Genomic DNA, 54,898 nt, shown 5'->3' on the forward strand with positions numbered 1-54,898 from the left:
GGCACGTTCACCGACGGTGGGGCGACGATGACCGGCGACTGGGTCTACCCCGGCGGCGGGGGATACCGCAGCACCATGACCAGGCAGTAGCCGGCGACGAGCGCGCGTCAGCGCCTGCCGTCAGCACACGCGGGAGCCGGAACCCGCTCAGGGCTCGAGCCGCTTGCGCAGGAGGCAGAACTCGTTGCCCTCGGGGTCGGCCAGGACGTGCCACGGCTCGTCGCCGCTCTGCCCGACGTCGGCGGGCCGGGCGCCGATCGCGAGCAACCGTTCCAGCTCGGCCTCCTGATCGCGGTCGACGGGGTTCACGTCGATGTGCAGCGGGAGCTTCGCGGCCCGCGGGTCGGAGCCGGGGCTGAGGATGAGGGTGGGCTGCAGCCCACCGAACCCGGTTCCGGGTGGGCCGATCTCGATCGCGCCCTCGTCCCGGTCGAGCTCGACGTAGCCGAGCACGTCGCACCAGAACCGGGCCAGCAGCTCGGGGTCGGTGCAGTCGAGGACCAGCTCACTGATGCGGCATGCCATACGGCCGAGCATAGGAACGGGACGGGACCGGGTCGATCTGATTCCTCAGGCTGCCGTCCCGCCGTCGTCCGGAGGCCCACCGCTGGGCATCCCGCCGGGCGCATCGCCCGGTCCGCCACCCTGGCCGCCGCCGGTCAGCGTGCCGACCTGCAGCGCGCCGCCGTCGTCCCCGAACACGTTGTCGTCGTCCAGCGAGCCGACGGCCGCCAGGTTCTCGGCCGACCCGGCGTAGGCGGTCAGCGCGTACACCTCGTCGCAGGCGTCCTGCGGGAGCGCCAGCTGGGAGGTGGCGACGGCTTCGGCCGCGTCGGTGATCGAGTCCACGTCGGGGTAGACCTCGAAGTGCAGGTGTGGCCCCGGCACCGGGTATAGCGTCGAGTGCATGGCTGGCGACGGCACGTCGGCCACCGCGCAGCCGGTGCGCGCCGCCGAGGTCGCATCGGCCCTCTGCCTGGCCACCGACCTCGGCCTGGGCTTCCCCTGGGCCCACGGTCTCGAGGCCACCGCCGCGGCGATGCGCCTGAGCGACCTGGCCGACGCCGACCCCGCGACACGGAAGCAGGCCTACTTCCTGAGCCTGCTGCTGTTCGCGGGCTGCACGGCGGACGCCTCGGAGAAGGCCGCGCTCTTCGGCGGGCCGACCGAGCCGATCATCGGCGTGATCTGGGGAGGCACGCTCGAGCAGATGCGGGTCGTGCTCCGCGCCCTGCCGGAACCGGACGCGCCCGCCGTCGTCGGCCTCGGGCAGGCGGGGGCGCGGCTGCCCCGGGCGCTCGCCCAGCACCGACGTGAGCAGCTCGCGCTGTGCGAGGTGGCCCAGCACATGGCGGAGCACCTGGGCCTGGGCACGGTGGTCGGTGACGCCCTCGCGCACCTGACGGACCGGTGGGACGGAGCCGGCGTGCTGCGTCGCGGCCGTGGTGACGAGATCCCCCTCGCCCTGCGGATCGCTCTCGTGGCCCGCGACGCCTCGTACCAGGCCGTCCTGGGCGGGACCGAGCGCGCGGCCGCCGTCGTCACCCGACGCGCCGGGAAGGCGCACGACCCCCGGCTGGCGCGGCTCGTCGCGAACCACCACCGCGAGGTGCTCGTGGGGGACGACGACGGTCCCGTCGCTGCCCGCGTCCTCGCCGCGGAGCCCGGAGATCCCGTGCTGCTCGCGGGCGATCGGATCGACGACGCGCTCTCGACGCTCGGCGAGGTCGCGGACCTCATGACGCCGCCGGTCGCCGGACGGTCCCGGGCCGTGGCGGCGCTCGCGGCCCGCGCGGCGCAGGCCGCCGGCCTGGCCGTCGCGGAGGTGGACGTGGTGCGACGGGCCGCGCTCCTGCAGGACGTCGGACGGGTCACCGTCCCGCCGCCCGTCTGGCGGCGCCCGGGCCGGCTCGGTGCTGACGAGTGGGAGCAGGTCCGCCTGCATCCCTACTACACCGGGCGGGTGTGCAGCATGTCCTCGTTCCTCCGGCCGCTCGGCGCTGTCGCCGCCTGTCACCACGAGCGGCTCGACGGGTCCGGCTACCACCGCGGCGTGGGCGCGTCCGCGCTCGGTGTGCCCGCGCGGATCCTCGCCGCCGCGGACGCGTGGCGGTTCCTGCGCGAACCGGCCCCGTACGGCCGGGCGCTCGGCCCCGACGCCGCGGCGGGCGAGCTGGCGCAGCAGGTCGCGGCCGGGCAGCTGGACGCCGACGGCGTCGCCGCGGTGGTCACGGCGTCGGGCACCGCGGCGCCTCCGCTGCACCGCCCGGCGGGCCTGACCGAGCGCGAGGTGCGCGTGCTGGGTCTGGCAGCCCGTGGGCTGGCGACCAAGCAGGTCGGCCGCGCCCTCGGCATCAGTCCCAAGACGGTGGACCAGCACCTGCAGCACGCCTACCGCAAGATCGGCACGTCCAGCCGCGCGGCGGCGACGCTGTTCGCCGCCGAGCACGGGCTGCTCGCATGGGGAGAACTCCCGATACACCGCGAGGGCGCCGCGACCTAGCGTCGAGGGCATGGACGTTCGCGAGGAGATCGGCGTCCCCCACCGATCCGAGGAGGAACCATGTCTCGCAGACCTGATCCGGAGATCGTGGTGATCGGCGGCGGACAGGCCGGTCTGGCCACGTCCTACCACTTGCGACGCGTCGGCCTGGAGCACGTGGTGCTCGACGCGTCGGCCCGCGCCGGGGACACCTGGCGCCACCGGTGGGACTCCCTGCGGCTGTTCACGCCCCCGCGGATCGACCACCTCGACGGCACACCGTTCCCCCGCCGCGGGGACGTCCCGACCAAGGACGAGTTCGCCGACTACCTGGAGGCCTACGAGCGCGAGCACGAGCTGCCCGTCCAGCACGGCTCCCGGGTGCAGCGGCTGAGCGCCGACGGCGGCGGAGGCTTCCGGCTCGACACGACCGACGGGCGGCGTCACGCCGACGTCGTCGTGGTCGCGATGGGCGGCCTGCAGGTGCCTCGGGTCCCCGCGGTGGCGGCCGATCTCTCTCCGCAGATCCGCTCCCTGCACTCGGTCGAGTACCGCAACCCTGCTCAGCTCCCGCACGGGCCGGCGCTCGTCGTGGGGGTGGGCAACAGCGGTGCCGAGATCGCCGTCGAGCTCGCCGCGGACCGCGAGACGTGGTTGGCCGGGACCGAGGTCGGTCACCTGCCGTTCCGGATCGACGGCTGGTTCGGCCGGAACGTCGGCAGCCGGGTCATCGCCTTCACGTTCCTGCACGTCCTGACGACGAGCACGCCGATCGGCCGCCGGGCGCGACCCGTGCTGCAGGGACGGGCCGACCCGCTGCTGCGTGATCGTCCGGCGGAGCTGCGTCGTGCCGGCGTGCACCGCGTGCCGCGGGTCGAGGCGGTCCGCGAGGGGCGTCCCGTCGCCGCGGACGGCACGGTGCTCGACGTCGCGTCGGTCGTGTGGTGCACCGGGTTCCGTCCCGGTCTGGAGGACTGGGTCGACCTGCCGGTGCTGGACGACCGCGGGCTGCCCCGCCAGGAGCGCGGCATCGTGCCCGAGGTGCCCGGCCTGTACTTCGTCGGGCAGGACTTCCAGTACGCCAAGGCCTCCGAGCAGGTGCCCGGCGTGAGTCGCGACGCACGGTACGTGGCCGAGCACGTGGCGCAGCAGGCATGGCCGTCACGCACGACGTCCGCCGCCTGATGCCCGATCATCGGACCCTGCGGATCGCGCGGGCCCCGGCGACCGCTGGCGGGCGGTCCCGGCGTGCGGAACGCTGGGGCGAGGACGAAGGGGCGGATGGTGGCCGGAGACGTGCGGGGTCCAGGGGTCGGCACGGTCCGACGGCTGCGCCGTGAGGCGTGGGGGTTCGCCGCCGGGTCCCTCTGCTTCGTGCTGGGGGCACTACCGGCGTACGCCGACCGGGTCGGTGCCGTCGTGGTCGCGGTCACGTTCGTCGTCGGCGCGGTGCTCTTCACGGCGGGGGCGGTCCTGCAGCTCGGGCTGACCGGTCGGCGGCCACCCTGGCACGGCACGGCGCCGGCGGACCGATGGGACTGGTGGGCCGCGGCGGTCCAGCTCGCCGGGACGCTGCTGTTCAACCTCAGTACGACGGCGGCACTGGTGGCGGCGGTGCACCGGCCCGACCTGGTGGGGGTGGGGTGGCGCCCGGACGCCTACGGGTCGGCGGCCTTCCTCGTCTCGAGCGGGCTGGCGCTGGCCGCCACGAGGGACCGTGGTCACCTGTGGGACACCGATGCCCGTACCTGGCACGGCACCTGGCTGAACGCCCTGGGGTCGGTGGCCTTCGGGTTCTCGGCGGTCGGCGCCTACGTCGCACCCGGGGGCGACACGCTGCTCAGCCCGGCGTGGTCGACGTACGGCACGATCCTCGGTGCCGTGTGCTTCTTCGCCGCGGCGGTGCTCTCCCGGCGGACCGTGGCGGTGCCCGTGACGGCGTGACGCCGGGGCGCAACGGCCTCAGAGCACGGAGATGCCGTCCCCGAGCATCTTCGCGCCGATGACCAGCAGCAGCACGGCCATGATGACGGGGTTGTGCCGGACCAGCCACGTCCTGAGCTCGTCGAGGATCGCGGCGGCCCGGTCCCCCATCGACACGTAGACCGCCACGGGTGCCGCGACGCCGATGCTGGCGACGAGGGCGAAGACCACCGCGGCCACGACCTGGTCGCCGGTGTCCGTCGTCGCCGACGAGATGGCGACGCCCCCGGAGACCGCCAGGAGCAGGTTCTTCGGGTTGACGGCGCCCAGCAGGGCGGCGAGCCCGGCAGCCTTGACCGGGGTGAACGCGTCCACGGCAGCCATCCATCGCGGCGTGGGCGGTTCGGCGTCGCCGCGCGGGCGCCCCCGCCACTGCCGGACGGCGAGCAGGAGCAGCAGCACGCCCAGGACGATCTTCACCACACCGACCCACGGGGCCGGGCCGGCGTCGTCCGGGGTGGCGGCACCGGCGACGAGGGCGACGACCAGCGCGACCGCCCCGACGGCCACGAACCAGGTGGCCAGGAACGTGAACGCGTTCGCCCGGGCCCGCCCGCTGGCGAGCATGAGCACCACCGCCACGATCGGCAACGGGCTCACGAGCACGCCGACCGCCACCGGCAGGGACTGTCCGATCGCTGCGCCCACGGCGCCTCCTTCAGATCGTCGGAAAGGGTGCTGGGGCGATCGTTGCACCATGCGGCCGACCAGGCTCGCCCGGGGCGCGTGAGGCCGTCACACCGCGACCCGCCTCCCGTTCGCCCGACAGGAGCGCGTGCTCACAGGTTGATCGTCACGTCCGCCTTCTTGCGCAGACCGGTGACGATCTCGTCGACGGCCGCGCTCTGCTGCTGGCTGGTGGCCTGCTGGGCGAGCTGGTCGCGCACGTCCTCGAACGGCGGGACCTCGGGCGCCGACGCGCCGTCGCCGCCCTGGGCCTCCATCTGTTCGACGAGGGCGTCGTACTGCGCACGGAGCTCCTTCTCGGTGGGCTCCTGGACGTCCGCCTCGGCCTCGATGTAGGCGTTGACCTGGAACTGGGTCGCGGCGTCGGCGCGCACCTGGTCCTCGGAGAGGCCCTGTTCCTCGAGCGCGTCGATCACGGCGTCGGCGGACTCGAGCCCGTTCTGCGCCGCGACGTCCTCCAGCGTGGACCGGACGTCCTTCGCGGTGGGCTCGATACCGGCCTTCGAGGCGGCCTGGGTCAGCAACCGGTTGTTCACCAGCTGGGTGACGACCTGTTCCTTGAGGGCGTCCTGGTCCACCTCCCCGCCGCCGCTCTGCGAGGACAGGGCTGCCTGCTGCAGCTGACCTTCGTAGCTGGTGACGAACTCGTCGCGTCGGACCTTCTCCCCGTTGACCTCGGCGACGACGTCGGGCACGTCCTGCAGGTCGGCCTCGGGCACCTCGGGGGCGGTGTCGGATCCCGGAGTGCTCTCCGCGCTGGGGCTGCCCGCGCTGGACGGGCTGTCCCCGCCGTCGGACCCGGACGTGCAGCCGGCGAGCGCGACGACTGCGGCGACGCAGACGGCGATGAGCGGGCGCTTCGTGGACATGGTGACTCCTCCGGAGGGGTACGGGCCCACGAGCGTAGGCACACGATGCTGAGAGCGGGACGGGGCGACGACCAGGTGGCGTTCAGGGGAGGGCGGTACCGTGCGCGGCCCCCGCGCGGACGCGATGGCTCAGCCCGCCAGCACCACCAGCTCCTGGGTCGCGCGGGTCATGGCCACGTAACGGTCGACCGCGCCGGAGGTCCCCGCGCCGAAGCGGTCGGGCTCGACGAGCACGACGAGGTCGAACTCGAGCCCCTTGGCGGTGACGGGCGTCAAGGACCGCACCCGCTCCCGGTCGGGCAGCGTCGGAGCGTCGGACGCCGAGACGACGCACGCCGTCCCCTCGGTGTGCTGCGCGAGCCAGCCGTCCAGGACCGCGGCGAGCTCCGCCGTCGTCCCGTACCGCACGGGCGCCCCGTCCACCCGGACCGACGTCGGGACGTTGGCGTCCGGGATCGCGGCGCGGACGACGGGCTCGGCGGCGGCCATGACGGGCGCGGGCGTGCGGTAGTTGACGGTCAGGGTCGCGTGCTCGATCCGGTCGAGACCCACCCTCGACAGCCGTTGCTGCCACGACTCGGCGAACCCGTGGCGCGCCTGGGCCCGGTCACCCACGATCGTGAAGCTGCGCGAGGGGCACCGGGCGATCAGCATCTGCCACTCGGCGTCGGTGAGCTCCTGCGCCTCGTCGACGACGACGTGGGCGAACGGGCCGGCGAGCGCGTCCGGCTCGGCGGCGGGGACCGCCGCGTCGTCGACGAGGGCGGCGCGCAGGTCCTGGCCGCGCAGCATCGACATCACCCCGAGGTCGGAGTCGTCGGTGGCGATCAGGTGGTCGACGACGTCGCTCATCCGCTCCCGCTCGGCCGCGACGGCCGCCTCGGCCCGGCGCCGGCGCCGCGACGTCTCCGGGTCGCCGAGCCGGCGCCGGGCCGCGTCGAGGAGCGGCAGGTCGGCGTCGGTCCAGGCATGGGCGTCGGCGCGCTGCAGCGCGTCGACGTCCTCGGGGCCCAGCCACGGCGCGCACCGGCGCAGGTAGGCGGGCACGGTCCACAGGTCGCCGACGACGTCGGTCGGTTCCAGCAGCGGCCACGCCCTGCCGAACGCTCGGGTCAGGTCGCGGTTCGCCGCCAGCGCCCGGCGCAGGGTGTCGTCGTCGGGGGCGGCGATCCCGTAGGCGTCGAACTCGTCCTCGCCCAGGCGCAGGCCGGGTGCCGGTCCGAAGCCGGGGTTCTCGTCGGACCCGAAGCCTTCCTCGGGGTCGGTGCCGAGCTCGTCGGAGAGCTTGTCGGTCAGGATCGTCAGCAGGGCGTCCCAGACGTCGTCGCGCGCCTCGTGGTGCGGCGTGCCGGGTTCGACGGCGTCGAACGCCTCGGCCCAGTCGGCGGCGTCGAGCCACACGTCGGCGCTCGGCGTCTCCACGAGCATGCCCTGCGTCGGCGGCGTCTCGTACAGGGCGACGGCCGGCTCCACGGCGTCGACGAGCCGGGCGTCGGCCTTGAGGGCGGCCACCGCCGGGTCGGCCTCGACGGCGACGGCGGCCCCTTGCGGCACCAGGTCGGCCAGCACGCACGTGCGGACACCCTCCTCGCCGAGGCTCGGCAGCACGTCGCCCACGTAGGAGAGGTAGGGCCGGTGCGGCCCCACGAACAGCACCCCGCCGTGGTGGTGCCCGACGTGCGGGTCGGAGTGGAGCAGGTACGCGGCGCGGTGCAGCGCGACCACCGTCTTGCCGGTGCCGGGACCGCCGTCCACGACCAGGGACCCGGACGAGTCGGCGCGGACGATCGCGTCCTGGTCGGCGGCGATCGTGGCGAGCACGTCCCGCATCCGTGGCGACCGGCTGGCGCCCAGGCTCGCGATGAACGCCGACTGGTCGTCGAGCGCCGCGTGTCCCTCGAGCGCGTCCGGGTCGAAGACCTCGTCCCAGTAGTCGGTGACGCGGCCGTCGGTCCAGCGGTAGCGGCGTCGGCTCGCCAGCCCCTGCGGGTGGGCGTGGGTGGCTCCGAAGAACGGCTCGGCAGCCGGCGCGCGCCAGTCGACGAGCAGGCGCCGGCCGGCCGCGTCGGTGAGTCCGAGGCGTCCCACGTAGACCGGCGCACCGTCGTCGTCGGGCACCATCCGGCCCAGGCACAGGTCCAGCCCGTAGCGCCGCAGGGTGCGCAGGCGTGCGGTGAGCCGGTGGATCTCCTGGTCACGGTCCAGCGCGGCCTGTCCCGTGCCGCCGGGGGCGCGGCGGGCGGCGTCGAGCCGGGTGGACAGGTCCTCGATCGTGGCGGCCAGGGTCCGGGCGATCGCGGCGAAGTGGCGCTCGTCGTCGGCGATCAGGGCGGGGTCGGACTTGGCGACGAGGCGGTCCGGCAGGGCGAAGGCGGGCGTGGTCCGGGGGGTCACGGGCATCGGCTCCGATCAGGGCACGCGGGACGGGTTCACCGCGCAGGCCTGGAATTCTGCGCCTCCAGGGGGGCCTTGCCGCAAGACCCCCGGTGCGCTATATGTTGAGAGTGGCAGGGACCGTGGTCCCTGCCACTCGTGCGTCAGGTGCGGGTTCGTGCCCGGTGCCGGCGCACCGCCGCCCGGTTGGCGCACCGCACCGAGCAGTACCGCTGGCGTCCGTTGCGCGTGACGTCGACGACGACGTTCCGGCAGGGGTCGCCGGGTGTCAGCCCCGCCGCGCACCGGCCCAGCCGGTGCATCCCCCGGGTGGTCAGGTGCAGTGCCGTCCCGACGCTGATGACGGCGTGGAGCACGTGCGGCAGGGACTGGTCCTCGTCGCGGTAGTGCAGGTGCCAGCCCTCGGCGTCGTGGTCGGTGAGCCGCGGGTAGGCGGCGGCGGACGCCATCTGGGCGTTGAGCAGCCGGGCGCGCTCGGTGGGGTCCTCGGCGTCGACGACGGTCAGCCAGTCGTCGACGACGCGGCGGGTGCGCCGGTGGTCGTCGGGCTCGCGGGGGAACGACATCGTCATGCCGAAGTCGCGGGTGCGGGCCTCGATGCCCGCCCGGTCGGCGGGCCAGTCGTCGGCCAGGGAGGCGGCCAGGAGCACCGCGTACTCGCCGTAAGGGTTGAGATGCACAAGACCATGACAGCACGCTGGGACGCATGACGACACCCGTGACCCGCGCACCGCACCCGTCCACCACGCCCCGGACGCTCCACGAGCACGGCTGGGCGGTGGAGTCGAGCCACGCCACCTCGGACGGTCACGTGCTGTACGTGCGGTGCTCGGTCTGCGGTGCGCGACGCGTGGACCTGCGCCCGCTCGAGCGGCTGGTCCCGACGGCCCTCAGCCGGGAGGTCGTGTCGACGTGCAGCGCGGATTGCGCGGACACGCCTCTCTACTTTGCGTGATCTCGGGCGTGTCGAGTCGGTCGCGCAAAGTAGGGAGCGATCCGCGCATGGCCACCGTGAAACCGCGGCGGAGCCTGACCTGGTTTCCTGGCACCGCCCAGACCACTGTGACGCGGGGCGCAACGTTCGCGCGCTAGATTCGTGGCGCCGTAGCGAAGTTCCGGTCGGCCCAGGAACTGCTCGTCGTCAACGCCCAGGAGACAGACCATGACCGCGCGCCTTGGTCGGACCTCACTGCGGAAGACGGTCCGGCACTCCGATTCATCGGCTTCGACGGGCCCGGGGCGCATCGTGCGCGGCTGCACCGCGTCGGCGCAGGGCCATCGCACGTGCGCCTGAGGTCTCGTGCTCGGCGGGCAGTCTGGCGGGGTGACGACCTCCGAACCAGGCACGAGAACTGACGTCCTGATCGGCCGACTGGCCCGCGCGAAGCTGCTGGCCGCCCTGGACGATGCGGGGGTGCAGCTCAACGTCCACGCGCGCACGCTTCTCGACGACGTCGACCTCGACGAGGCCGCGGGGCGCAGGCTGACCCTGACTGAGGTCTCCGCGGCGGAGCTGGGGCTCGGCGGCGGAGCATCGCTCAGCGAAGTGTTCGCCGCGGCGACGCAGCGCGGCCTGGGGCTGTGCCCGGCGGCGACCGCCCCCTACCTTTCGCTCGGCATGGACCGGCTAGGCAGCCTCCACCGACCCGGTGCTGTCAGGCCAAGTCGTTCTTCGACCAGATGGACTGACACCTGGACGCTCGGGACTCGCGCTTGGGCCGCTGCGCGACGGACGGGCGGCGGTGGTGGCCAAACGCCCACGGACGCTGGACCAGCACGCGGTGAAGCCTAGACAGCGAGAAGCCCCGGGTCAGTGACCTGATACCGGGGCTTCCCAAGACCTTGGCCTGAGTAACATCCCGCTAGGCGGGAGCGGTCATCTCAGGCTCTCGTTGTACGTCCAGTCTACGTGATGGGTGGTCTTCGTGTCGATGGAACCTCAGTGGGTCGTCGACTGGCTCACGGCGGGCCGGTACGCCAAGTACCTTCGGGCTGCCGGCGGCGATCACAGCCGAGCCCTGGCGCTCTACGAGTGGAACGCGGAGCTGGCCGCCGCGTTCTTGCACGATCTAAGCCACCTCGAGGTCGGGATCCGCAACGCGTACGACCGGACGCTGCTGCAGCACCCTGCGGCCGGCGGTGGGGACTGGCTCGAGCCGCCGATCTACACGCTGCTGTTCCCAGCACACTTCGTCACAGACCGCAGCGGGAACCATCAGGACAAGAACTCGACGCCTCGAGGGCAGATCAAGAGCGCCCGCAAGGCCGCCGGGTACGTGGCGGGGGGAGGCGTGCCGAGGGGCAAGGCGATCGCAGAGCTCATGTTCGGCTTCTGGTCCTACCTCACCGACAGCCTCCACGAGAAGACACTCTGGGTACCGGCCCTGCACACGGCGTTCGTCGCAGGCGCCGATCGCACAAAGCTTCACAACGCCATGACCGAGCTTCGCGACATACGCAATCGGGTCGCGCATCACGAGTCAGTCTTCGACCAGCGAGCCGAGAACGCCCGCCGCAGCATCGTCTACGTCGCCAGGAGCCTGTCTCCGGACCTCCGCGACCACCTGGTGAGCACAAGCCGACTGCCCAAACTCCTGCGTGCCAAGCCCTGAAGCCTGGTCCTCTTCGGGGCTGCTGCACGGTCAGGTGACACCCAACCGTGCAGCAGTCCCGTGGACGATCTTGCAATCTAGGCTGCACGTCGACAGGTCGTGGCCGACCGATGAGTCCGGGCGTCGCCGCGGGTCGGACCGTGCGACCCGTCGCCGAGGAGAGGACCCACCGATGGCGCACGCCGTGCGGCACGAGATCGACCTGCCCGAGGGCGGCCGCGCCGTCGTGCACGACTCCGGGACCGGCGCGGCCGAGGCCGCACCCGTCCTCGTGTGGCACCACGGTTCGCCGCAGTCCGGGGAGCTGCTGCCGCCCGTCGTCGACGCCGCGGCCGCGCGCGGGCTGCGGGTGCTCTCCCCCGCCCGCTCCGGGTACGGCGGCTCGACCCGCCGCTCAGGACGGTCGGTGGCCGACGCCGCGCGCGTCGTCGGGCACGCGCTCGACGCCCTCGGGATCACGGCGTCCTACGCCGTCGGCGCCTCCGGCGGCGGGCCGCACGCCCTGGCGCTCGCAGCACTGCGTCCCGACCTCGTCGCCGGTGCGGTGACGCTGGCCGGCGTCGCCCCGTACGACGGCTCCGACGCCTGGTTCGCCGGGATGGCCGACGACGGCGGGCTGCGGTCCGCGCTCGACGGCACCGAGGCCCGGACGCGCCACGCGGAGACCGCAGAGTTCGACGCGTCGAGCTTCGTCGCCGCGGACGTCGCGATGTTCTCCGGGCCGTGGGGCGCCCTCGGGGCGGACGCCGGACGGGCCGGCGAGGAGTGGCCGGCCGGCATCGTGGACGATGACGTCGCGTTCGTGCGGCCGTGGGGCGTGGAGCTCGCTCAGGTCGCCACCCCGGTCCTGGTGGTGCAGGGCGGGGCGGACCGGGTGATCCCGCGGCACCACGGCGAGCTGCTGGTCGAGGCGCTGCCCGCCGCCGAGCTGTGGCTGCGTCCCCGGGACGGTCACGTCAGCGTCCTGGGGGCACTGCCGGTGGCGTGCGACTGGCTGGTGGACCTGGCCGGGGAAGGTCGCCCCGGCCCGCAGATGTGAAGGGTGCGTGCAGGACGCGCCACGGCTCTTGCCGAGCCTCGACCCGTTCGAGGGGTGAACCACCGCTGACGTTGACGCAGGCACTCGTCACCCGACAGCGCTGACAGTCGGCGACCGAGGTCTGGTGCCGGGCCGTCGGTGCCCAGCAGCGGGGCCGGTGGGGCGCCGGGGCGGAGGAGGGGTGCGACGCGGACGACGTTTGCTCCGGACCGGTAGCAAACCAATATTTGGCCAACTAATCACCGTAGAGGCGCCAAAAACCCCGGGCTTGCGCAACGGGAAACCGGTACCTAGCATGAGAAACCGGTTCCCGATGGAACCTGTCTCATCTGGGTACCCGTTCCAGCGTCGGAGCGGGTGCGACAGGGGCGAAGTCGATGAGGCCGCGTCACCCCGTCACCGGCGGTGCGCCGCGACGCAGCGGCCGCCGTCGTCGACGGGCGGGTCCGTGGACCCGATGCGGCGGACGGTCCGCCGCGACGCGTCGATCCACCCGCACTGCCCGATTTCGATGACGAAGTGAGGCAACGATGAGAACAGCAGCCGCGAGACGGCTCACGGCGGCGGGGGCCACGACGGCCCTGGTCGCCACGATGGGCATGACCGCCCTGTGGATGTCCGACGCCCAGGCGGCGACGAGCGGCCCCACCGGGTTCGCCACGCAGAACGGCGGCACCACCGGCGGTGCCGGCGGTCAGACCGTCCAGGCGTCCACCGGGACCGAGATCCACGAGGCGCTCTGCAACCGTGCCAGCAGCGACACCCCGATCATCATCGAGGTGGAGGGCACCATCGACCACGGCAACACCTCGAAGGTGTCCGGCGACTCCTGCAACACCGCCGACGACAAGATCGAGCTCAAGGAGATCAGCAACGTCACGCTGATCGGTGTGGGCAGCGGCGCCCTCTTCGACGAGCTCGGGATCCACATCCGCTCGTCCAGCAACATCATCATCCAGAACGTGCACGTCCGGAACGTCAAGAAGTCCGGCTCCCCCACCTCCAACGGCGGTGACGCCATCGGCATGGAGTCCGACGTCTCCAACGTCTGGGTCGACCACGCGACGCTCGAGGCCTCCGGCGGCGAGTCCGCCGGCTACGACGCGCTGTTCGACATGAAGGCGGACACCACCTACGTCACGCTGTCCTACTCGATCCTGCGCAACTCCGGTCGTGGCGGCCTGGTCGGGTCCAGCGACGGCGACACCGGCAACGGGCCGGTCACCTACCACCACAACCTCTACGAGAACATCGACTCGCGGACCCCGCTGCTGCGCGCCGGTACGGCCCACTCCTACAACAACCACTTCGTGGGTCTGGTCAAGTCGGGCATCAACTCGCGCGTGGGTGCCAAGGTCCTGGTCGAGAACAACTACTTCGAGGACTCCAAGGACCCGCTGGGCACCTTCTACACCGACGAGCGCGGTACGTGGGAGGTCAGCGGCAACATCTGGGACAACATCACCTGGACCGAGCAGGACGACGAGAACTACCCGGCCGGGCCGAACCCGACGTCGACCACCTCGGTGTCCATCCCCTACTCCTACGAGGTCGACGCCGCCGAGTGCGTCCCGAACCTGCTCGCGGCGACGGCCGGGGCCGACACGGGCATGAGCGTCTCGGACGGTTCGTGCTCGCCGACGACCCCGGACCCGACGGAGGAGCCCACGGACGACCCGACGGACGACCCGACGGACGAGCCCACGGACGAGCCGACGGACGAGCCCACCGAGGAGCCGAGCGGCCAGAACCTGTCGATCGGCGCGGGCTCGGACGGGTCGAGCAAGGCGAGCGGCACCAGCTACGGCGACGTGCGTGACGGTGACCTGTCGACGTACTGGTCGCCCTCGGGCAGCACCGGGCGCATCTCGATCAAGTGGGACGGCGACACCACCGTGTCCTCGATCGTCATCCGTGAGGCCGCGGGCGCCGAGGGCAACATCGGGTCCTGGCAGGTGCAGAACCACGACACCGGACAGGTGCTCGCCACCGGCAGCGGTGCGGGCGTGATCGACATCCCCACCACGTCGCTGAGCAAGATCAACTTCGAGATCACGTCGTCGTCCGGTACGCCGCGCGTGGCGGAGTTCGAGACGTACGCCGGATCGGTCACCGAGCCCACCGAGGAGCCGACGGACGAGCCGACGGACGAGCCGACCGAGGAGCCGACCGACGAACCGCAGCCGGGCGCCGACACCCTCTACGTCGCCCCCGGCGGGTCCGCCGGAGCGGCCGGTACGGAGTCCGACCCGACCACGCTGGTCTCGGCCATCGACCGCGTCAACGCCGGCGGCGAGATCTTCCTGGCCGGCGGCACCTACGACCTGGACGACACCGTGACCATCGAGCCGGGCAACGACGGCAACCCGGGTGACCGCACGCTGCTGTCCGCCCTCCCGGGTGAGACGCCGGTGCTCGACTTCTCGGCCCAGGCCGAGGACTCGTCCAACCGTGGTCTGGCCATCGGCGGCGACTACTGGCACGTGTACGGCATCGTCGTCCAGCACGCCGGCGACAACGGCATCCTGCTCGGCGGCGACCACAACGTCATCGAGCGGGTCGTGACCCGGTACAACCACGACACCGGGCTGCAGATCTCCCGCCTGGTGGCGGGTGCGCCGTCGGACCAGTGGCCGTCGGACAACCTCGTGGTGTCCAGCGAGTCGCACGACAACGCGGACTCCGACGGGGAGGACGCCGACGGGTTCGCCGCCAAGCTCACCGCCGGTCCGGGCAACGTCTTCCGCGACACGGTCTCCCACCACAACATCGACGACGGCTGGGACCTGTACACCAAGGACGAGACCGGCCCGATCGGCGCCGTGACCATCGAGAGCTCCCTGGCGTTCGAGAACGGGACCCTCTCCGACGGCTCGCAGGCCGGCGACGGCGACCGCAACGGGTTCAAGCTCGGTGGCGAGGACATCGAGGTCGATCACGTGGTCCGTGACTCCTACGCCGTGAACAACGGCAAGCACGGGTTCACCTTCAACAGCAACCCGGGCTCCATGACGATCACGGACAACGTGTCGATCGGCAACGAGGAGCGGAACTTCAACTTCGACGAGGGCTCGCACACGTTCAGCGGGAACGTCTCCTGCGACAGCGGGTCCAGCGACCGGCACTCCGGCACGGACGCCGGCGGCAACTCGTTCTGGGACGGCTCGAACGGGTCGGCGTGCTCCGGGTACGACGGCGAGCTCGACTGGTCGTTCGCGGCCGACGGGTCGCTGCAGGTCACCTTCGGCGGCACGACGCCGGACCCGGAGCCCACGGACGACCCGACGGACCCGGAGCCGACGGACGAGCCGACGGATCCGACCGACCCGCCGAGCGGGACCAACCTCTCGATCGGCGCCGGGTCGGACGGGTCGTCGAAGGCCTCGGGGACGAGCTACGGCGACGTGCGGGACGGTGACCTGTCGACGTACTGGTCGCCCGACGGTTCCACCGGCCGCATCTCGATCAAGTGGGACGGTGACCGCACCGTCTCCACGATCGTGGTCCGCGAGGCGTCCGGCACGGCCGGGACCATCGGGTCCTACCAGGTCGTCGACCACGACACCGGTGAGGTCCTCACCAGCGGCACCGGCGCCGGGGCGATCTCGTTCGCCGCGACGTCGACCAGCAAGATCGACTTCGTCATCACGTCGTCCTCCGGGACGCCGCGGGTGGCCGAGCTCGAGACCTACGCCGGCTGACAGGTCGCACCGGGGCACCGCGGGAGCCGTTCCGGCCCCCGCGGTGCCTCGTCGCGTCATTCCTGACGTATTCCTGAGCAGGTCATGACGTCGGCTGCGGTCGACGCGGAGGTGCGGGCCGCAGGATCAGGTCTGCTGCATCCGACCGATCCCGCGGAGACCGACATGACCGCACTGCTCGACGAGACCTCGACCCCGGTGGTCGACGGTGACGTCCTCGAGACCGAGCCTCACCCGCTCGCCCTCGGCACCGTGCTCGACCGTTTCCACTTCACCCCCGACGAGCTGGTCGTCGACGTGCCGACCCGGCGCGCGACGATCGGCGCCGTCGTCCCGGCGTACAACGAGGCCGACACCATCGTCGACGTCCTGCGTGGCCTGCTGAAGCAGACCCGTCTGCCGGACGTGATCCACGTGGTCGTCAACAACACCTCCGACAAGACGTTCCGCAAGGCGGCGAAGCTGGCCGGCGAGCACACGGTGGTGCGCAAGGGCGTCGAGCAGGTCACCCGCATCTACGTGCACGACCTCGGCGTCCTGCCGGACAAGAAGGTCGGCGCGCTCAACTACGGGTTCCGGCTCGTGCGCGGGGCCGACTACCTGCTGGGCGTGGACGGCGACACGGTGCTGGGCAGGCGCACGGTGGAGCGGCTCGAGGCCGAGATGGAGGCCGACCCGCGCATCGGCGGCATCTCGGCGATCTACACCGTGGACGATCGCGCCGCCCGCGGACCGCTCGGCCGGTTCCTGCTGACCGGGCAGCGCGCGCAGTTCGCGTCGTTCAACCTGCAGAACCTGGTGCGTGGCCGGAACATGGCGGTGCTCGGCGGGCAGGCCTCGCTGTTCCGCACCGCGGCCCTCGAGACCGTGATGGCCGCCCACCACCAGCGCGACCCGTGGGTGAGCGACTCCGAGGTCGAGGACTCCCTGCTCAGCCTGCAGATCAAGTCGGTCGGCTTCTCGACCAAGATCAGCGCGACGGCGCGGGCCACCGTGGGCGGCATGACCACGCTGCGTGCGCTCGACGGGCAGCAGGTCAAGTGGAACTACGGGGCGATCGACCTCATGTGGCCGGGGCAGCGCGGCGACACCCGCGGCCAGCCGTTCCACCCGAACCTGCGGCTGCGCTGGATGGAGAACGCCTCCATGTTGCTCAACGCAGCGACCCGGCTGATGTTCGGGCTCCTGCTGGCGGCGGCGCTGAGCATCGGCGCGTTCGAGTTCTCCCCGGTCTGGCTGATCCCGCCGGTGGTCGCCGTCGCCCTCAACCTGCGCATCGCGCTGTCGATGAAGAATCCCACCTGGCGTGACGTGCTGTTCGCCGCGACGCTGGTGCCTGCCGAGGTCTACATGTGGATCCGGTTCGGCCACTTCGTGCGGGCCTGGACCAAGTTCCTCGCCCAGTCCCGGACCGACAACTGGGCGGCGCAGGCCAAGGCGGAGCGCGGGGCCGGGTGGGCGTTCCTCAGCCCGCTGGCGTTGGCGGTGGCCGCCCTGGCCGGCCTGGTCTGGGTCTGGACGCTGCTGCCGGTTTCCGCGCAGTCGGCCGTGCTGTCCGTGGGCTGGCCGGTCCTGGGCGCCGTCACCGTGGTGCAGACGGTGGCGATGGTGCGCCGGCTGCTGCGCCGGCAGCACGGCTACCGGGCCTGACGCACTGGGGACCGATGGGCGCACCCCGCTGTTCATCGGACTGCGGGTGAAATCCACGCCGATCCCGTTCCCGACCGAGGTCCTGTGGGTACCGTCCGTAGAGGCAACAGTCTCGCGCGGAGGTTCTCGTGGATTTTGGTGAACGGCTCGCATCGTTGGCGTCGAAGATCCGCCAGCAGAAGGAGAAGATCGGCACCGAGGAGGCGACCAAGAACGCCTTCGTGATGCCGTTCATCTCGCTCGTCCTGGGCTACGACGTCTTCGACCCGAACGAGGTCGTACCTGAGTACACCGCCGACGTCGGGACGAAGCGCGGCGAGAAGATCGACTACGCGATCGTCCGCGGGGACGAGGTGCAGATCCTGATCGAAGTGAAGTCGATCGGTTCGCCCCTCTCCCTCAACCACGCCTCCCAGCTCTTCCGCTACTTCGCGACCTCGAACGCCCGTATCGCGATCCTCACGAACGGTCAGCACTACAACTTCTACACGGATCTCGAACGCGCGAACCGGATGGACGACAAGCCGTTTCTCCAGCTTGATCTGCTTGAGCTGGACGAGTCGCTGATCCCCGAGGTCCAGAAGCTGACGAAGGAGTCGTTCGACCTGGACTCGGTGGTCAACGCTGCAGAGGAGCTGAAGTACATCGGCGCGCTGAAGCGAGCGCTGGGCGAGCAGTTCCGGACGCCGGACGACGAGTGGGTCAAGGCTCTGACCAACAGGGTGTACGACGGCTCTTTCACACAGCGGGTTCGCGAGCAGTTCCGCGGTCTCGTCGGGAAGGCGATGAAGCAGTTCCTTGCGGATCAGGTCAACGATCGGCTGAAGGCCGCGCTGGGTGGCCAGACGTACAGCGACGACGCGGCGGCATCGATGACCGGCGAGGACGCAGCCGAGCAGGACCTCAGCGAGGGTGGCAAGTCGGACGATCGCGGGATCGAGACCACCCTGGAGGAGATCGAGGGCTACCAGATCGTCCGCGCTATCGCGTGTAGCGAGGTCCCGCCGGGCCGCATCGTTCACCGCGACACGAAGAGCTACATGGGCGTGCTTCTCGACGACAACAACCGAAAGCCGATCGTCCGGCTGCACTTCAACACCGGACAGAAGTACGTTGGTCTCTTTGACGAGTCCAAGAACGAGGAGCGCGTCGCGATCGAGTCGCTCGAGGAGATCTACGAGCACGCAGACAGGATCCGCGAGACGGTGCACCGTTATCGCTAAGACGTTGGTTGTCACTCACGCTGAAGCGTCCATGGCTGGCTCGTGCCGCCCCGGCTGCTGGGCCGAGGCAGCACGCCATCCAGCCTCTGCTACGCGAACGGGTCGGGTGTCAGCGTGTACTTGGTCTGCAGGTACTCGTGGATCCCCTCGGCGCCGCCCTCACGTCCCAGCCCGGACATCTTCCACCCGCCGAACGGCGCGGCCGCGTTGGACACGACGCCCACGTTGAGGCCCATCATCCCGGTCTCGAGACGCTCGATCATGCGCTGTCCGCGCGCCAGGTTCTCGGTGTAGACGTAGGAGACGAGCCCGTACTCGGTGTCGTTGGCGATCCGCACGGCGTCGTCCTCGTCGTCGAACGGGACGACGGCGAGGACCGGTCCGAAGATCTCCTCGCGCAGGATGTCGCTCCCGGCGGGGACGTCCGCCAGGACCGTCGCCGGGAAGAAGGACCCGGGCCCGCCCGCCGGCTCGCCGCCCGTGCACAGCGTGGCACCGCGGTCGACGGCGTCGGCCACCAGTGCCCCCGTCTTCTCGACGGCGCGGTCGTCGATGAGGGGCCCGATCGTGACGCCCTCCTCGGTCCCGCGGCCGCTCCGGAACGCCCGGACGCGTTCGGTGACGCGTTCGGTGAACTCGGTGGCCACCGACCGGTGCACGACGAACCGGTTGGCCGCCGTGCAGGCCTGCCCGATGTTGCGGAACTTCGCCGCGATCGCACCGTCGACGGCCTTGTCGAGGTCGGCGTCGTCGAACACCACGAACGGGGCGTTGCCGCCGAGCTCCATCGACGTGCGCAGCACGCCGTCGGCGGCCTGCGCCAGAAGCCGCTGCCCGACGGGTGTCGACCCGGTGAAGGAGAGCTTGCGCAGGCGCGGGTCGCGGATGATCGCCTCCGAGACCGGAGCCGTCCGGGACGTCGTGACGACGTTGACCACCCCGGCCGGGACGCCGGCGTCCTCGAGGATCCTCGCGAGGTACAGCGTGGTGAGCGGGGTGAGGGCGGCCGGCTTGATCACCACGGTGCAGCCCGCGGCCAGCGCCGGGGCGATCTTGCGGGTCGCCATCGCCAGCGGGAAGTTCCACGGCGTGATGAGGAAGCACGGGCCCACGGCGTGCTGGGTCACCGTCATGCGGCCGCTGCCCTCGGGGTTGGCGCCGTAGCGTCCCTGGACGCGGGGCGCCTCCTCGGCGAACCAGCGCAGGAACTCCCCGCCGTAGGCGACCTCGCCGCGGGCCTCGGCCAGCGGCTTGCCCATCTCGATCGTCATGAGCAGCGCCAGGTCCTCGGCGCGCTCCTGGACCAGGTCGAAGGCGCGGCGCAGGATCTCGCCCCGCTGCCGGGCCGGCGTCGTCGACCAGCTCGGGAACGCGTCGGACGCCGCGTCGAGCGCGGCGACGCCGTCGTCGACCGTGGCGTCCGCGATCTGCTTGACCTGCTCGCCGGTCGCGGGGTCGTCGACGCCGAGCGTGGCGCCGTCGGCGGCGGGACGCCACCGCCCGCCGATGAGCAGGCCGTCCGGGACGGCCGCCAGCAGGGCGGCCTCGTGGGTCGCGGTCATCAGGTCTCCTTGGTTGCAGATCGGTGGGCCGGGTCGTCGAGCACCGCCACGAGGTCGCACTGGATCAGGCAGCCGCCGTCGAGCGTCGCCGCCATCGCCTGCCGGGCGGGTCGGTCACGCGGGTCGGGGAACATCGCGACCCACTCGCGGTTGAGCGCGTCGCGGTCCCGGTAGGCGGCGAGCCAGAACGTCATCCTGACGACGTCGTCGCACGACCCGCCGGCCGTGTCGAGCAGGGCGCGCACGTGCCTGAACACGTTCGCGCACTGGTCGTCGAGGCTCGCGGGCATCTCCCGCGTGGCGGGGTCGCGGCCGGTCAGGACCCCGGACATCAGCAGGTTCCCGATGCGGGCGGCCGCCGGGATCGGGTTCGCGTGCCCGAAGCCCGGCAGGTCGATGCTCTGCCGACGGCCCATCCTCAGCGCGCCTCGACGACGGTGTTCTCGAGCGACCCGAGACCCTCGACGCTGGCGCGGACGACGTCGCCGGGCTTCAGCCAGCTCCCGGTCGGGGCGCCGATGCCGGCGGGCGTGCCGGTGGCCAGGATGTCGCCGGGCATCAGCGTCATCACGGTGGTCAGGTACTCGATCTGGTCGTAGATGTCGTAGATGAGGTCGTCGGTGCGGGCCCGCTGCCGTTCCTCGCCGTTGACGGTGAGGCTCAGCTCCAGGTCGTGGGGGTCGGGCACCTCGTCGGCGGTGGTGAGCCAGGGGCCGAGGGGGCCGTGGGTGTCGAACGACTTGCCGAGCGTGAAGGTGGGTGAGCGCTTCGCGAGCCAGTCGCGGACCGAGACGTCGTTCGCCACCAGGTAGCCGCCGACCACGCCGGCGGCGTCGTCCCGCGACACGTGCCGGCAGCGCCGGCCGATGACGACGGCGAGCTCGACCTCGTAGTCGAGCTGTTCGGAGACCGCCGGTCGTTCGACGTCGGCGTACGGTCCGACGATGCACGAGACCTGCTTGTTGAACCACATCTGGTTCTCGGGGACCGGGACGCCCGCCTGCCGGGCCTCCTCGGCGTGCGCGGCGTAGTTCATCCCGATGCCGAGGTACTTCTGCGGGTCGTCCACCGGTGCCTCGAGGACGACGTCGGACAGCGGGTGGACGGCACCGGACGCGGTCTCGATGGTGGCCCGCAGGGAGTCGAGCTCGGGCAGGATCGCGCGCAGCGAGGAGCCCACCCCGGGCACGTCGGAGAGGTCGGTGACGGTGTCACCGTCGACGCGGCCCAGGCGCACCGGGCCGTCCGCGACCCGGAATCGTGCGATCTTCATCGGTTCTCGTCCTGTCCGTCGTTCTGCGCGGCGATCTCGGAGGGGAGCCTGCCCCACTCCTGCTCGCCGTCGGGGGTCATCTGGAAGCTGACGAACCGCCAGCCGTCGCCGCTGCGGGCGAGCACCTGCGTGGCGACGCCGCCGAGCTCGCGCTCGCCGCCGTCCGGCCGCCGCAGCCGGTTGAGGATGCGGCCGGTGACGACGGCGACGTCGTCACCGACGAGCCGCACCACCAGGTCGGTACGGGTGATGTCGAGGTAGGCGTGCCGGGTGGCGACGTGCTCCAGGAGCTGGACCTTGGTGTGGATCAGGCCGGGTGCGTGGACGTGCACCAGGGTGTCGTCGAAGAGCGCGTCCAGGGCGTCGAGGTCGTGGGCGAGCAGAGCTGCCCGGCGACGCTCCTCGACGGCCAGGATCTCGGTGCGGGCCGCGGCGTCCGCGGTGACCACGGCGCTCATACGAGCCCCCGGTAGGCGCCGCCGTCGAGCTGCAGGTTCTGTCCGCTGATGTAGCCGGCCTGTGCCGAGCAGAGGAACGCGCAGGCGTCGCCGAACTCCTCGGGCGCGCCGAGCCGTCCGACGGGGATCGTCGAGGCGATGCGGCGGAACGCCTCGGTGCGGTCGATGCCGTGGGTCGCCATGAGTCGCTGTGCCATGAACTCCTGCCGGGGGGTGTCGATGCGTTCGGGGAGAAGGTTGTTGACGGTGACGCCGTCGGCTGCCACGTCCAGGGAGATCGACTTCGAGATCGCGGTGAGGGCGGCCCGGGCCGACGTCGAGAGGCCCATGTCGGCCGCCGGGCTCTTGACCATGGCCGAGGTGATGTTGACGACCCGGCCGAACCCGCGGGCCCGCATGCCGGGGATCCACGCGCGCATCAGCTCGACGGCAGGGATCGCGTTGGCCTGCAGTGCCCCGACGAGCGCGTCGGCGTCCCACTCGTCCAGGCTGCCGGGTCTCGGGCCGGCGTTGTTGGTCACGAGCAGGTCGACGTCGGGAACCTGCGCCACGATGGCGGCACGACCCTCCGGCGTCGTGAGGTCGGCTGCCACCCACGACACCTCGGCGTCGGGCAGCTCGCTGCGCAGGGTTCCCGCGGCCGCGGCGAGCCTGTCGGCCTCACGGCCGTTGAGGGTGACGGCCGCACCCTCCCGGGCCAGGGACCGCGCGCACGCGTACCCGAGCCCCTGCGACGACGCCGCGACGAACGCGGTGCGTCCGGTCAGTCCGAGATCCATCGGTCGACCTCCTCCTCCCGCAGCCGCGTCAGTGCGACGCCGCGACGCCGGCCTGCGGTCCGGCGGACGCCCTGCGGCGTCCGGCTGCCTCCTGCACGGCCTCGACGGTCTCCTCGGTGACCTCCCAGGTGCGGAAGCCCGTGGGCTCGCCGGCGGCGAACCCGGGGCGGGGCTGACCGACCATGGCGTGGTACCGGCTGAAGATCTCGTCGGCCTCCGTCAGGGGCAGGACGTCCTCGACGTCGTCGAACGGCAGGCAGTCCGTCCGGTCGCCGACCATCCGGCGGATGACCTCGTAGCCCTCGCCGCGGTGCGCCATCACCATGCCGTTGACCTGGTCGATCCGCTCGGCCTCGAACGCCTTGAGGGCGCTGGGGACGTCGTCGAACTCGGCGAGCTTGCGGGCCACGACGCCGCCGTCGACGATCGCCTGGCAGGCGCCGTTGCCGCCGCGCGGGTACATGGCGTGCGCGGCGTCGCCGATCAGGACGACGCGCCCGTCGGTCCACGAGTCCAGGGGATCGTGGCGGATCAGCGGGAAGAGGTAGACCTCGCGGTTGTTGCGGAGCATCTCCTGGACGTCGAGGAACGGCAGCTTCACCGTGTCGAACAGGGGCAGGATCTCGTCCACCGAGCCGGTCTGGTTCCAGTCCTCGACCGTCTGGTCCCGCTCGCGCTCGACCACCCAGTTCACGAGCGTCTTGCCGGTGCCCTCGAAGTCGTCGGCGATCGGGTAGACGATCATGGTCGCGATCTGGGGCGTGCCGATGTGCAGGATGGTGTGCCCGTCGCGGTACGGCTCCATCAGGGTGGTTCCGCGGTACATCGTGATACCCGAGTAGTGGGGTTCGGCCTGCGTGGGGTGCATCTGCCGACGGGCCACGGACTTGATGCCGTCGGCGGCGATCAGCACGTCGGCGCGCACCACCTCCTCGCGGCCGTCCGTGTGGCGCAGGTGCACGTCGACGCCCGCGTCGTCCTGCTCGTACCGCACGAAGCGGGCGCCCTGCACGACGGCGTCGGCCCCGAGGCGCTCCACGACCTTGTCGAGCAGCAGCATCTGGAGGTAGCCGCGGTGCACGAACCGCTGCTCGTGGACGTAGCCCATGTGGACGCCGCACAGCTCGGCGTAGATCTCCTGACCGTGGTGGTTGTAGAAGATGGACGTCCGGGCGTCGACGGAGATGTCCCTGAAGTCCTCGTACACGCCGAGCTCGATGAGCTCCTTGGTGCCGTACACCTTGACGTCGATCCCGACGCCCAGGGGCTGGAGCTCCTCGACGGTCTCGTAGATGCGCGGGTTGAAGCCCTGCTGGTGAAGGCGCAGCGCGGTCGCGAGGCCGGCGGGGCCGGCGCCGATGATGGCGATGTCCATGGTGTCCTCGTTCTGTCGGGTCGTCGCGGTCGACGGCGGTCGCGACGCGGGTGGTGCCGGTGCGCGGTCAGTGCTCGACCGGGCGCACGGTCGGGAAGAGCTCGGTCAGGAAGCGGGTGGTGGCCGCCCAGGAACGTGCGGCGCTGCGGGGGTGGTAGGCGACGGCGTCGGGGGTCGGTGAGTTCTTGGCGTGCGGGCTGGTGAAGGCGTGCCGGGTGTCGCTGTACAGGTCGATCTCCCAGTCGACGCCGGCCCGACGCAGGCCTGACTCGAGCGCCGCCCGGTGCTCGGCGGTGGCCATCGGGTCGTCGGCGCCGGTGCAGACCAGGACGTGGGCCTCCGGGTCGGCCGCGGACCAGTCGGCGTCGGGCTCGAGCAGGTCCAGCCCTCCGTGGATGCTCACGGCTCCGCGGAGCCGGCCCCCCGTGCGCAGGAGCTCGAGCGCGGAGGACCCGCCGAAGCAGTACCCGAGGGCGACGACCTGCTCCGGGTCGACCTCCGGCTGATCGGCCGCCGCAGCGAGTGCGGCGTCCAGCCGCGCGGTCCACCGGGAGCGGTTCGAGACCATCGACCCGATGAGGGGTCCGATCTCCTCCTGGGTGGTCGGCAGGGTCCGATCCCCCCACACGTCCGCGGCGAGCACGGGGAACCCGAGCCGGGCGAGGTCGTGCGCGATGCGCAGCATGTCGTCGCTCAGGCCGAAGGCGTCGTGCAGGAGCAGCACCGCCGGGCCCGCCGACGTGCGGCGCGGGGCCGCCAGGGCACTGATCATCCGGGTGTCGCCGTGGGCGTGCTCGACGTCCCGCCGGACCACCTCGTCCATGTGCCACCTTCCCTCGTCGGAACCCGCTCGGCATCGAGCGTGACGGCGATCGTATAGGATTTTCCTACACGATCTCAAGTGCTCCTGGGCTGGCGGACACCGGTGCGAGCCTCAAGAAACGTTGCTAGCGAGCCGTTCACTGACCCTTCGGGCAACATTCAGCCTCTCGTCCTGTCCAGCAGGCTTGCTTGCATCGAGGCGATCTGCATATGATTTCGGACACGATCCACCGGACGGAGAGCATGCTCCCCGCTCGGCCCCGCGACGTCGCGGGCGGCACGTCGTCGTGCCAGGGGGAACGCCAGCAAGACGGGAGCAGCGAAGCGACATGACCGTCGTCGACATCAACATCCACCACCTGCCCGAGGACCTGTTCACCAACGAGAAGATCCTCAACGGGTTCCTCGACAGCGCACCGCGCGGCTTCGGGGAGATCGCCCGGGTCGAGACGATGGACAGCGGCAAGAAGCACCTCATCCTCGAGAAGCCGGCCGGCCACCAGAACCTCAACTACGTCGAGGGCGACTACTCCGTCGAGGCGAAGCTCGCCGCGATGGACGACGCCGGGGTCGACTACGGCGTCATGCGGGTGCCCGTCTGGCAGGAGTGGCTGGACCTCGAGACCTGCCGAGCGGTCAACGACAACGCCGCCGAGATCGTCGACCGCTCCGAGGGCCGGCTGTTCTCCACCGCGTGCGTCCCCCCGTGGGGCGGCAAGGAGAACATCTACGAGCTCGAGCGCTGCGTCGGCGACCTCGGCGCCGTCGGCGTCCAGCTCGCGTGCCACTACGGACAGCTCTACCTGGACGACCCGGTCTTCGAGCCGTACCTCAAGGTCATCGAGAAGCTCGACATCCCGGTCATCGCGCACCACACGCCGCTGCCCGTCGAGTGGCGCTCCGTGGTCGACTACACCAACCTGCGCCGCGAGTACGGCCGCATCGTCGACCAGGCCACCGCCGTCGGCCGTGAGCTGTTCAGCGGGATGTTCGACAGGATGCCGGGGCTGCGGTTCATCCACACGATGTTCGGCGGCAACTGGTTCGCCAACGCCGAGCTCCTCACCCCGCACGCGTCCAACAAGAAGGAGGCGCTCACGCGCCTCGACCCCACCGGTGGGGAGAAGATCCAGAGCTACCTGGACCACAACATCTTCTTCGACATGACCCACCCCCACTCCTGGGGCAAGCACCAGGTCGAGGCCGCGATCAAGATCGGCGGCGCCGACCACCACCTCTTCGGGTCGTCCTTCCCCGTCTTCTACAGCTGGATGGGCCAGGGCGTCGAGTTCGTCCAGAACGAGCTCGAGATCTCCGACGCAGAGCGTGAGCTCATCCTGTCCGGCAACGCCAAGCGTCTGTTCGGCCTGCCGATCTGACCCCCGCACCGATCCGACCCTTCGAAGCATCACGGCGCAAGGAGGCGCCCACCATGACGAAGAAGACACGTATCGCACAGAGCATCGCCTCGGTGATGATGCTGACCCTCGCGGTCAGCGCCTGCTCCGGCAGCGGCGACGAGCCCGAGGACTCCTCGACCGGGACGACCGCATCGGCGGCCGCCGCCGGTGACGGGCCCGTGGCCGGGTCCGTCCTCACGGTCAACTGGGGCGGGCTCCCCGAGAACTGGGCACCGGGTGCCGAGATGGAGGCGGGCAACATGCGCGTCCCCTACGAGAACCTGACCACCCTGGTCGACGGCGAGGTCCAGCCGATGCTCGCCGCCGACTGGGAGCAGACGGACGAAGCCCTGACCCTCACCCTCACCGAGGGCGTCACCTTCCACGACGGCACACCGTTCGACGCCGAGGCGGTCAAGGTCAACCTCGAGACCATCAAGAACACCCCCGGGCCCTACGCCGGACCGTTCCAGGTGGTCGAGTCGATCGACGTCGTCGACGACCTGACGGTGCGGCTCAACCTCTCCGAGCCGACCCCCTCGCTGCTCACCACCCTGAGCACCCGGGCTGCGCCGATGGCTAGCCCGGCCGCCATCGAGGACGGCAGCATCGCCCAGGTGCCCGTGGGAACCGGTCCGTGGGCCTACGACGAGGCGGGTTCCGTCCCGGGCACCCGCATGGTGTTCAAGGCCTACCCCGACTACTGGGGCGACCCGGTCGGGTTCGAGTCGGTGCAGATCGTCGCCATCGGGGAGGACACCGCCGCGTCGGCGGCCGTCGCCAGCGGCGAGATCGACATCACCGACACCGAGACGAACCAGTTCTCCACCCTGGACTCCGCGGGCAACGTGGAGCACCTCGGCTACCCGGCGATCCGCAACAACCCCATCTTCTTCGACCGGGGTCCGGGCGGGATGTTCGAGGACGTCGAGGTGCGACAGGCGGCGTGCTACGCGCTCGACACCGACACGCTGGCGATGCTCGAGCCCGACTGGGCGGTCCGCACGCAGCACTTCGCCCAGAGCGAGCAGGGCTACAACCCCCAGATCGAGGGCTACTCGTTCGACCTGGAGAAGGCCCAGGAGCTCTACGACGGCGCAGGGAACCCGCCGGTCGAGGGCGACATCATGGCCACCGTGTTCAACGAGCGCCAGATCCAGGTCTACGCCGAGCAGCTCGGGGAGATCGGCATGGACATCACGGTGCAGAGCGCCCCGCCGCCCCAGTACTTCTCCGAGTGGAACAGCGGACGCTACCCGCTGGGGGTGGGCGGCAACGACGAGCTGACGCCGTACGACTGGTACAAGTCGTGGTTCGCCGCGGACGCGCCGGGCAACCCGGCCGGCGTGGAGAGCGACGAGCTCAAGGCTGCCGCCGACGCCGCCATCGCCGCGGGCAGCTCCGACGAGGCGGACGACCTGTGGGCCGAGGTCACCAGGATCATCTCGGAGGAGGCCCTCACCTGCGCCCACGTGGCCGGTGAGGAGCTCATCGCCTGGAACACCGACACCGTGACCGGCGTGGCCGCGCCGAGCCAGCCGTGGGAGACGAACCTCGTCAACTACCGCGACCTGCGCCCCGCCGGTTCCTGACCCGCACCATCGAAGGAGAGTTGCCCCATGGGGAAGCTCATCGCCTACCGCCTGGCCTTCGCCGTCCCGCAGCTGATCATCATCTCCGTGCTGGTCTTCTCCCTGACGTACCTCGTCCCGGGGAGTCCGGCAGCGGCGATGCTGGGGACGGCGGCCACGCCGGAGGCCATCGCCCAGGTCGAGGCCCAGCTCGGGCTCGACCGGCCACCGGTCGAGCGGTTCCTCGAGTGGTTCGGGGGACTGTTCACCGGTGACCTGGGGATGTCGTTCCGCATGGGCACGCCGGTCTCCGACCTGCTGGCGCAGCGGGTCCCGGCGACGCTCTCCGTCGTCGTCGGCGGCATGCTCGTCGCGTTCGTCCTCGGGGTGGGTGCCGGCGTCTTCACCGGTACCCGCCCCGGGACGGCGGCCGACCGCGTCGTCACCGGCGGCACCGTCCTCGGGCTGGCCGTCCCGGAGTTCTGGCTCGGCCTCATCCTGACGACGGTCTTCGCGGTCCAGCTGGGCTGGATCCCCATCGTCGCGTGGACCCCGCTGACGGAGAACCCGCTCGAGTGGCTGCGGGGGCTCCTGCTGCCGTCGATCGCCCTCGGGCTCACCGGCGGGGCGATGATCGCCCGCCAGACCCGTGCGGCGATGGTCACGTCGATGGCCTCCCCGTTCACCGACACCCTGACGGCGGCCGGTGTCCCGCGCCGCCAGCAGGTGGCGCGGTACGGGCTCAAGAACGCGCTCGTGCCGGTGCTCGCCTCGACGGGTGTCACCTTCGCGATCCTCATCGGCGTCAGCTTCGTGGTGGAGAAGGTGTTCGCCCTGCCCGGGCTGGGCAGCCTCATGCTGACCAGCGTCATCAGCCAGGACTTCCCCGTGGTCCAGGGCATCGTGCTGGTCACGGCGGTGCTGGTCATCGCCGTGAACCTGGTGCTCGACATCGGCTACGGGCTGATCAACCCCCAAGCGAGGCCCCAGTGAGCACCGCCGTCACCGTCGGCCGTCCGGCCGCCGACTCCGCACCGTCCCGTCAGGCCGGGGGCCCGGCGCAGGCCTGGCGACGCCTGCGCCACCAGCCCGCGACGCTGTTCGGCCTCGTCGTGGTCCTCGGCGTCGTGATCTGCGCGGTCTTCGCACCGCTGATCGCCCCGTACGCCCCGGACGCCACCGACTTCCAGGCGCCCCTGACCGGCCCGACGGCGGAGCACCCGCTCGGCACGGACGACCTGGGCCGGGACCTGCTCAGCCAGCTCGTCTTCGGGGCGCGTACCGCGTTGCTCGTCTCGGTCGGGTCCGTGCTGCTGGCCATGGTCATCGGCGTCCCGCTCGGTCTGCTGCTGGGCTACAAGGGCGGCTGGTACGACCGGCTCGGCTCGCGCGGCCTCGACCTGGCCGACGCCCTGCCCGGACTCATGGTGGGGTTCGTGGTCATCGCGATCCTGGGGCAGGGTCTGGGTGTCCTGATCCTGGCGATCGGGCTGATCTTCTGCATGAACTTCGCCCGCATGACCCGGGCCATCACGCTCACCGAGCGCAAGAAGCTCTACGTGGAGTCCGCGCGGGTCGCCGGACTGCGCAACCGCCAGATCGTCTTCGGTCACGTGCTGCCGAACCTCGCCGGCCCGCTCGCGGTGCAGGGCGCCGTGTTCCTCGGTTCGGCGATCAAGGTCGAGGCCGCACTGTCCTTCCTGGGTCTCGGCCTCGGTGACGACCAGCCGTCGTGGGGCGGGATGCTCGGCGTGGCCGCCGAGCACCAGGCCGACCACCCGTACATGGCGGTCGCCCCCGGTGTGGCGATCGTGCTGACCGTCCTCGCCTTCAACCTGCTCGGCGACGGCATCAACGACGCCCTGTCGGGGCGGCGCCGCATCCGGCGGCGCACGCGCCTGCTCGGCCGCGCCGTGCCGCCGCGGGGCGAGCAGGACCCGACGCTCGCCTCGGTCGCGGCCGCCCCCGCGGACGCCGCGCCCGACGGCGTCCTCCTGGACGTCCGAGGGGTCAGCATCGTGGCGGACGGCCCCGACGGCGAGACCGTCCCGCTGGTGCACGACGTCTCCCTGACGGTCCGCACGGGCGAGGTCCTCGGCGTGCTGGGCGAGTCCGGGTCCGGCAAGTCGATGCTGGTCAAGTCGATCCTCGGCCTGCTGCCGCCGGGCGTGCGGGTCGCCGGCGGCACGATCACGCTCGCGGGCAGGACCCTGACGGGCTGCACCGAGAAGCAGCTGCGGGAGATCCGCGGGAGCGGTTTCGGTGTCGTCTTCCAGAACCCGCAGGGGAACCTCTCCCCGGTGCACACCGTGGGACGGCAGCTGATCGACGTCGTCCGTGCCCACCACGACCTGTCCCGGTCCGCGGCCCGTGCCCGAGCGGCGGAGCTGCTCGACCTGGTGGGCGTCGACGACGTCGAGCGGCGGCTGGACCAGTACCCGTACCAGTTCTCCGGCGGCATGGCCCAGCGGGTCGCCATCGCGATCGCGCTGGCCGGTGACCCGGACCTGCTGATCCTGGACGAGGCCACCTCCGCGCTGGACGTGACGACGCAGAGCCAGGTGCTCGACCTGGTCCTGGACCTGCGTGAGCGGCTGGACATGTCGATCATCAACATCACGCACGACCTCGGCGTCGCCGCCGAGACGTGCGACCGGGTGGCGGTGATGTACCGGGGCGAGCTCATCGAGGTCTCCGAGGTCTCCGCCCTGTTCGACCACCCGACCCACCCGTACACGGCGGCGCTCCTCGCGGCGCACCCCACGGCCGACCACGACATCGACCGGCTGCCGACCGTCACGGACGGCCTCGCCGTCGGTGCGCAGGCCGGGAAGTGAGGCATCCATGAGCACCAGCCGACCTCTGCTCGACGTCCGGGACCTGCGGGTCGACTACGACGTCGCCGGTGCGGCCTCGTGGCGCCGGCGGACGCTCACGGTCGTCCGGGGCGTGAGCTTCACCATCGACCCGGGCGAGACCTACGGGCTCGTCGGCGAGTCGGGTTCCGGCAAGAGCACCACGGGACGCGCGATCCTGCGCCTGGCGGACGTCTCCGGCGGCAGCGTCAGGTTCGACGGCGAGGACCTCGCCTCGATGCCCCGCAGGACTCCGCTGAGCTATCGGCGTGCCGTGCAGGCCGTGTACCAGGACCCGGCGGCGTCGCTGAACCCGCGTCACCGCGTGGGCCGCGCCGTCGTCGAGACGCTCGCCCGGCACGGCGTGCGAGGCCGCGAGGCCCGTGACCGGGCGGCCCTCTGGTTCGAACGGGTGGGACTGACCGCGGAGCACATGTCCCGGTTCCCCACCCAGATGTCCGGCGGCCAGCTGCAGCGCGTCGCGATCGCCCGCGCGCTGGTGCTGGAGCCACGCCTCGTCGTCTGCGACGAGGCCGTCAGCGCGCTGGACCTGTCCACGCAGAGCCAGATCATCAACCTGCTGCGCGACCTGCAGGAGGCGAGCGGGGTGAGCTACCTGTTCATCACGCACGACCTGGGCGTGGTGCGCCACGTCTCGCACCGCGTGGGGGTGCTCAAGAAGGGTGAGCTGGTGGAGCAGGGGACGACGTCGGAGATCTTCGACGCCCCACGGCACGAGTACACCCGGAAGCTGCTGGCCGCGTGCCCGGCCGCCCACCCCGCCGGTCGGGACGAGCGCCGTGCGGTGCGTGTCGCCCGTCGGGCGGCGGCCCGGGCCGCCTGAGAGGACGACCATGACCCAGGGCGCCGACGACCGGCTCGACGACTTCTTCTCCGCGGCGCGGGTGACCGCCCGGGAGGAGGACGTCACGCTCACCGCGGACAGCTTCCGTGAGTACCTCTACGACACCGACGACCCGGTGCTCGCGCAGTGGCGCGGCCTGGACTACGCCGAGTTCTCCCGGCGCAAGCGGTCGCCCGACTTCGTCCAGGAGCTGCTCCGCGACTGGCGAGAGCTGTACGACCAGCCGTTCGTCGGCGTGACCACCGACGGCACGGTCCGGGACGTCCACCGGCTGCGGCCTCCTGCAGTCCTCGACCCGGCCCCGGCCGCCGCGGCCCGGGCGCTGCTCGACCAGCTCGACCCCGGGCAGCGCCGGCGCCTCACCCATCCGGTGGACGCCCGCGAGTGGCGGGCGTGGAGCAACCCGGAGTTCGTCATCCACGAGGTGGGGCTGCGTCTGGAGGAGCTGACCCCACCGGTGGTGGCCGCCGTCCTGGCGGTGGTGCGGGCCTCCCTCAGCGCGGAGGGGTACGACCGGGTGACGGAGGCGATGGCGCTGAACGCCTACCTGGGCGACCTCGTCGGCCTGCCCGACCTCATGAACGACCGCAGCTACTGGTTCTCCCTGTTCGGGGACCCCACGACCGAGGGCGCGTGGGGCTGGCAGCTCTTCGGCCACCACGTCGCGGTGAGCTTCGTGTCCGTGGCCGGACGGCACGTCGTCGCGCCCGTCTTCCTCGGTGCCGAACCGGCGCTGTCCGAGGAGCGCGCACCGCTGTTCGACGCGCGCGAGCGGACCGCCGTCGAGCTCGCGACGTCGCTGACCGCTGGACAGCGGGAGCAGGCGGTCGTGTACGCCTCGGTCCTGGACCCGGCGATGCCGGAGGGCCGGCTGCACCCGGCCGACGAGCGCCACGTCGCCGGGGCCTTCCGGGACAACCGGGTGGTGCCCACCGAAGGCCTCTGCGCCACCGGGCTCACGGACCGTCAGTGGAGCCTGCTCCGCGGGATCGTCGAGGACTTCCACCTGCTCCTGGCGCCGGAGCAGCGGGCGCTGACGATGGCCGACGTCGACACGTACCGCGAGGAGACCTGGCTCTCCTGGTACGGCGCCACCGACGGTACCCAGCCGTTCTACCTGCGTGTCCAGAGCCCCGTCGTGCTCGCCGAGATGGACCACCACGCCGGGGTGTGGCTGAGCAACCAGCTCCCGGCCCGCTTCCACGTGCACACCACCCTGCGCCTGCCGAACGGCAACGACTACGGGCGCGCCTACCTGGCCCGGTTCGACGCCGGGTGAGTCCGCCCGCCCCCGGCTCGGGGAGCGGGTCCGACGACGAATTTCCGAGATGCCGAGGAGGTCATCCGATGAACGAGGTGTGCTGCGACGGTGCTGCCGCCGACAGGACGGGGGCGCCGGGGAGCGGGAGCAGGACGAGGGAGGGGTTGTCGCGCCGGGTGCTGCTCGGCGGGCTCGCCGGAGCGGCGGCGGCCGCCACCCTCGGCGCGCCGGCAGCCTCGGCCGGTGAGCGGCACGGCCAGGGTCGCCGCCCCGGGATTCCCGAGCGGGGGGCATCGCTCGTCCTTCTCGGGACGAAGGGTGGTCCGCCGTTGGACGCCGACCGCGCCGGGATCTGCAGCGCGCTCGTCGTGGACGGTGCGGTCTATCTGGTCGACGTCGGGCGGAGCGCCACGACGCAGTACTTCAGGTCCGGGTTGGGCTTCGCCGATCTGGCCGGCGTCTTCGTGACCCACCTGCACGCCGACCACGTGGCGGACTACGCCAACCTGTTCCTCCTCGGCGGGCACATGCGCGCCGTACAGGGCGACACCCTGCCGGACAGCACGCCGGTGTACGGGCCCGGGCCGGCCGGAGGCCTGCCACCGACGCACGGGGGTGGGACGTCTCCCACGACGAGCCCGGAGGATCCGACGCCGGGGTTGCTGGCCCTGACGGACAGCGTCATGGATGCGTACGCCTATCACACCAACTACTTCATGCGGAACTCCGGCATCCGTGAGACGCGCTCCCTCGCGGACGTCCGGGAGATCGAACCGCCGGTCGGGGCGAGCTTCGAGGAGGTGGCGCCGCCCATGGACGCCGTGGTGGTGCACGAGGACGATCGGGTGCGGGTGAGCGCGGTGCTCGTTCCTCACGGTGCGGCCTACCCCTGTTTCGCGTACCGGTTCGACACGGACCACGGATCTGTCACGTTCTCGGGGGACACGTCGTACAGCGCCAACCTGGAGCGCATGGCCCGTGGCTCCGACGTGCTCGTCCACGAGGCGATCAACGTCGAGGGCTGGGACGGGCCGGAGTCGGTGCGCGCCCACCTCGTCGACGGGCACGTCGAGGTGCAGCAGGTGGGTGGCGTCGCGCAGCGCGCCGAGGCGGAGCACCTTGTCCTGAGCCACCTGGGCGACCTGGCCGCGGAGGGTGACCTCGACGCGCGGCAGTGGAGGCGATGGGCACAGCAGGGTTATGACGGTCGGGTGACCGTGGGCGACGACCTGGACGTCTTCACGCTGCAGCACACTCGTCGGCGCCGGTAGTGCAGCGCCGTGGTCGGCCCCGCCGGGGCCGACCACGGCCGCGGCGCTCAGCGGCTCCCGGCCGCGGCGTCCTCCTGCGCGAGCTGGCGCTCGTGCTCGTGGATCGCCATCACCGTGTTCAGCTCGTGACGTCGCGCCGCGGTCTCGATCACCTCGGGGTCCGCCCCGCCCTCGATGAGATCGATGAGCCCGTCGTGCTCGGCGAGGGAGGCGAGCGCACGACCGGGGGCGTACCAGAAGGCGGACCGACGGATGAGCTCCAGGCGGGTCCACTCGTCGGCGACCAGGGTGGACAGCCGGACGTCCTCGCAGCGTGAGCAGAGCAGCTGGTGGAACTCGCGGTTGAGGAGGCCGAAGCGGGTGGGGTCGAAGCCCTCCAGCGCCCGGCCCATCTCGCGGTTCAGGGCGCGGGCACGATCCAGGTCGTCCCTGTTCAGGCGGCGCGCGGACAGCGCGGTGGCGTAGCCCTCGAGCCGGGCGAGCAGCTGCATGGTCTGCTCCCAGGAGTCGGTGTCGAAGGTCTTCACGACGGCGCCGGCGTTGCGGACGATGTCGACCCAGCCCTCGGCCTCGAGGCGTCGCAGCGACTCGCGCCACGGCACCGAGCTGATGCCGTACTCACGGACCAGCTTGTCGATCACCAGGCGGTGACCCGGGGCGAAGGTGCCCTCCATGATTCCCTGGCGCAGGATCTCGTAGCACTGGTCGGCCTTGCTGGCTGCCACGCGTCGGACTCCTTCTCGTCTCGCTGCGACGTGAGGGCTGCCGCGTCGTCGCGGCGGTCGACCTCATCGTTCGCCGGGTCGATCATATCGGAGATCACACAGGATTTCTCGGTCCGGCCTCGATGTGCTCGAGCAGCCGCGCGACCCGGGGGTCGCGGTACGCCTCCGGGCGGGACAGCAGCAGGGCACGCATCGGTCGCGGCTCGGGCTCCAGCCTACGGACCGTCACGTCGAAGCGCTGCAGGCTCGCGCCGTCCGGGTCGGGCAGGATCGCCCGGGCCACCCCGGCCTCGATGAGGGGGAGCCCCGACTGGATGGTCTCGACGGCGCGCACCGAGCGGGGTGTGACGGCATGGCGGCGCAGGGTCTCGTCGACGGCCTCGGGCAGGCTCGGGACGGCTGCCGTACGCCGCGGCAGCAGCAGGTCGGCGCCGTCGAACGTCGTCAGCGGCAGCGGGTCGGGTGCCTCGGTCCCGGGTGGCAGGACCCCGACCAGGGGCACCGGCCCCCAGTCCACGATGTCGAACGTGCCCCGGTGCCGGGCCACGAACCGTTCGTGGTCGGTCACCACGATCGCCGCGACGTCGACCCGGCGCTGCCGCAGCATCTCCATGGCCTCCCAGGGGGGCGGGTCGGCCAGGCGGACCTCGACGTCGGGCGCGGCCGCGGCGTGCGCGCGCAGGAGGACGGGGAGCCGGTGCCACATGAGCACGGGGACCGCGGCCAGGGTCAGGGAGCCGGCCACGCCCTCGGCGTAGCGGCCCAGGGCGGAGACGATGTCGTCGATCTCCCCGAGGACCCGTGACGCGGCGTCGAGCAGGAACCGCCCGGCGCTGGTCGGTTCCACGCCCCGCGGCGTGCGGATCAGGAGGCGGACGCCGAGCTCGGCCTCGAGCCGGGAGACGGCGACGCTCAGCGGGGGTTGGGACAGGTGCAGCACCTCGGCGGCCGCCGTGAGCGAGCCGGCCTCGACGACGGCGACGAAGTAGCGCAGGTGACGCAGCTCCATACATTCCTCCTCGGTCCTGGCCTCACGGTATACGTGCGGTGTATAGCTGCGCGAGGAGATCGGTAGTTCCCAGGACCTCGGCCGGGTGTCACGCTGCTGCGCAGAGACCAGGCCCCGGCCGCCCGTACGAACCCCAGGAGCCGACGATGCTTCCGCAGACCAGCTTCACGCCACCGTTCACCATCACCCGTGCCAGCCACGTCGCGCTCGGCGTCACCGACCTCGAGGCCAGCCGCGACTTCTACCGCGACGTCATCGGGCTGGTGGTGACCTCCGAGACGGACGACACCGTCTACCTGCGGGGCCTGGAGGAGGACGCCCACCACTCCCTGGTGCTGGAGCGCCGCGCCGAGGCCAAGGCCCACCGCGTCGGGCTGCGGGTGCGCACCGACGCCGACGTCGTGGCCGCGGAGAACCACTTCAGGGCCGCCGGGATCGAGCACCGGCGGGTCGAGAAGGACCACCAGGGCCCGACGCTGCAGTTCCGCGACCCCGTGGGCACGCTGATGGAGATCACCTCCTCGATGGAGACCGTGCGGCGCAAGATGGCCGACTTCCACGACTTCCGAGCGGGTGCGCCGCAGCGCCTGGACCACTTCCAGGTCGTGACCTACGACGTCCAGGGCGCGACGGACTTCTGGGCCTCGCTCGGCATGCGGATGGCGGAGTACACCGCCAAGGACGGCACCGACGAGCTGTGGGGCACCTGGCTGGAGGTCAAGGGCAACACCCACGACCTGGTCTTCACCAACGGCCGCGGCCCGCGCCTGCACCACTTCGCCTACACCGTGCCGGACGCCACGGCGCTGATCCACGCGGCGGACGTGACCGGGTCGCGCGGGTTCGGGCAGGAGATCGACCGCGGGCCGGGCCGCCACGGGCTGTCGAACGCGCTCTTCCTGTACATCCGGGACCCCGACCAGCACCGCATCGAGCTGTTCACCACGCACTACCAGTTCATCGACCTGGAGTCCGAGCCGATCCGCTGGGACGTGTCCGACCCGCGCCGCGCCCAGCAGTGGGGCATGCCGGCCTCGAACCGGTGGTTCTTCGAGGCCAGCGAGTTCCCGGGCGAGGAGGTCCGTGAACCCCTGCTCACCGCGACGCCCGAGACGCTCGAGCAGTATCTCGGCCTGCACTGATGCGGCCTGCGGGCGCACCCGCGCGGCGTGACGACGCGCGGAATCGTATACGATCCAGGAGCCGAGGGCGGCGGACCGACCGCCTCGGCGGGAGCGAGGAGCAGATGGCGACCGACCCGACCACCGGCCCGTCCACGGGCGTCCTGCCGCGGCGCCCCGGGAAGATCGTCGCGGTGCACCTGAGCTACACCTCCCGGGCCGACGAGCGCGGCCGGCGACCGGACCACCCGACGTACTTCCTCAAGCCCTCCAGCTCCGTCGGCGTGCCGGGCGGCACCGTCGAACGGCCCGCGGGCACCGAGCTGCTGGCGTTCGAGGGCGAGATCGCCCTCGTCATCGGCGCCCCGGCGCGGCGGGTCTCCCTCGAGGACGCCTGGGAGCACGTCGCCCACGTCACCGCGGCCGACGACCTCGGGCTCTACGACCTGCGGACCGCGGACAAGGGGTCCAACCTGCGCTCCAAGGGCGCCGACGGCTTCACCCCGTTGGGGCCGCGGCTCCTGGACGCCCGCACGATCGACCCCGCCGGCCTCCGGCTGCGGACCTGGGTCAACGGCGAGCTCGTCCAGGACGACACCTCGGCGCAGATGCTGTTCCCGCTGGCGCAGATCGTCGCGGACCTCTCCCAGCACCTCACGCTCGAGCCGGGCGACGTCGTGCTCACCGGCACCCCCACCGGGTCGAGCGTCGTCGTGCCCGGCGACGTCGTCGAGGTCGAGGTCGACGCGCCGGGATCGCCCGGCGCGCCGTCGACGGGCCGGCTGGCCACCACCGTCACCCAGGGCGAGGTGCCGTTCGACGCGGCCCTCGGGGCCGTGCCCGCGGTCGACGCCACCCAGCGTGCCGAGGCCTGGGGCGCGCGCGGCGAGCCCGGTGCGACGCCGTCCGCCGACGTGCCGACGTCGGGCCCGCCGTCGGGGACCGCGCTCACCGCGGCGCTGCGCGACAAGCTGCTCCGGGCCCCCGTCGCGGCGCTCTCGGCCCAGCTGCGGGCCCGCGGGATGAACGACACGACCGTCGACGGCGTCGCGGCGCTGCACCCCGACCGGAAGATGGTCGGGACCGCGCGCACCCTGCGGTTCGTGCCCCACCGCCCCGACCTCTTCCGCGCCCACGGGGGCGGCTACAACGCCCAGAAGCGGGTCTTCGACGCCGTGGGGCCCGACGAGGTGATCGTCATCGAGGCCCGCGGCGAGGCCGGTTCCGGGACGCTCGGGGACATCCTGGCCCTGCGCGCCCAGGCCCGTGGTGCGGCCGGCATCGTCACCGACGGGGGCGTGCGCGACGTCGTCGCCGTCACCGAGGTCGGCATCCCCGTCTACTGCGCCGGCGCGCACCCGGCCGTGCTCGGCCGCAAGCACGTGCCGTGGGAGGGCGACGTGACGGTGGCCTGCGGCGGCACCACGGTCCAGCCGGGCGACGTCCTCGTCGGCGACGCCGACGGCGTGCTCGTCATCCCGCCGGCGATCGTCGAGGAGGTCGCCGACGCGGCGCTGGCCAAGGAGGACGAGGACGCCTGGGTCGCCGACCAGGTCGCCGCCGGGCACCCGATCGAGGGACTGTTCCCGCCCACGGGTGCCTGGCGCGAGCAGTTCGAGCAGTGGCGCGACGCGCGCGCCTGACGACCGACCACCGACACCCAGGAGCACCGATGCTTCCACCCGAGACCATCGAGGCCATCGCCGCCGAGCTCGCCGACGCCCATCGCGACCGCGCCGTCGTCCCGCGGATCACCGCACGGCACCCGGAGGCCACCGTCGAGGACTCCTACGCCGTCCAGAACGTGTGGCGCGACCGGATGCTGGCCGAGGGGCGCCGCCTCGTCGGCCGCAAGATCGGCCTCACCTCCCGGGCCATGCAGGCTGCCACGGGCATCACCGAGCCCGACTACGGCGTCATGTTCGACGACACCGTGGTCGGCACCGGCGCCGTGCTCCCCCACGCCGAGTTCTCCAACGTGCGGATCGAGGTCGAGCTCGCGTTCGTGCTCGGTGAGCGGCTGGAGGGCCCGCACTGCACCCTGTTCGACGTGCTGCGCGCCACCGAGTACGTCACCCCGGCGCTCGAGGTGCTGAACTCCCACATCGAGCTCGAGGGGCGCACGATCGTCGACACCATCGCCGACAACGCCGCCTACGGCGCCATGGTGATCGGCGGCAACCCCACGCCGCCCCACGCGGTGGACCTGCGATGGGTCTCCGCCCTGCTCTACCGCAACGAGACCGTCGAGGAGACCGGCGTCGCCGCCGGCGTCCTCAACCACCCTGCGACCGGCGTGGCCTGGCTCGCGAACAAGCTCCACCAGCACGGCGACCGCCTCGAGGCCGGGGAGATCATCCTGGCCGGGTCGTTCACCCGGCCGATGTGGGTCTCGCCCGGTGACACCGTGCTGTGCGACTACGGACCGATGGGAACCCTGACATGCCGCTTCGACTGAGGCCCACGCTGCGTGACGACCTCGCTGCCGCCGACCGCCCGCTGGCCGGGATGTGGGTGTGCAGCGGCAGCCCGCTGGTCGCCGAGATCTGCGCCGACGCCGGTCTCGACTGGTTGCTGATCGACATGGAGCACGCCCCCAACGGCCTGGCCTCCGTGCTGGCCCAGCTCCAGGCCGTCGCGGCCTACCCGGTCACCCCGGTGGTGCGCGTGCCGAGCAACGACGCCGTGACGATCAAGCAGGTGCTCGACCTCGGCGCGCAGAACGTCCTGGTGCCCATGGTGAGCTCGGTCGAGGAGGCGCGGGCCGCCGTCGCCGCCGTCCGCTACCCCCCGGGCGGGCGACGCGGCATCGGGTCGGCGCTGGCCCGGTCCGGACGCTGGAACCGGATCGACGGCTACCTGGCGGACGGCGACCGGCACGTGGCGCTGTTCGTGCAGATCGAGGACGCCGCGGCCGTGGGGTCCGCCGCCGAGATCGCCGCCGTCGACGGCGTGGACGGCGTGTTCGTGGGACCGTCGGACCTGTCCGCGTCGATGGGCCTGATCGGGCAGCAGAGCCACCCGGACGTCGTGGCCGCGGTGCGGCGCACGTTCGACGCCGTGCGGGGGGCGGGCAAGCCCGTCGGGGTCAACGCGTTCGACCCGGCCGTCGCTGACGGGTACCTGGCCGCCGGGGCGTCGTTCGTCCTGGTGGGGGCCGACGTCGCCCTCCTCGCGCGGGGGGCCGAGGCGCTCGCGGAGCGGTTCGCCCGGCCCGCACCGCGGGTCGACGGCGCCGGAGGCTGACCGGGCCGGCGCGGCCCTCTAGGCTCGGGGCATGGACGACGCAGCCTCCCCGGCTCCCCCGAACCTGACCCGCGGATTCCTCAAGATCGCCCTCGTCGAGGGTGTCGTGCTGATCGCCGGAGTGGTCCTGCTGGTCCTGGACGTCATCCCGACGGCGGTGTTCGTCGGCATCGTGCTCGCCTGCGGGATCGGCGCAGGTCTCGCGTTCATGCTGCTGGTCCGCCGTGCGCAGGCAGCCACGGGGTCGACGCCGCCGAACGGGTCCACGATCGACCCCGACGCGCCCTTCACCGACTGACGTCCGGCAGGACCACGGTCGGCGTTGCCGGCGGGACCACCGTCCACGATGCTGGGCGGCGGGACCCGGGACCGCCGTCGTGGGTCGCGAGTGCGAGGAGGTCGGATGACCGAGGACACCGGGCCGTCGTCCGGCCGGACGGGCCGCACGGAGACGCCCGAGGAGCGCTCGGACCGCAACTGGAACGAGCTGCTCCAGGAGCTGCGCGTGCTGCAGACGGGGGTGCAGATCCTCACCGGATTCCTGCTGATCCTGCCGTTCCAGTCCCGGTTCGCGGACCTGGACACCTTCCAGCGCGACGTGTACCTGGTGGACGTGCTGGTCTGCCTGGTGACGTCCGGCCTGTTCATCGCGCCGGTGGCGATCCACCGCGGCCTGTTCCGCCGCAGCCTCAAGGCGGAGGTCGTCACGCTCGGCGACCGGCTCACCCGGGCGGGCCTGCTCCTGCTCGCGGTGGCGTTGTCCGCCACCGCGCTGCTGGTGTTCGACGTGGTGCTGGGCCGCGCCCAGGGCCTGGTGGTCGGGGGCGCGGTGGCGGTCATGCTGCTGGGGCTGTGGGCGGTGCTTCCCGTGGTGGTCCGACGGCGGGGGTGACGGCGACCGCACCGGCGCGGCGCCGCACGATCCACTCGGCCACGAGGAGGTTCGGCACCCAGGACAGGAACGGCACGACGGCGTAGGCGCGGTCGAACGCGACCTGCGCGTCGAGGGCCTCGCCGGCGACGAGTGCCTGCCCACCGATGAGCAGCCCCAGCCAGAGGCGGAGGGTCACCCCGGCGAACGTGAGCGCGAAGGCGCGGACCATCCATGCCCGGTGCCGCGCGACGTCGTGCGCGCGGATCGCTCGCAGACCCTGCCAGGTGGTGACGAGCCACAGGACGGCGAGCAGGCCGAAGCCGAGCAGCCCGACCAGGCCGGCCTGGTTGACGGGTGCGAGGACCAGCCCGGCGAGACCGGCGATCGTGATCGCGCCGACGACCACCCGGCCGCTGCGCCGGTGCAGTCCGGGGTGCCGGTGACGCAGGCGGGGCCAGAGCTGCCAGGGGCTGAGCAGGAGCGCCAGTCCGCCGGCGGCGACGTGGGTGGAGAAGGCGACCTGGACGGCCGGGGTGCGGTCCGCGTAGTGGCGCGCCAGCCCGGTGTCGTCGGCGGCCAGCTGGTCGAGGGTGCCGGTCAGGTACGGCGTGACGGCGAGTGCCACGACCACGACCGACGACACGGTCAGGGCGACGATGCCGAGGGTGCTGCCACGGGTGCGCGCGGGGGCCGGGACACTCATGGGTCCATCCAGGCATCTGGTGAGGGCGGGCGTCATCGGGGACGTCCCGGGGAACGTCCCTGGCCGGGCCCCGGGAGGTCCCTCGGGGGACATCGGCTCCGCGGGCGCGGGATCGTTGCACGATCGTTGCCGCTGATCAGGGAGCACCCTGGCGGGAAGCGCTTGCCGTCCGCTACTTTCGAGCCTGTGGAACGCGACGATGCGACAGTCCGACGGTTCGTGCGAGCGATCGCAGCGGTGGGTGCGGCGACGCTGCTCCTCGCGGGTTGCGCGGGCGCCGACGAGCCGGGTGCTGCGGCGGAGTCCACCGAGACGGCGGCCGGCGCCGCGGACGCGGTGGAGAGCAGCTGCCCGGGCGGCGTGACCCTCGCCTGGCAGGGGGAACCCGAGACGCAGGATCTGTTCACCGCGGCGAAGGTCGCCAAGGTCGGTGCCGGTGGGACCGCGACGACGGTGGACGAGTGGGACCGGGGTGAGAAGGTCGGCGCGAAGCCGGCGTCCGGGTCGAGCGACGACCAGAAGAAGATGGTGACCGACGCCGTTACCGGAGGTCTGGTCGGGGTGACCCCGGCGCCGAAGCTCGCCGACGTCGGCGAGCTGCTCGACGGTCGTGACCAGGGCAAGTACGTGCTGTACGCCTACGCCCGGCACTCGAGCCAGGACGCCACGGTCTCCTGCGCCGACGGCAGCGACTCGGTGGAGGTCGCCGTCACCAGCTTCAAGACGCTCGAGACGGGTGTCGCCAACTGCCAGGACACCCCTGACCCGGTCGCGGAGTTCGCCGCCGCCGACGCCATCGGCAACTACTGCGACCGCGGCTGAGCGGCTGACCGCGACCTCGCGGGGCCGTCGCGTGGCTGCCGCGCAGCGTCCCGAGCCCGGGCGCGAGGAGACCCGCGGGCCGGAGTGATCTCCTGCCGCGCTGGACGACGGCGCGGCTCCCGCGGGTCCCGGTGGTCGCGGTCCTCAGACCGCGGCCACCTCACAGGTCCGACAAGTCTTCACTTCTCGGATCACCTCCTTTCGTGGACGGTGCCGACGCTACGCCCGTCAGCGCCGGCTGCCCAGGGAATTACGGCTCCGGTGCCGCGTCGGTGCCGGAGCGCAGGTGCTCCCACTCGGCCGGGTAGTCGTCGAGCCACTGCGCGAACGACCGGGCGGGCCTGCCGACGAGGCGTTCGACGTCGTGGGAGACGGTGGCGACCTGGCCCGCGGCGATCGCCTCGTACGAGGACACCCACCCGGCCAGCTCGACGGCAGAGGCGCCGTAGCCGGCACGGGAGGCGTAGGCCTCGGGGACCGACTCCGGCTCGTAGCGGATGTTCCGTCCCGCGACCCGGGTCAGCAGTCCTGCGACCTCGGCGAGGGTGAGCGCCTCCGGACCGGTCACGTCGTAGACGACGTTGTCGTGGCGGGCGGGATCCTCGTCCAGCAGCACCGCGGTCGCGACGTCGGCGACGTCGTCGTGGGAGACGGAGGCGACGCGCCCGGTGCCCGCCGGTCCGCGGATCACGCCGTCGGCCCCGACGAACGAGGCGAGCGCCTGGTGGTAGAGGCTGTCCCGCAGCACCGTCCACCGCACCCCGGAGCGCCGCAGGTGCTCCTCGGTGTGGAAGTGGTCCCGGGCGAACGTGAAGACGGCGTCCGGTGCCGCACCCTGGAACGAGACGTACACGATCCGCTCGACGCCGGCCGCGACCGCCGCGTCGATGGCCGCGACGTGCTCCGTCACCCGGTCCGCTGACTCGCGGGCACTGACCAGGAAAGCGGTGCGGGTGCCCTCGAACGCGGCCCGCATCCCCGCGTGGTCGGCGTACCCGTCCGCCACGGCGACCTCGCACTCCGGCAGCGGCCGGCCGTCGTCGAGGCGGGGGGCGCGGGCGGCGTCCCGCACCACGAGCCGCTGGTGGGCACCCTCGGCGGCGAGGCGCAGTGCCAGCCGCGAGCCCAGGCGACCGGAGGCGCCGGTCACGGCGATGAGACCGTCGGCGGACCACGTCATGGCGTCACGCTACGCGCCGGGCCGCCCCGTCGCCCGGGATGCGCCGGGCTCGGACGCCATCGCACAGGCTCTGCCACGATGGTCCGGTGAGCTCACCGATCTTCCGCGTCATGACCGTCTGCACCGGCAACATCTGCCGCTCCCCCATGGCCGAGGTCGTGCTCCGCGACCGGTTCGAGGCGGCGGGGCTGGCCGACCAGGTCGAGGTCGACTCCACCGGGGTCAGCGACGAGGAGCACGGCAACCCCGTCGATCCTCGGGCGCGCCGTGTGCTCGCCGCGCACGGGTACCCCGTCGGTGACGGCCACCGGGCGCGCCAGGTCCGGGCCGACCAGCTCGGTGAGCGGGACCTCGTGCTGGCCATGACGGCTCGCCACGCCCAGTCGCTGCGCCGGCTGGCGGACGGTACAGAAGTCGATGTCCGGATGTACAGGTCCTTCGATCCGACCGCGCCGCAGGTCCCGCCGGGTGGCGACGAGTCGGTGCTCGACGTCGAGGACCCCTGGTACGGCGACCAGGGCGGCTTCGAGACGACGATGGCGGAGGTCGAGGCCGCGGCGGACGGCATCCTCGAGCACGTCCGCGCGGCACTGGCCGAGCGGTCCTCCCGCTAGGCCCCGAACCGCCGCCCGAACCACCGCCGCCAGCCCTGCTGGTCCGGTTCCGCCTCGACCGCAGGTGCCGGCGGCCGCGGCGGGACGTAGGCGCGGAACCACCGTTCCGTCTCCCGGGCGACGACGTCGCGCACCGGCAGCGCCGAGAGCGTCACGTCGTGCAGGGCTCCCTCGATCCGCGCGACCGTCACCAGTCGTCCCAGCTGGGTCGTGCGCCGGGCCACCCCCTCGACGTCGAGGACCGCGTCGGTGCGCAGCATCTCCTCGCTCCAGCGCACCGGCGGCGTCGACCGGGTCGAGAGCAGCACCAGCACCGGCACCTCGATGCTCAGCCCGCGTGCGACCCGCTCGTGGCCCGTGAAGATCGCGGACAGCCACGCCGGCGTGGCCCGGAACCCCTCGTCGGGGCGCCACACCGGGTCGATGTCCCACTCGCCGTCGTACCGGGACGACACCGAGCGCACGTAGTAGCCGAGGTCGACGTTGACGAGGTGGCTGCGCGGCGCCAGCGCCGCGTGCGCGCGCACGCTGGGCTCGAGGACACGCCGTCCGACCTTGCGGGTCTGGAACTCCAGCCACGGGCTGTTGAGGATCAGGGCGTCCGCGCGGCCGGGTCGGTGGTGGGCCCACAGGCTGAGGACCAACCCGCCGGTCGAGTGCCCCAGGAGCACGAGGCGCCGGTCGGTGGCGACGCCGGCGCCGTGGCCGATCACGGCCAGCGCCGCCTCGATCTCCTCGTCGTAGGTGCGCAGCCGCGTGACGAAGCCCGGGGTCTGGTGCGGGCGCAGGCTGCGGCCGTACTTGCGCAGATCGAGCGCGTGGAAGCGGACGCCCATCCCCTCCCAGAAGTCGGCGACGTGCGTCTGGAAGAAGTAGTCCGTCCAGCCGTGGACGTACAGCAGGTCGATGCCGGCGTCGTCCGCGGGCGCGTGGGGCCGCACGCGCCGCACCAGGGTCGCGACCACCTCTCCCTCGAAGTCCGGGTGCAGCGGAAGGGTCAGGCGCTCGTAGCCCGCCAGCACGTCCGTCACCCAGCCGGCACGACCCGTCGACGCGGGCGCCGGCAGGGGGTCGGGGGCGGTGGTGGACATGCGGGCAACCTAGGCCGACCGGAGCGCCGACGCGAGCGGATGCGTCAGACGGCGGTGAGCAGGTCCGGCGTCGACAGGAACGTCACGGGGACCTCCGGCGCGACGTCGCGCAGCTCCTCGGCGAAGAAGGACATGCCGGCCTGCTCGCTCGGCACGTGGCCCACCACGACGAGGCCCGTGCCGTCGAGCCGCGCCAGGTCGGTCGCGTAGGACGCGGTCTCCCACTCGTGCGCCTCCCCCACCACGACGGCGTCGACGTCGGCGGCGCGCAGCAGCGACCGGTTGCGGGCGAACCCGCGGAACCCCAGGTCGAGCCCGACGCGGCGCACCGGGCGGGTGGCGTCCCCGACGAACCGCGTCTGGTCGGAGCCGAGCGCGGCGGCGAGCTGCCGGGCCAGGGCGGGGACCGTCGTCGGGCGCACGTCGCAGACGGCGGTGCCGGCAGCGGCGGCCTCCGGGTCGAGCGTCCACCCGAGGGCCCGGGCCGTGCCCTCGTCGACGCCGTCGGGGCGGCGGTCGTGCCACGCGTCGTGCAGGCGCCAGACGACCAGGTCGTGCTCGGCGACGTATGCGGCCTTGGCCGCGTGCACCGGGTCGTGCTCGGCGACCAGGTCCGCGGTCGCCTCCCCCCGGTGGTCGTAGAACAGCGGCTCGTGCGTCACGACGACGTTCGCGCCGATCGCGACCGCGCGTTCCAGCACGGCGGAGGTCGCCAGGGTCGTCACGGCGACCCCCCGCACGACGGCGGACGGGTCGCCCGTCTCGATACCGTCCACGGTCCCGGGCCGGGCCGGCACGCCCAGCCACGCCGCCGTGCGCGCGACCAGCTCGGCGACGGTGCCGTCCCCGTCGGTCGGCGCCGTCACGGCCGGGCCCGGCGCCGGTGCCAGCGGGCGACGTCGTCCTCGACGTCGCGGGTCGGCGTCACGACGGGCGGTCCGCCGGTGAGCTGCCGACGGGCATCGATCACGCGGGCGTTGAAGTCGGCGAGGATCTCGCGGACCCGGCGCTCGTCGTGCTCCCGGTCGAGCGTGTCGTCCATCGCGGCGGCGTCGGCGCGGAGCTGGGCCGCGGGCAGCACCCCGGTGATGTGGTCCCGCTGGACGAGGCTCTTGAGCCACCAGTCCGGGTCGTGCGTGCCGCCGATGCCGGGCAGCGGCTTGCCCTGCAGCGGCAGGTCGTCGAACTCCCCCCGGCGGATCGCCTGGTCCACCACGGTGTCGACCCACAGGGCGCGGTCGTCCATGCGCCGCCGGGGTGTCGCCTCGTCCTGCGGGGCGTCGGGGCCGTCGTCGTCCCCACCGACGGCGTCGCGCTCGCGGAGGTCGTGGGCCGTCTCGCGGTCCACGCGGTACTGCGCGGCGTGGCGTGCGGGGTCACGTTCCGGTCCGCGCTCGCGGTGGTCGGCGTCCATGGGGCCACGCTATCGAGCGCGGGTACCGCCGTCACCCGCGCCGCGGCCGGTCATCGGGCCTCGGCGACGAGGAACAGGAAAGCCGTCGTCGTGGTCGGGACGCATGCGTCGTCCTCCCCCGGCCGTCGTCGTGCCGCCCGGGTGCGCCGCGATCCCGGCATGATGGGCGTATGAAGGTCTCGCGCCGCAGCCAGGTCCCGCCGTTCGCCGTGATGGAGGTGCTCGCCGCGGCCAACGCGCGCCGCGCCGTCGGGCACGACGTGCTGAGCCTCTGCGCGGGCGAGCCGTCGACCGGCGCCGCCGACGTCGTGCGCGCCCGCGCCGCCGAGCTGCTGCGGACCGGGGACCTCGGCTACACCGAGGCGATGGGCGTGCCGGCGCTGCGGGCCGAGATCGCGGGCCACTACCGCCGTTGGTACGACGTCGAGGTCGACCCGTCGCGGGTCGCGGTCACGACGGGGTCCTCCGGCGGGTTCGTCCTGACGTTCCTGGCGGCGTTCGACGTCGGTGACCGGGTGGCGCTCGCGCGGCCGGGCTACCCGGCGTACAAGAACATCCTCGCGGCGCTGGGGTGCGAGGTCGTCGAGCTCGACTGCGGCCCCGCCACGCGCTACCAGCCGACGGTGTCGCAGCTCATGGAGGCGTACTACGGCGGCGGCCTGGACGGTGTGGTCGTGGCCTCGCCCGCGAACCCGACCGGGACGATGATCGCCCCGGCCGAGCTCGAGGCGCTCGCCGGGTGGTGCGCCGAGCACGAGGTCCGCCTCATCAGCGACGAGATCTACCACGGGATCGCCTACGGCGACGACGTCGCGCAGGTGACCGCCGCGACGCACGGCGACCAGGGCGCCGTCGTCGTCAACTCGTTCTCGAAGTACTGGGCGATGACGGGCTGGCGGCTGGGCTGGCTGGTGCTGCCCGACGAGCTCGTGGGTCCTGTGGACGCGCTGGCGGGGAACGTCGCGCTGTCTCCCCCGGCCCTGGCCCAGCACGCCGGCGTCGCGGCGTTCAGCGCGGAGGGGTACGCCGCCGCGGCGGCGAACGTCGCACGGTACGCCGACTCGCGCGCCGCGCTGCTGGACCGCGTGCCCGAGCTGGGCTGGCGGCCGGTGGCGCCGGCCGACGGCGCCTTCTACCTGTACGGCGACGTGTCGCGGTGCGGGATGGACTCCGTCACCTACTGCTCGCGCCTGCTGGCCGAGGCCGACGTCGCCATCACCCCGGGCACGGACTTCGACGCGGAGCGCGGGCGGGACTGGGTGCGGCTGTCGTTCGCCGCGGCCCCCGACGTCGTCGCCCGGGCCGTGGACCGGATCGTCGCCTGGCAGGCCACGCTCTGAGCGACGTCCGGCCGCGGCGGAGCCGTCAGCGGACGGCGGCGACGAGGCGGTGGGCGTGGGCGAAGGCCTCGCCGTCGTGCCGCTCGGTGGTGCGTTCGACGACGCGCTCGGCGTCGGTGAGGTCGAGCGGGCGGTCCACCAGCGGCATCTCGACGGTGGCGAGGTCCGCTGCCTGGGTCCGACGGCGGTCGTGGCGCGCCTTGACGATCACCAGGATCGCCTGGCCGCCGATGACCATCCAGGCGATGTTCGCCGCGACCGACGGCCACACGCCGTTCACGGCGGCGACGAGGAAGAGCATCGAGGTCGCGCAGAGGTTCGCGGCCTGGAACTGGATGGAGTTCGGGGCCCAGCGACCGCGGGAGACCTGGATGTACGCGACGAGGCCGATGATGGCGCCGACCCAACCAAGAGCAGTGACCACGGACAACAGGTAGGGCAACATACGAGCCTCCTCACGGGGGTGATGGGTGGGGTGTGCCGGTCCTCGGACCAGTGACTCCGGCCGGGCACGAGGACCATGGTGGATCATGACAGTGGTTCAGCACAATCGAACGCTGCTATGAGAGCCGGTTAGTATTGCTACATGGCTACCGACCCACGAAGGCTTGCCTTCCTCCTTGCCGTGCACCGCGCCGGGGGCGTGCTCGCGGCAGCAGATCTTCTCCGAGTCACCCCGTCGGCCGTGTCTCAGCAAATCGCCCGCCTGGAGGCCGAGGAGGGGTTCCCGGTCCTCGACCGCGGCCCGCGGGGCGTCACCCTCACCCCGGCGGGGCGGGTGCTCGCCGACGTGGCCGAGCGGATCGAGGCGGACCTGGTGGAGGCCCGCCAGGAGATCGCCAACCTCGGTGAGGGCGTCTCGGGCACCGTCCGGGTCGGGTCCTTCCAGTCGGCCATCCGCGCCGTCGTCGCCCCGCTGCTCGGCCCGCTGGCCGAGGAGCACCCGGGCCTGACCGTCGACGTGCGCGAGCACGAGCCGGCCGAGGCGGTCCGGATGCTGCGCGCCGGCGACCTCGACGCCGTCCTGCTGGAGCGCGACGTCGACGTCGACGCCCCGGCACCCCGCGGGCAGCACGACGTCCCCCTGCTCGACGAGCCCTGGCGCCTGCTCGTGCCGCACTCGCTGCCCACGCCCGAACGCCTCGACGACCTGCGGGACCTGCCCTGGATCGGCGCCCTGCGGGGCACCGCGTCGGACCGCGCGCTGCGCCGCCTCGGCCGCACCCTGGGCACCGAGCTGGCGATGCGCCACGCCTACTTCGACTTCGACACCGCCCTCGCGCTCGTCGCCGCCGGCCAGGGGGTCGCGATGCTGCCCGCGCTCGCCATCGAGCGCAGCACCGTGCCCGAGGGCGCGGAGGTCGTCGCGATGACGGGCCTGGGTTCACGACGGATCGTCGTGCGGCACCGTGCCACGCGGCACGAGCCCGGCCCGGCGGTACGCGCCGTCGTCGACTCGATGCTGGCGGTCACCCGCGACCTCGAGCTGAGCTGATCCGGCCACCGCCCACGCCCGTGGGTAAGATGGCAGCGCTCGACCAGAAACGAACAGCCGCTCGAACCGTGACGGGAGAGCGCGGCCCCAGCCAGGGGTCGGCGCCGAAGGAGCAAACCCTCCCCGGGAATCTCTCAGGCCCAGGTACCGTCACGGCGAGGCAACTCTGAAAAGCGGTCCGTGCACGACGCCGGACCCACCGACGGTGCAAGCCGGCGCGCCCCGTACGGCGGACCGGCCAAACTCTCAGGTCCCATGACAGAGCGGGGAGGGTCCCAGCCGTCCGACCCTCGGAGCGCCCTCGTGACCCACTCCCCCGTCGACCCCGACGTCTTCGCCGACCGGCACATCGGACCCCGCGCGGCCGAGACCGCCACCATGCTCGACCAGCTCGGCCTCGACAGCCTCGACGCCCTGGTCGACGCCGCGGTACCGGGCTCCATCCGACAGACCGCCGGGCTGGACCTCCCGGCGGCGCGCAGCGAGGCCGAGGTGCTGGCCGACCTGCGCCGCATCGCCGCGAAGAACCAGGTCAAGCGGCAGATGATCGGTCAGGGGTTCTACCCGACCGTCACGCCCGCCGTCATCCGGCGCAACATGCTCGAGTCCCCCGCCTGGTACACGGCGTACACGCCGTACCAGCCCGAGATCTCCCAGGGCCGGCTCGAGGCGCTCCTCACCTTCCAGCAGGTCGTCGAGGACCTCACCGGGCTGGAGATCGCCGGGGCGTCCCTGCTGGACGAGGCCACCGCCGTGGCCGAGGCCGTCGCCCTCATGTGGCGGGCCTCGCGGGCGAAATCGGGCTACGTGGTGCTCGACGCCGACCTCTTCGGCCAGTCGCTGACCGTCACCCGGGGCCGCGCCGAGGCCGTGGGGCTGCCCGTCGTCGTCGTGGACCTCACCGACGGGCTCGACGCGGCGCTCGCGGCGTACGTGGCGTCCGGGGGCACGCTGCCGGACGGTGACCTCGTGGGCGTCGTCGCCCAGCAGTCGGGCGCCTCGGGCCGCGTGCTCGACCTCCGTGCGACGGTCGCCGAGGCCAAGGCGCGCGGGGCCCTGGTGACGGTCGCGACCGATCCCCTGGCGCTGACGATGCTGGTCTCCCCCGGCGAGCTCGGTGCCGACGTCGCCGTCGGGTCCGCGCAGCGGTTCGGCGTCCCGCTGTTCTACGGCGGGCCGCACGCGGCCTACGTCGCGGTGCGCAAGGGGCTGGAGCGGCAGCTGCCCGGTCGCCTGGTGGGCGTCTCCGTGGACGCCGACGGGCAGGTGGGCTACCGCCTCGCGCTGGCCACGCGCGAGCAGCACATCCGGCGCGACCGTGCGACGTCGAACATCTGCACCGCCCAGGCGCTGCTGGCGAACGTCGCGGCGATGTACGCCGTGCACCACGGGCCCGAGGGGCTGCGGGCGATCGCCGAGCGGGTGCACGGGCATGCGGCGGCCCTCGCCGCCGGCCTGCGCGGCGCCGGCGTGACGGTCGAGGCCGACGCCTTCTTCGACACCGTCCGCATCGCGGTCCCGGGCCGCGCGGAGGCGATCGGGGCGGCGGCCGTCGCGGCCGGCTACAACTTGTACGTCCCGGACGCCGATCACGTACAGATCTCCTGCGACGAGACCACCACCGGCGACGACGTCGCCGTGCTGCTCGGCCTGCTGGGCGCCGACGAGGCCGCTGCCGCCGACGACGGCGTGCCGGGGCTGGACGACGCGCTGCTGCGTCGCACGGACTACCTGACGCACCCGGTGTTCCACCGGCACCGCTCCGAGACGGCGATGCTGCGGTTCCTGCGCGCGCTGAGCGACAAGGACCTGGCGCTGGACCGCACGATGATCCCGCTCGGGTCGTGCACGATGAAGCTCAACGCGGCCGTGGAGATGGAGCCGATCAGCTGGCCGGGGTTCGCCGACCTGCACCCCTACGTGCCCGCCGACCAGGCCGCGGGCTACGCGGAGCTCATCAGCACGCTGGAGGGGCAGCTCGCCGAGATCACCGGCTACGCGGCGGTGTCGGTGCAGCCCAACGCCGGGTCGCAGGGTGAGCTCGCAGGTCTGCTGGCCATCCGCGAGTACCACGCCTCGCGCGGCCAGGGCGCGCGGGACGTCGTGCTGATCCCCGCCTCGGCGCACGGCACCAACGCGGCCTCGGCCACGCTCGCGGGGCTGCGCGCGGTGGTCGTGGCCACCGCCGAGGACGGCGAGATCGACCTGACCGACCTGCGCGCCCGGCTCGACCAGCACGGCGAGCGGGTGGCCGCGATCATGATCACCTACCCCTCGACGCACGGCGTCTACGAGCCGCACGTCCAGGAGGTGTGCGACCTCGTACACCAGGCGGGCGGTCAGGTGTACATCGACGGTGCCAACCTCAACGCCCTCGTCGGCCTGGCGCGACCGGGCCGGTTCGGCGGCGACGTGTCGCACCTGAACCTGCACAAGACCTTCTGCATCCCGCACGGCGGCGGCGGCCCCGGCGTCGGTCCGGTCGCGGTGGCCGAGCACCTGGTGCCGTTCCTGCCCGGCGACCCGACGCCGTCGGCCGGGGAGCTCGCACCCGGCCACCGGGCCGGGGCGGTGCCGCCCGTGTCGGGCACGCGTCACGGCTCGGCCGGGATCCTGCCGATCTCCTACGCCTACCTCGCCCTCATGGGCCCCGACGGGCTCACGGCCGCCACCGAGAACGCCGTGCTGACCGCCAACTACGTCGCCTCGCGGCTCGCCCCGCACTACCCGGTGCTCTACACCGGCGAGCACGGCCTGGTGGCGCACGAGTGCATCCTGGACCTGCGGGCCATCACCGCCGAGACGGGCGTGACCGTCGACGACGTGGCCAAGCGCCTCATCGACTTCGGCTTCCACGCACCCACGATGGCGTTCCCGGTGGCCGGCACCCTCATGGTCGAGCCCACGGAGTCCGAGGACCTCGGCGAGCTCGACCGGTTCGTCGAGGCCATGATCGCCATCCGCGGCGAGATCGACGCCGTCGCCGCGGGTCGCTGGGCCGTGGCGGACTCGCCGCTGCGCAACGCCCCGCACACCGCGGAGTCGGTCATGATGGACGAGTGGACGCTGCCCTACACCCGCCAAGAGGCGGCGTTCCCCGTGGCGAGCCTGCGCAGCGGCAAGTACTGGCCGCCGGTGCGCCGCATCGACCAGGCGCACGGCGACCGCAACCTGCAGTGCTCCTGCCCGCCCGTCGACGCCTACGCCCAGAACTGAGGGTCCCGAGACCATGACCGAGACGAAGTCCCCGCTGCACGACGAGCACGTGGCGCTCGGCGCCCACCTCACCGAGTTCGGTGGCTGGCTCATGCCGCTGCGGTACAGCTCGGACATCGCCGAGCACCGGGCCGTGCGGGAGGCCGCCGGGCTGTTCGACCTGTCGCACATGGGCGGGATCAGCATCACCGGACCGGACGCCGGCGCGTTCCTCGACCACGCGCTCGTCGGCAACCTGTCCGGCCTGCGCCCCCTGCGCGCCCGGTACACCATGCTGTGCGCCGCCGACGGGGGAGTGCTGGACGACCTGATCGTCTACCACACCGGCGCCGACGAGTACTTCGTCGTCGCGAACGCCGCCAACGCCGGGACCGTGCTCGTGGCGCTGCTGGAGCGGGCCGCCGGGTTCGACGTCGCCGTGCGGGACGTCTCGGCCGGTCAGGCGCTGATCGCCGTGCAGGGGCCGCGCGCCGAGGAGATCCTGCGCGAGGTGCTCACCGAGGACGCGACGGTCTCGGGAGGCACCGCGCTGGACGACCTGCGGTACTACGCCTGCATCGGGATGCGGTTCGGCGAGGCGACGGTGCTGGTGGGCCGCACCGGCTACACGGGTGAGGACGGGTTCGAGATCTGGGTCGAGCTGGCCCACGCCGTGCCGCTGTGGCGTGCTCTGCTCGACGCCGGGGAGCCGTACGGGCTGGTGCCGGCCGGGCTGTCCGCCCGCGACTCGCTGCGGCTCGAGGCCGGCATGCCGTTGTACGGCCACGAGCTCGACACGACCACCACCCCCTACGACGCCGGGATGGGCCGCATCGTCAAGCTCGACAAGGTGTCCGACGACGGCACCCCGGTCGAGTTCGTCGGCCGCGCCGCGCTGGAGGCCCGCCGCGACAGCGCGCCGACGCGCGTGCTGGTGGGTCTGCGCGGCACCGGCCGCCGGCCCGCCCGCGCGGGGTACGCCGTCGTGCCGCCGGAGGCCGAGGCGTCCGACGGCGGTGCGCTCGGGCCGCAGGTCGGGACCGTGACGTCGGGCGCGCCGTCGCCCACGCTCGGGCACCCGGTCGCCCTGGCCTACGTGACGCCGGAGCTCTCCGCCGAGGGGACCGAGCTGGCCGTCGACGTCCGGGGCCGCGCCGAACCGTTCGTCGTCGTCCCGCTGCCCTTCTACCGCCGCGGTGACGCGTAGCGGCCCACCTGTCGTCCGGCCCCGCCGGACGTCGCCGGACCCGAACCCCCCGAGACCGAAGGAGCCGACCATGGCCGACTTCCCCCCGAACCTGCGCTACTCCGTCGAGCACGAGTGGATCGACGACGCGACCCCCGCGACGGTGGGCGTCACGTCCGTCGCCGCCGAGGCGCTCGGCGACGTCGTCTACCTGGAGCTGCCGGAGGTGGGCGCCACGGTCGAGGCCGGTGCCGTCATCGGCGAGATCGAGTCCACCAAGTCCGTCTCGGAGCTCTTCTCGCCGGTCTCCGGAACGGTGGTCGAGGTCAACCAGGCGGCGATCGACGACCCCGCCCTCGTCAACGCCGAGCCTTTCGGTTCCGGGTGGCTGTTCAAGGTCGAGGTCACGGGTGAGGGGCCGCTGCTGAGCGCCGAGGAGTACGCGCAGCACGCGGGATGACGGCACACGGACGGCATCGTGACCAGATCGTGATGTAAGAAGTCCTCGCCGCGGCGTCATCGCGATGGCATCGCGCTGACCTGCACCGACGTCGCTCGTGCGGCGGTCGTGGCCGGCCGGGAGCGCTGTTCCGAGGCCCCGATGACGCCGGATCGCGGGACGGGTTTCCGAAAGTCCGCGTCATGAACCCCGGCCTTCACGCTCTCCACACCATGACGGCAGATCCCCAGGCTGACCAAGGAGCAGGTCGGCGGCCGTCGTGGAGGACTGAAGGATGAGTGCAATCGAGAT

At 72.5% G+C, this 54,898-nt stretch carries 53 protein-coding genes and 1 riboswitch (2 of these 54 cut by a window edge); of the genes, 32 read left to right on the top strand and 21 right to left on the bottom strand.

The features are described 5' to 3' along the window. On the top strand, positions 1-90 hold the final stretch of the coding sequence (locus tag ACIQLL_RS04695) for a hypothetical protein (RefSeq protein WP_402463848.1). Its footprint begins 384 nt before the window's first position; 90 of the gene's 474 nt are visible here — the last part of the coding sequence; its start codon lies off the left edge, out of view; its stop codon occupies positions 88-90. 57 nt (positions 91-147) lie between these two features. On the opposite strand, the gene ACIQLL_RS04700 is transcribed toward ACIQLL_RS04695, so the two are convergent. Both ACIQLL_RS04700 and ACIQLL_RS04705 read right to left on the bottom strand, forming a co-directional pair. After that, a complete protein-coding gene (locus ACIQLL_RS04700) occupies positions 148-525 on the bottom strand; it encodes a VOC family protein (RefSeq protein ID WP_402463849.1) in 378 nt (125 codons plus the stop codon). Positions 526-570: 45 nt separating this feature from the next. Next, a complete protein-coding gene (locus ACIQLL_RS04705) occupies positions 571-888 on the bottom strand; it encodes a peptidase associated/transthyretin-like domain-containing protein (protein WP_402463851.1) in 318 nt (105 codons plus the stop codon). Positions 889-907: 19 nt separating this feature from the next. Here ACIQLL_RS04705 and ACIQLL_RS04710 point away from each other — a divergent pair, with 19 nt between their 5' ends. The 3 genes from ACIQLL_RS04710 to ACIQLL_RS04720 all read left to right on the top strand — a co-directional run bounded on the left by ACIQLL_RS04710 (position 908) and on the right by ACIQLL_RS04720 (position 4,426). Further along, positions 908-2,503, top strand: coding sequence for an HD domain-containing phosphohydrolase (locus tag ACIQLL_RS04710; RefSeq protein ID WP_402463853.1), 1,596 nt, complete (start codon positions 908-910; stop codon positions 2,501-2,503). A 60-nt stretch (positions 2,504-2,563) separates the two neighbouring features. Next, complete coding sequence (locus tag ACIQLL_RS04715; RefSeq protein WP_402463855.1) at positions 2,564-3,667, top strand: flavin-containing monooxygenase; 1,104 nt, start codon at positions 2,564-2,566, stop codon at positions 3,665-3,667. A 96-nt stretch (positions 3,668-3,763) separates the two neighbouring features. Then, positions 3,764-4,426, top strand: a complete 663-nt coding sequence (locus ACIQLL_RS04720) for a hypothetical protein (RefSeq protein WP_402463857.1) — start codon at positions 3,764-3,766, stop codon at positions 4,424-4,426. Between the two features lie 18 nt (positions 4,427-4,444). Here the strand turns inward: ACIQLL_RS04720 and ACIQLL_RS04725 are convergent, their stop codons facing one another. The 4 genes from ACIQLL_RS04725 to ACIQLL_RS04740 all read right to left on the bottom strand — a co-directional run bounded on the left by ACIQLL_RS04725 (position 4,445) and on the right by ACIQLL_RS04740 (position 9,095). Continuing rightward, positions 4,445-5,113, bottom strand: a complete 669-nt coding sequence (locus tag ACIQLL_RS04725) for a GAP family protein (protein ID WP_402463859.1) — start codon at positions 5,111-5,113, stop codon at positions 4,445-4,447. 131 nt (positions 5,114-5,244) lie between these two features. Continuing rightward, on the bottom strand, positions 5,245-6,021 hold the full coding sequence (locus ACIQLL_RS04730; RefSeq protein WP_402463861.1) for a SurA N-terminal domain-containing protein: 777 nt from the start codon (positions 6,019-6,021) through the stop codon (positions 5,245-5,247). 129 nt (positions 6,022-6,150) lie between these two features. After that, the gene (gene helR / locus ACIQLL_RS04735; RefSeq protein WP_402463863.1) at positions 6,151-8,421 is read right to left on the bottom strand and encodes an RNA polymerase recycling motor ATPase HelR; all 2,271 of its coding nucleotides are present in this window, start codon (positions 8,419-8,421) and stop codon (positions 6,151-6,153) included. 137 nt (positions 8,422-8,558) lie between these two features. Then, positions 8,559-9,095: a CGNR zinc finger domain-containing protein gene (locus ACIQLL_RS04740; protein ID WP_402463865.1), complete on the bottom strand. Its 537-nt coding sequence runs from the start codon at positions 9,093-9,095 to the stop codon at positions 8,559-8,561. A 26-nt stretch (positions 9,096-9,121) separates the two neighbouring features. Here ACIQLL_RS04740 and ACIQLL_RS04745 point away from each other — a divergent pair, with 26 nt between their 5' ends. The 7 genes from ACIQLL_RS04745 to ACIQLL_RS04775 all read left to right on the top strand — a co-directional run bounded on the left by ACIQLL_RS04745 (position 9,122) and on the right by ACIQLL_RS04775 (position 18,640). Then, entirely contained in the window at positions 9,122-9,370 is a 249-nt protein-coding gene (locus ACIQLL_RS04745; RefSeq protein ID WP_402463867.1) for a hypothetical protein, read from the top strand. A 369-nt stretch (positions 9,371-9,739) separates the two neighbouring features. Further along, positions 9,740-10,207, top strand: a complete 468-nt coding sequence (locus ACIQLL_RS04750) for a hypothetical protein (RefSeq protein WP_402463868.1) — start codon at positions 9,740-9,742, stop codon at positions 10,205-10,207. Positions 10,208-10,331: 124 nt separating this feature from the next. Then, complete coding sequence (locus ACIQLL_RS04755; protein ID WP_402463869.1) at positions 10,332-11,027, top strand: Abi family protein; 696 nt, start codon at positions 10,332-10,334, stop codon at positions 11,025-11,027. 172 nt (positions 11,028-11,199) lie between these two features. After that, positions 11,200-12,066: an alpha/beta fold hydrolase gene (locus ACIQLL_RS04760; RefSeq protein WP_402463871.1), complete on the top strand. Its 867-nt coding sequence runs from the start codon at positions 11,200-11,202 to the stop codon at positions 12,064-12,066. A gap of 530 nt (positions 12,067-12,596) precedes the next feature. Then, a complete protein-coding gene (locus ACIQLL_RS04765) occupies positions 12,597-15,767 on the top strand; it encodes a pectate lyase family protein (protein WP_402463873.1) in 3,171 nt (1,056 codons plus the stop codon). A 165-nt stretch (positions 15,768-15,932) separates the two neighbouring features. Continuing rightward, complete coding sequence (locus ACIQLL_RS04770) at positions 15,933-17,417, top strand: glycosyltransferase family 2 protein (protein ID WP_402463875.1); 1,485 nt, start codon at positions 15,933-15,935, stop codon at positions 17,415-17,417. A 128-nt stretch (positions 17,418-17,545) separates the two neighbouring features. Then, entirely contained in the window at positions 17,546-18,640 is a 1,095-nt protein-coding gene (locus tag ACIQLL_RS04775) for a type I restriction enzyme HsdR N-terminal domain-containing protein (RefSeq protein ID WP_402463877.1), read from the top strand. Between the two features lie 89 nt (positions 18,641-18,729). Here ACIQLL_RS04775 and ACIQLL_RS04780 read toward each other — a convergent pair whose 3' ends face one another. From ACIQLL_RS04780 to ACIQLL_RS04810, 7 genes are all read right to left on the bottom strand, one after another. Then, positions 18,730-20,202 carry an NAD-dependent succinate-semialdehyde dehydrogenase gene (locus ACIQLL_RS04780; RefSeq protein ID WP_402463879.1) on the bottom strand — a complete coding sequence of 491 codons (1,473 nt, stop codon included), beginning with the start codon at positions 20,200-20,202 and terminating at the stop codon, positions 18,730-18,732. Next, on the bottom strand, positions 20,202-20,618 hold the full coding sequence (locus ACIQLL_RS04785; RefSeq protein WP_402463881.1) for a RidA family protein: 417 nt from the start codon (positions 20,616-20,618) through the stop codon (positions 20,202-20,204). Before ACIQLL_RS04785 ends, ACIQLL_RS04780 begins: the two co-directional genes overlap by 1 nt. Before the next feature lie 2 nt (positions 20,619-20,620). After that, positions 20,621-21,475, bottom strand: coding sequence for a fumarylacetoacetate hydrolase family protein (locus tag ACIQLL_RS04790; protein ID WP_402463883.1), 855 nt, complete (start codon positions 21,473-21,475; stop codon positions 20,621-20,623). Beyond that, positions 21,472-21,933: a nuclear transport factor 2 family protein gene (locus ACIQLL_RS04795; protein WP_402463885.1), complete on the bottom strand. Its 462-nt coding sequence runs from the start codon at positions 21,931-21,933 to the stop codon at positions 21,472-21,474. Before ACIQLL_RS04795 ends, ACIQLL_RS04790 begins: the two co-directional genes overlap by 4 nt. Beyond that, positions 21,930-22,712: an SDR family oxidoreductase gene (locus ACIQLL_RS04800; RefSeq protein ID WP_402463887.1), complete on the bottom strand. Its 783-nt coding sequence runs from the start codon at positions 22,710-22,712 to the stop codon at positions 21,930-21,932. Before ACIQLL_RS04800 ends, ACIQLL_RS04795 begins: the two co-directional genes overlap by 4 nt. Positions 22,713-22,740: 28 nt before the next feature. Continuing rightward, positions 22,741-24,087 (bottom strand): FAD-dependent monooxygenase, encoded by a 1,347-nt coding sequence (locus tag ACIQLL_RS04805; RefSeq protein WP_402463889.1) that lies wholly within the window; start codon positions 24,085-24,087, stop codon positions 22,741-22,743. Between the two features lie 67 nt (positions 24,088-24,154). Continuing rightward, positions 24,155-24,910, bottom strand: coding sequence for a dienelactone hydrolase family protein (locus ACIQLL_RS04810; RefSeq protein WP_402463891.1), 756 nt, complete (start codon positions 24,908-24,910; stop codon positions 24,155-24,157). 328 nt (positions 24,911-25,238) lie between these two features. On the opposite strand from ACIQLL_RS04810, the gene ACIQLL_RS04815 reads away from it, so the two are divergent. The 7 genes from ACIQLL_RS04815 (at position 25,239) to ACIQLL_RS04845 (ending at position 34,132) form a co-directional block, all read left to right on the top strand. Beyond that, entirely contained in the window at positions 25,239-26,288 is a 1,050-nt protein-coding gene (locus tag ACIQLL_RS04815) for an amidohydrolase family protein (protein ID WP_402463893.1), read from the top strand. A 53-nt stretch (positions 26,289-26,341) separates the two neighbouring features. Further along, on the top strand, positions 26,342-27,901 hold the full coding sequence (locus tag ACIQLL_RS04820; protein WP_402463894.1) for an ABC transporter substrate-binding protein: 1,560 nt from the start codon (positions 26,342-26,344) through the stop codon (positions 27,899-27,901). Positions 27,902-27,928: 27 nt separating this feature from the next. Beyond that, positions 27,929-28,873: an ABC transporter permease gene (locus ACIQLL_RS04825; RefSeq protein ID WP_402463896.1), complete on the top strand. Its 945-nt coding sequence runs from the start codon at positions 27,929-27,931 to the stop codon at positions 28,871-28,873. Next, complete coding sequence (locus tag ACIQLL_RS04830; protein ID WP_402463898.1) at positions 28,870-30,717, top strand: dipeptide/oligopeptide/nickel ABC transporter permease/ATP-binding protein; 1,848 nt, start codon at positions 28,870-28,872, stop codon at positions 30,715-30,717. Before ACIQLL_RS04825 ends, ACIQLL_RS04830 begins: the two co-directional genes overlap by 4 nt. A 7-nt stretch (positions 30,718-30,724) precedes the next feature. Then, on the top strand, positions 30,725-31,579 hold the full coding sequence (locus tag ACIQLL_RS04835) for an ATP-binding cassette domain-containing protein (protein ID WP_402463899.1): 855 nt from the start codon (positions 30,725-30,727) through the stop codon (positions 31,577-31,579). Between the two features lie 10 nt (positions 31,580-31,589). Beyond that, positions 31,590-32,879, top strand: coding sequence for a DUF3500 domain-containing protein (locus ACIQLL_RS04840; RefSeq protein ID WP_402463901.1), 1,290 nt, complete (start codon positions 31,590-31,592; stop codon positions 32,877-32,879). Positions 32,880-33,025: 146 nt separating this feature from the next. After that, entirely contained in the window at positions 33,026-34,132 is a 1,107-nt protein-coding gene (locus tag ACIQLL_RS04845) for an MBL fold metallo-hydrolase (protein WP_402463903.1), read from the top strand. Between the two features lie 47 nt (positions 34,133-34,179). Here the strand turns inward: ACIQLL_RS04845 and ACIQLL_RS04850 are convergent, their stop codons facing one another. Together ACIQLL_RS04850 and ACIQLL_RS04855 are read right to left on the bottom strand one after the other, a co-directional pair. Then, positions 34,180-34,857: a GntR family transcriptional regulator gene (locus tag ACIQLL_RS04850; protein ID WP_402463905.1), complete on the bottom strand. Its 678-nt coding sequence runs from the start codon at positions 34,855-34,857 to the stop codon at positions 34,180-34,182. Positions 34,858-34,951: 94 nt separating this feature from the next. Next, positions 34,952-35,866: a LysR family transcriptional regulator gene (locus ACIQLL_RS04855; protein WP_402463907.1), complete on the bottom strand. Its 915-nt coding sequence runs from the start codon at positions 35,864-35,866 to the stop codon at positions 34,952-34,954. Positions 35,867-36,012: 146 nt separating this feature from the next. Between ACIQLL_RS04855 and hpaD the strand changes: the two genes are divergently transcribed. From hpaD to ACIQLL_RS04885, 6 genes are all read left to right on the top strand, one after another. Then, positions 36,013-37,008, top strand: coding sequence for a 3,4-dihydroxyphenylacetate 2,3-dioxygenase (gene hpaD / locus ACIQLL_RS04860; protein WP_402463909.1), 996 nt, complete (start codon positions 36,013-36,015; stop codon positions 37,006-37,008). A 104-nt stretch (positions 37,009-37,112) separates the two neighbouring features. Further along, the gene (locus tag ACIQLL_RS04865; protein ID WP_402463911.1) at positions 37,113-38,630 is read left to right on the top strand and encodes a fumarylacetoacetate hydrolase family protein; all 1,518 of its coding nucleotides are present in this window, start codon (positions 37,113-37,115) and stop codon (positions 38,628-38,630) included. A gap of 29 nt (positions 38,631-38,659) precedes the next feature. Then, on the top strand, positions 38,660-39,445 hold the full coding sequence (locus tag ACIQLL_RS04870) for a fumarylacetoacetate hydrolase family protein (RefSeq protein ID WP_402463913.1): 786 nt from the start codon (positions 38,660-38,662) through the stop codon (positions 39,443-39,445). After that, entirely contained in the window at positions 39,430-40,233 is an 804-nt protein-coding gene (locus tag ACIQLL_RS04875) for an HpcH/HpaI aldolase family protein (protein ID WP_402463915.1), read from the top strand. The genes ACIQLL_RS04870 and ACIQLL_RS04875 overlap by 16 nt, the downstream gene beginning before the upstream one ends. Positions 40,234-40,264: 31 nt before the next feature. Further along, the gene (locus ACIQLL_RS04880) at positions 40,265-40,531 is read left to right on the top strand and encodes a hypothetical protein (RefSeq protein ID WP_402463917.1); all 267 of its coding nucleotides are present in this window, start codon (positions 40,265-40,267) and stop codon (positions 40,529-40,531) included. Between the two features lie 105 nt (positions 40,532-40,636). After that, on the top strand, positions 40,637-41,125 hold the full coding sequence (locus ACIQLL_RS04885) for a DUF6328 family protein (protein ID WP_402463919.1): 489 nt from the start codon (positions 40,637-40,639) through the stop codon (positions 41,123-41,125). Here the strand turns inward: ACIQLL_RS04885 and ACIQLL_RS04890 are convergent. Then, positions 41,070-41,810 carry a DUF2306 domain-containing protein gene (locus ACIQLL_RS04890; RefSeq protein ID WP_402463921.1) on the bottom strand — a complete coding sequence of 247 codons (741 nt, stop codon included), beginning with the start codon at positions 41,808-41,810 and terminating at the stop codon, positions 41,070-41,072. The two genes, ACIQLL_RS04885 and ACIQLL_RS04890, sit on opposite strands and share 56 nt — an antisense overlap. Positions 41,811-42,029: 219 nt before the next feature. Between ACIQLL_RS04890 and ACIQLL_RS04895 the strand changes: the two genes are divergently transcribed. After that, entirely contained in the window at positions 42,030-42,632 is a 603-nt protein-coding gene (locus tag ACIQLL_RS04895; RefSeq protein ID WP_402463923.1) for a hypothetical protein, read from the top strand. 250 nt (positions 42,633-42,882) lie between these two features. Here ACIQLL_RS04895 and ACIQLL_RS04900 read toward each other — a convergent pair whose 3' ends face one another. Next, the gene (locus ACIQLL_RS04900) at positions 42,883-43,812 is read right to left on the bottom strand and encodes an SDR family oxidoreductase (RefSeq protein ID WP_402463925.1); all 930 of its coding nucleotides are present in this window, start codon (positions 43,810-43,812) and stop codon (positions 42,883-42,885) included. Between the two features lie 110 nt (positions 43,813-43,922). Here ACIQLL_RS04900 and ACIQLL_RS04905 point away from each other — a divergent pair, with 110 nt between their 5' ends. Further along, positions 43,923-44,426, top strand: a complete 504-nt coding sequence (locus ACIQLL_RS04905; RefSeq protein ID WP_402464624.1) for a low molecular weight protein-tyrosine-phosphatase — start codon at positions 43,923-43,925, stop codon at positions 44,424-44,426. On the opposite strand, the gene ACIQLL_RS04910 is transcribed toward ACIQLL_RS04905, so the two are convergent. The 3 genes from ACIQLL_RS04910 to ACIQLL_RS04920 are packed head-to-tail and all read right to left on the bottom strand — an operon-like array spanning position 44,423 to position 46,931. Next, on the bottom strand, positions 44,423-45,517 hold the full coding sequence (locus ACIQLL_RS04910) for an alpha/beta hydrolase (protein WP_402463927.1): 1,095 nt from the start codon (positions 45,515-45,517) through the stop codon (positions 44,423-44,425). The two genes, ACIQLL_RS04905 and ACIQLL_RS04910, sit on opposite strands and share 4 nt — an antisense overlap. Positions 45,518-45,561: 44 nt before the next feature. Further along, positions 45,562-46,383 (bottom strand): Nif3-like dinuclear metal center hexameric protein, encoded by an 822-nt coding sequence (locus ACIQLL_RS04915; protein ID WP_402463929.1) that lies wholly within the window; start codon positions 46,381-46,383, stop codon positions 45,562-45,564. Next, entirely contained in the window at positions 46,380-46,931 is a 552-nt protein-coding gene (locus tag ACIQLL_RS04920) for a DnaJ family domain-containing protein (protein ID WP_402463931.1), read from the bottom strand. Before ACIQLL_RS04920 ends, ACIQLL_RS04915 begins: the two co-directional genes overlap by 4 nt. 170 nt (positions 46,932-47,101) lie before the next feature. Here ACIQLL_RS04920 and ACIQLL_RS04925 point away from each other — a divergent pair, with 170 nt between their 5' ends. Further along, on the top strand, positions 47,102-48,271 hold the full coding sequence (locus ACIQLL_RS04925) for a pyridoxal phosphate-dependent aminotransferase (RefSeq protein WP_402463933.1): 1,170 nt from the start codon (positions 47,102-47,104) through the stop codon (positions 48,269-48,271). A gap of 25 nt (positions 48,272-48,296) precedes the next feature. Here ACIQLL_RS04925 and ACIQLL_RS04930 read toward each other — a convergent pair whose 3' ends face one another. Continuing rightward, the gene (locus ACIQLL_RS04930; protein ID WP_402463935.1) at positions 48,297-48,716 is read right to left on the bottom strand and encodes a CBU_0592 family membrane protein; all 420 of its coding nucleotides are present in this window, start codon (positions 48,714-48,716) and stop codon (positions 48,297-48,299) included. Between the two features lie 141 nt (positions 48,717-48,857). On the opposite strand from ACIQLL_RS04930, the gene ACIQLL_RS04935 reads away from it, so the two are divergent. The 5 genes from ACIQLL_RS04935 to ACIQLL_RS04955 form a co-directional block, all read left to right on the top strand. After that, entirely contained in the window at positions 48,858-49,766 is a 909-nt protein-coding gene (locus ACIQLL_RS04935; protein WP_402463937.1) for a LysR family transcriptional regulator, read from the top strand. 62 nt (positions 49,767-49,828) lie between these two features. Then, a riboswitch (glycine riboswitch) is annotated at positions 49,829-49,926 on the top strand. 95 nt (positions 49,927-50,021) lie between these two features. After that, positions 50,022-52,982 (top strand): aminomethyl-transferring glycine dehydrogenase, encoded by a 2,961-nt coding sequence (gene gcvP, locus ACIQLL_RS04940; RefSeq protein WP_402463939.1) that lies wholly within the window; start codon positions 50,022-50,024, stop codon positions 52,980-52,982. A gap of 13 nt (positions 52,983-52,995) precedes the next feature. Then, a complete protein-coding gene (gcvT, locus tag ACIQLL_RS04945) occupies positions 52,996-54,168 on the top strand; it encodes a glycine cleavage system aminomethyltransferase GcvT (protein ID WP_402463941.1) in 1,173 nt (390 codons plus the stop codon). A 70-nt stretch (positions 54,169-54,238) separates the two neighbouring features. Further along, the gene (gene gcvH / locus ACIQLL_RS04950; protein WP_402463943.1) at positions 54,239-54,607 is read left to right on the top strand and encodes a glycine cleavage system protein GcvH; all 369 of its coding nucleotides are present in this window, start codon (positions 54,239-54,241) and stop codon (positions 54,605-54,607) included. A gap of 274 nt (positions 54,608-54,881) precedes the next feature. Next, positions 54,882-54,898 carry the 5' end (the start) of a LuxR C-terminal-related transcriptional regulator gene (locus ACIQLL_RS04955; RefSeq protein WP_402463944.1) on the top strand. The gene runs 217 nt beyond the window's last position, so 17 of the gene's 234 nt are visible here — the first part of the coding sequence; it begins with the start codon at positions 54,882-54,884; its stop codon lies beyond the right edge, outside the window.

This window comes from Isoptericola aurantiacus (assembly GCF_044769875.1).
Lineage (GTDB): Bacteria > Actinomycetota > Actinomycetes > Actinomycetales > Cellulomonadaceae > Isoptericola > Isoptericola aurantiacus.

What these genes read in the sequence shown, in the direction of transcription:
- ACIQLL_RS04770 (WP_402463875.1), top strand. Translation starts at nt 15,933, where the DNA reads ATGACCGCACTGCTCGACGAGACCTCGACCCCGGTGGTCGACGGTGAC.
- ACIQLL_RS04815 (WP_402463893.1), top strand. Translation starts at nt 25,239, where the DNA reads ATGACCGTCGTCGACATCAACATCCACCACCTGCCCGAGGACCTGTTC.
- ACIQLL_RS04730 (WP_402463861.1), bottom strand. Translation starts at nt 6,021, where the DNA reads ATGTCCACGAAGCGCCCGCTCATCGCCGTCTGCGTCGCCGCAGTCGTC.
- gcvH (WP_402463943.1), top strand. Translation starts at nt 54,239, where the DNA reads ATGGCCGACTTCCCCCCGAACCTGCGCTACTCCGTCGAGCACGAGTGG.
- ACIQLL_RS04715 (WP_402463855.1), top strand. Translation starts at nt 2,564, where the DNA reads ATGTCTCGCAGACCTGATCCGGAGATCGTGGTGATCGGCGGCGGACAG.
- ACIQLL_RS04920 (WP_402463931.1), bottom strand. Translation starts at nt 46,931, where the DNA reads ATGGACGCCGACCACCGCGAGCGCGGACCGGAACGTGACCCCGCACGC.
- ACIQLL_RS04930 (WP_402463935.1), bottom strand. Translation starts at nt 48,716, where the DNA reads ATGTTGCCCTACCTGTTGTCCGTGGTCACTGCTCTTGGTTGGGTCGGC.
- ACIQLL_RS04700 (WP_402463849.1), bottom strand. Translation starts at nt 525, where the DNA reads ATGGCATGCCGCATCAGTGAGCTGGTCCTCGACTGCACCGACCCCGAG.
- gcvP (WP_402463939.1), top strand. Translation starts at nt 50,022, where the DNA reads ATGACAGAGCGGGGAGGGTCCCAGCCGTCCGACCCTCGGAGCGCCCTC.
- ACIQLL_RS04900 (WP_402463925.1), bottom strand. Translation starts at nt 43,812, where the DNA reads ATGACGTGGTCCGCCGACGGTCTCATCGCCGTGACCGGCGCCTCCGGT.
- helR (WP_402463863.1), bottom strand. Translation starts at nt 8,421, where the DNA reads ATGCCCGTGACCCCCCGGACCACGCCCGCCTTCGCCCTGCCGGACCGC.
- ACIQLL_RS04820 (WP_402463894.1), top strand. Translation starts at nt 26,342, where the DNA reads ATGACGAAGAAGACACGTATCGCACAGAGCATCGCCTCGGTGATGATG.
- gcvT (WP_402463941.1), top strand. Translation starts at nt 52,996, where the DNA reads ATGACCGAGACGAAGTCCCCGCTGCACGACGAGCACGTGGCGCTCGGC.
- ACIQLL_RS04805 (WP_402463889.1), bottom strand. Translation starts at nt 24,087, where the DNA reads ATGGACATCGCCATCATCGGCGCCGGCCCCGCCGGCCTCGCGACCGCG.
- ACIQLL_RS04855 (WP_402463907.1), bottom strand. Translation starts at nt 35,866, where the DNA reads ATGGAGCTGCGTCACCTGCGCTACTTCGTCGCCGTCGTCGAGGCCGGC.
- ACIQLL_RS04710 (WP_402463853.1), top strand. Translation starts at nt 908, where the DNA reads ATGGCTGGCGACGGCACGTCGGCCACCGCGCAGCCGGTGCGCGCCGCC.
- ACIQLL_RS04790 (WP_402463883.1), bottom strand. Translation starts at nt 21,475, where the DNA reads ATGAAGATCGCACGATTCCGGGTCGCGGACGGCCCGGTGCGCCTGGGC.
- ACIQLL_RS04905 (WP_402464624.1), top strand. Translation starts at nt 43,923, where the DNA reads ATGACCGTCTGCACCGGCAACATCTGCCGCTCCCCCATGGCCGAGGTC.
- ACIQLL_RS04875 (WP_402463915.1), top strand. Translation starts at nt 39,430, where the DNA reads ATGCCGCTTCGACTGAGGCCCACGCTGCGTGACGACCTCGCTGCCGCC.
- ACIQLL_RS04825 (WP_402463896.1), top strand. Translation starts at nt 27,929, where the DNA reads ATGGGGAAGCTCATCGCCTACCGCCTGGCCTTCGCCGTCCCGCAGCTG.
- ACIQLL_RS04785 (WP_402463881.1), bottom strand. Translation starts at nt 20,618, where the DNA reads ATGGGCCGTCGGCAGAGCATCGACCTGCCGGGCTTCGGGCACGCGAAC.
- ACIQLL_RS04800 (WP_402463887.1), bottom strand. Translation starts at nt 22,712, where the DNA reads ATGGATCTCGGACTGACCGGACGCACCGCGTTCGTCGCGGCGTCGTCG.
- ACIQLL_RS04780 (WP_402463879.1), bottom strand. Translation starts at nt 20,202, where the DNA reads ATGACCGCGACCCACGAGGCCGCCCTGCTGGCGGCCGTCCCGGACGGC.
- ACIQLL_RS04890 (WP_402463921.1), bottom strand. Translation starts at nt 41,810, where the DNA reads ATGAGTGTCCCGGCCCCCGCGCGCACCCGTGGCAGCACCCTCGGCATC.
- ACIQLL_RS04865 (WP_402463911.1), top strand. Translation starts at nt 37,113, where the DNA reads ATGGCGACCGACCCGACCACCGGCCCGTCCACGGGCGTCCTGCCGCGG.
- ACIQLL_RS04760 (WP_402463871.1), top strand. Translation starts at nt 11,200, where the DNA reads ATGGCGCACGCCGTGCGGCACGAGATCGACCTGCCCGAGGGCGGCCGC.
- ACIQLL_RS04720 (WP_402463857.1), top strand. Translation starts at nt 3,764, where the DNA reads ATGGTGGCCGGAGACGTGCGGGGTCCAGGGGTCGGCACGGTCCGACGG.
- ACIQLL_RS04765 (WP_402463873.1), top strand. Translation starts at nt 12,597, where the DNA reads ATGAGAACAGCAGCCGCGAGACGGCTCACGGCGGCGGGGGCCACGACG.
- ACIQLL_RS04810 (WP_402463891.1), bottom strand. Translation starts at nt 24,910, where the DNA reads ATGGACGAGGTGGTCCGGCGGGACGTCGAGCACGCCCACGGCGACACC.
- ACIQLL_RS04835 (WP_402463899.1), top strand. Translation starts at nt 30,725, where the DNA reads ATGAGCACCAGCCGACCTCTGCTCGACGTCCGGGACCTGCGGGTCGAC.
- ACIQLL_RS04880 (WP_402463917.1), top strand. Translation starts at nt 40,265, where the DNA reads ATGGACGACGCAGCCTCCCCGGCTCCCCCGAACCTGACCCGCGGATTC.
- ACIQLL_RS04870 (WP_402463913.1), top strand. Translation starts at nt 38,660, where the DNA reads ATGCTTCCACCCGAGACCATCGAGGCCATCGCCGCCGAGCTCGCCGAC.
- ACIQLL_RS04795 (WP_402463885.1), bottom strand. Translation starts at nt 21,933, where the DNA reads ATGAGCGCCGTGGTCACCGCGGACGCCGCGGCCCGCACCGAGATCCTG.
- hpaD (WP_402463909.1), top strand. Translation starts at nt 36,013, where the DNA reads ATGCTTCCGCAGACCAGCTTCACGCCACCGTTCACCATCACCCGTGCC.
- ACIQLL_RS04840 (WP_402463901.1), top strand. Translation starts at nt 31,590, where the DNA reads ATGACCCAGGGCGCCGACGACCGGCTCGACGACTTCTTCTCCGCGGCG.
- ACIQLL_RS04745 (WP_402463867.1), top strand. Translation starts at nt 9,122, where the DNA reads ATGACGACACCCGTGACCCGCGCACCGCACCCGTCCACCACGCCCCGG.
- ACIQLL_RS04885 (WP_402463919.1), top strand. Translation starts at nt 40,637, where the DNA reads ATGACCGAGGACACCGGGCCGTCGTCCGGCCGGACGGGCCGCACGGAG.
- ACIQLL_RS04925 (WP_402463933.1), top strand. Translation starts at nt 47,102, where the DNA reads ATGAAGGTCTCGCGCCGCAGCCAGGTCCCGCCGTTCGCCGTGATGGAG.
- ACIQLL_RS04910 (WP_402463927.1), bottom strand. Translation starts at nt 45,517, where the DNA reads ATGTCCACCACCGCCCCCGACCCCCTGCCGGCGCCCGCGTCGACGGGT.
- ACIQLL_RS04935 (WP_402463937.1), top strand. Translation starts at nt 48,858, where the DNA reads ATGGCTACCGACCCACGAAGGCTTGCCTTCCTCCTTGCCGTGCACCGC.